This window comes from Micromonospora sp. NPDC023814 (assembly GCF_040639595.1).
In the GTDB taxonomy this organism is placed as follows: domain Bacteria; phylum Actinomycetota; class Actinomycetes; order Mycobacteriales; family Micromonosporaceae; genus Micromonospora.
In genome coordinates this window covers 111,551-168,918 of the sequence record NZ_JBFAAF010000004.1, presented here as the reverse complement: position 1 = coordinate 168,918, position 57,368 = coordinate 111,551, and the positions used below count along the sequence as shown (strand labels likewise).

Annotated in this window: 49 protein-coding genes and 1 pseudogene (1 of these 50 cut by a window edge); 14 read left to right on the top strand and 36 right to left on the bottom strand. The window is 75.4% G+C overall.

The features are described from left to right. The 24 genes and pseudogenes from AB0G14_RS03565 to mraZ form a co-directional block, all read right to left on the bottom strand. Positions 1 to 1,608: an AAA family ATPase gene (locus AB0G14_RS03565; RefSeq protein WP_357693317.1), complete on the bottom strand. Its 1,608-nt coding sequence runs from the start codon at positions 1,606 to 1,608 to the stop codon at positions 1 to 3. Between the two features lie 77 nt (positions 1,609 to 1,685). Next, positions 1,686 to 2,699 carry a hypothetical protein gene (locus AB0G14_RS03560; RefSeq protein ID WP_357693315.1) on the bottom strand — a complete coding sequence of 338 codons (1,014 nt, stop codon included), beginning with the start codon at positions 2,697 to 2,699 and terminating at the stop codon, positions 1,686 to 1,688. Positions 2,700 to 2,743: 44 nt separating this feature from the next. After that, positions 2,744 to 3,688, bottom strand: coding sequence for an RluA family pseudouridine synthase (locus tag AB0G14_RS03555; protein ID WP_357456620.1), 945 nt, complete (start codon positions 3,686 to 3,688; stop codon positions 2,744 to 2,746). After that, a complete protein-coding gene (gene lspA, locus AB0G14_RS03550; RefSeq protein ID WP_357693313.1) occupies positions 3,685 to 4,296 on the bottom strand; it encodes a signal peptidase II in 612 nt (203 codons plus the stop codon). The genes AB0G14_RS03555 and lspA overlap by 4 nt, the downstream gene beginning before the upstream one ends. A 66-nt stretch (positions 4,297 to 4,362) precedes the next feature. Next, positions 4,363 to 4,782 (bottom strand): TraR/DksA C4-type zinc finger protein, encoded by a 420-nt coding sequence (locus AB0G14_RS03545; RefSeq protein ID WP_357693311.1) that lies wholly within the window; start codon positions 4,780 to 4,782, stop codon positions 4,363 to 4,365. Between the two features lie 220 nt (positions 4,783 to 5,002). Then, positions 5,003 to 6,502 carry a potassium/proton antiporter gene (locus AB0G14_RS03540; RefSeq protein ID WP_357693309.1) on the bottom strand — a complete coding sequence of 500 codons (1,500 nt, stop codon included), beginning with the start codon at positions 6,500 to 6,502 and terminating at the stop codon, positions 5,003 to 5,005. 22 nt (positions 6,503 to 6,524) lie between these two features. Further along, a complete protein-coding gene (locus AB0G14_RS03535) occupies positions 6,525 to 6,824 on the bottom strand; it encodes a DUF167 domain-containing protein (protein ID WP_350709352.1) in 300 nt (99 codons plus the stop codon). A gap of 14 nt (positions 6,825 to 6,838) precedes the next feature. Continuing rightward, complete coding sequence (locus AB0G14_RS03530; RefSeq protein WP_357693307.1) at positions 6,839 to 7,438, bottom strand: hypothetical protein; 600 nt, start codon at positions 7,436 to 7,438, stop codon at positions 6,839 to 6,841. A 75-nt stretch (positions 7,439 to 7,513) separates the two neighbouring features. Then, positions 7,514 to 8,314, bottom strand: coding sequence for a DivIVA domain-containing protein (locus AB0G14_RS03525; protein ID WP_357693305.1), 801 nt, complete (start codon positions 8,312 to 8,314; stop codon positions 7,514 to 7,516). Between the two features lie 44 nt (positions 8,315 to 8,358). Next, positions 8,359 to 8,664 carry a YggT family protein gene (locus AB0G14_RS03520; RefSeq protein ID WP_357456607.1) on the bottom strand — a complete coding sequence of 102 codons (306 nt, stop codon included), beginning with the start codon at positions 8,662 to 8,664 and terminating at the stop codon, positions 8,359 to 8,361. A 30-nt stretch (positions 8,665 to 8,694) separates the two neighbouring features. Beyond that, positions 8,695 to 9,390: a cell division protein SepF gene (gene sepF / locus AB0G14_RS03515; RefSeq protein WP_357456605.1), complete on the bottom strand. Its 696-nt coding sequence runs from the start codon at positions 9,388 to 9,390 to the stop codon at positions 8,695 to 8,697. A 195-nt stretch (positions 9,391 to 9,585) separates the two neighbouring features. Continuing rightward, positions 9,586 to 10,332 carry a YggS family pyridoxal phosphate-dependent enzyme gene (locus tag AB0G14_RS03510; RefSeq protein ID WP_357693302.1) on the bottom strand — a complete coding sequence of 249 codons (747 nt, stop codon included), beginning with the start codon at positions 10,330 to 10,332 and terminating at the stop codon, positions 9,586 to 9,588. A gap of 9 nt (positions 10,333 to 10,341) precedes the next feature. After that, on the bottom strand, positions 10,342 to 11,457 hold the full coding sequence (gene ftsZ, locus AB0G14_RS03505) for a cell division protein FtsZ (RefSeq protein ID WP_350686241.1): 1,116 nt from the start codon (positions 11,455 to 11,457) through the stop codon (positions 10,342 to 10,344). A 252-nt stretch (positions 11,458 to 11,709) separates the two neighbouring features. After that, positions 11,710 to 12,525, bottom strand: a complete 816-nt coding sequence (locus tag AB0G14_RS03500; RefSeq protein WP_357693300.1) for an FtsQ-type POTRA domain-containing protein — start codon at positions 12,523 to 12,525, stop codon at positions 11,710 to 11,712. Continuing rightward, the gene (gene murC / locus AB0G14_RS03495) at positions 12,522 to 14,066 is read right to left on the bottom strand and encodes a UDP-N-acetylmuramate--L-alanine ligase (protein ID WP_357693298.1); all 1,545 of its coding nucleotides are present in this window, start codon (positions 14,064 to 14,066) and stop codon (positions 12,522 to 12,524) included. Before murC ends, AB0G14_RS03500 begins: the two co-directional genes overlap by 4 nt. A gap of 55 nt (positions 14,067 to 14,121) precedes the next feature. After that, positions 14,122 to 15,228 (bottom strand): undecaprenyldiphospho-muramoylpentapeptide beta-N-acetylglucosaminyltransferase, encoded by a 1,107-nt coding sequence (murG, locus tag AB0G14_RS03490; RefSeq protein ID WP_357693296.1) that lies wholly within the window; start codon positions 15,226 to 15,228, stop codon positions 14,122 to 14,124. Beyond that, positions 15,228 to 16,640 (bottom strand): putative peptidoglycan glycosyltransferase FtsW, encoded by a 1,413-nt coding sequence (locus tag AB0G14_RS03485; protein ID WP_357693358.1) that lies wholly within the window; start codon positions 16,638 to 16,640, stop codon positions 15,228 to 15,230. The genes murG and AB0G14_RS03485 overlap by 1 nt, the downstream gene beginning before the upstream one ends. Before the next feature lie 306 nt (positions 16,641 to 16,946). Further along, a complete protein-coding gene (mraY, locus tag AB0G14_RS03480; protein WP_357693294.1) occupies positions 16,947 to 18,074 on the bottom strand; it encodes a phospho-N-acetylmuramoyl-pentapeptide-transferase in 1,128 nt (375 codons plus the stop codon). After that, on the bottom strand, positions 18,071 to 19,471 hold the full coding sequence (gene murF / locus AB0G14_RS03475) for a UDP-N-acetylmuramoyl-tripeptide--D-alanyl-D-alanine ligase (RefSeq protein ID WP_357693292.1): 1,401 nt from the start codon (positions 19,469 to 19,471) through the stop codon (positions 18,071 to 18,073). Before murF ends, mraY begins: the two co-directional genes overlap by 4 nt. Beyond that, positions 19,468 to 21,030, bottom strand: a complete 1,563-nt coding sequence (locus AB0G14_RS03470; RefSeq protein ID WP_357693290.1) for a UDP-N-acetylmuramoyl-L-alanyl-D-glutamate--2,6-diaminopimelate ligase — start codon at positions 21,028 to 21,030, stop codon at positions 19,468 to 19,470. The genes murF and AB0G14_RS03470 overlap by 4 nt, the downstream gene beginning before the upstream one ends. 52 nt (positions 21,031 to 21,082) lie before the next feature. Then, entirely contained in the window at positions 21,083 to 23,281 is a 2,199-nt protein-coding gene (locus AB0G14_RS03465; RefSeq protein WP_357693288.1) for a penicillin-binding protein 2, read from the bottom strand. A 5-nt stretch (positions 23,282 to 23,286) separates the two neighbouring features. Continuing rightward, entirely contained in the window at positions 23,287 to 23,892 is a 606-nt protein-coding gene (locus tag AB0G14_RS03460; RefSeq protein WP_357693286.1) for a septum formation initiator family protein, read from the bottom strand. Continuing rightward, positions 23,882 to 25,007: pseudogene (rsmH, locus tag AB0G14_RS03455) on the bottom strand (16S rRNA (cytosine(1402)-N(4))-methyltransferase RsmH). The gene AB0G14_RS03460 and the pseudogene rsmH overlap by 11 nt, the downstream one beginning before the upstream one ends. 191 nt (positions 25,008 to 25,198) lie before the next feature. Next, complete coding sequence (gene mraZ, locus AB0G14_RS03450; RefSeq protein ID WP_357451430.1) at positions 25,199 to 25,630, bottom strand: division/cell wall cluster transcriptional repressor MraZ; 432 nt, start codon at positions 25,628 to 25,630, stop codon at positions 25,199 to 25,201. 356 nt (positions 25,631 to 25,986) lie between these two features. On the opposite strand from mraZ, the gene AB0G14_RS03445 reads away from it, so the two are divergent. From AB0G14_RS03445 to AB0G14_RS03430, 4 genes are read left to right on the top strand one after another with little or no spacing between them, the layout of a single operon-like run. Continuing rightward, entirely contained in the window at positions 25,987 to 27,234 is a 1,248-nt protein-coding gene (locus AB0G14_RS03445; protein ID WP_350712137.1) for a MurT ligase domain-containing protein, read from the top strand. Next, positions 27,224 to 27,946: a glutamine amidotransferase gene (locus AB0G14_RS03440; RefSeq protein ID WP_357693283.1), complete on the top strand. Its 723-nt coding sequence runs from the start codon at positions 27,224 to 27,226 to the stop codon at positions 27,944 to 27,946. Before AB0G14_RS03445 ends, AB0G14_RS03440 begins: the two co-directional genes overlap by 11 nt. Then, positions 27,943 to 28,626, top strand: coding sequence for a VTT domain-containing protein (locus AB0G14_RS03435; RefSeq protein WP_357693281.1), 684 nt, complete (start codon positions 27,943 to 27,945; stop codon positions 28,624 to 28,626). The genes AB0G14_RS03440 and AB0G14_RS03435 overlap by 4 nt, the downstream gene beginning before the upstream one ends. Positions 28,627 to 28,634: 8 nt before the next feature. Continuing rightward, positions 28,635 to 29,453 carry a phosphotransferase gene (locus tag AB0G14_RS03430; protein ID WP_357693279.1) on the top strand — a complete coding sequence of 273 codons (819 nt, stop codon included), beginning with the start codon at positions 28,635 to 28,637 and terminating at the stop codon, positions 29,451 to 29,453. A gap of 131 nt (positions 29,454 to 29,584) precedes the next feature. Here the strand turns inward: AB0G14_RS03430 and leuS are convergent, their stop codons facing one another. Continuing rightward, positions 29,585 to 32,422, bottom strand: coding sequence for a leucine--tRNA ligase (gene leuS, locus AB0G14_RS03425; RefSeq protein ID WP_357693277.1), 2,838 nt, complete (start codon positions 32,420 to 32,422; stop codon positions 29,585 to 29,587). Between the two features lie 573 nt (positions 32,423 to 32,995). Here leuS and AB0G14_RS03420 point away from each other — a divergent pair. The 3 genes from AB0G14_RS03420 to AB0G14_RS03410 are packed head-to-tail and all read left to right on the top strand — an operon-like array spanning position 32,996 to position 37,836. Further along, on the top strand, positions 32,996 to 34,051 hold the full coding sequence (locus tag AB0G14_RS03420) for a MoxR family ATPase (protein ID WP_350712104.1): 1,056 nt from the start codon (positions 32,996 to 32,998) through the stop codon (positions 34,049 to 34,051). A gap of 1 nt (position 34,052) precedes the next feature. After that, a complete protein-coding gene (locus AB0G14_RS03415; RefSeq protein WP_357693274.1) occupies positions 34,053 to 35,351 on the top strand; it encodes a DUF58 domain-containing protein in 1,299 nt (432 codons plus the stop codon). 16 nt (positions 35,352 to 35,367) lie between these two features. Next, positions 35,368 to 37,836, top strand: a complete 2,469-nt coding sequence (locus AB0G14_RS03410; protein ID WP_357693272.1) for a transglutaminaseTgpA domain-containing protein — start codon at positions 35,368 to 35,370, stop codon at positions 37,834 to 37,836. A 280-nt stretch (positions 37,837 to 38,116) separates the two neighbouring features. Here the strand turns inward: AB0G14_RS03410 and AB0G14_RS03405 are convergent, their stop codons facing one another. The 9 genes from AB0G14_RS03405 to AB0G14_RS03365 form a co-directional block, all read right to left on the bottom strand. After that, on the bottom strand, positions 38,117 to 38,512 hold the full coding sequence (locus tag AB0G14_RS03405; RefSeq protein WP_350685819.1) for a DUF3040 domain-containing protein: 396 nt from the start codon (positions 38,510 to 38,512) through the stop codon (positions 38,117 to 38,119). 115 nt (positions 38,513 to 38,627) lie between these two features. Next, the gene (locus AB0G14_RS03400; RefSeq protein WP_357693270.1) at positions 38,628 to 39,887 is read right to left on the bottom strand and encodes a DNA polymerase IV; all 1,260 of its coding nucleotides are present in this window, start codon (positions 39,885 to 39,887) and stop codon (positions 38,628 to 38,630) included. Between the two features lie 172 nt (positions 39,888 to 40,059). Beyond that, a complete protein-coding gene (locus AB0G14_RS03395; RefSeq protein ID WP_357693268.1) occupies positions 40,060 to 41,211 on the bottom strand; it encodes a nucleotide pyrophosphatase/phosphodiesterase family protein in 1,152 nt (383 codons plus the stop codon). Then, positions 41,208 to 41,972 (bottom strand): methyltransferase domain-containing protein, encoded by a 765-nt coding sequence (locus AB0G14_RS03390; RefSeq protein ID WP_357693266.1) that lies wholly within the window; start codon positions 41,970 to 41,972, stop codon positions 41,208 to 41,210. Before AB0G14_RS03390 ends, AB0G14_RS03395 begins: the two co-directional genes overlap by 4 nt. A gap of 37 nt (positions 41,973 to 42,009) precedes the next feature. Then, the gene (locus AB0G14_RS03385) at positions 42,010 to 42,186 is read right to left on the bottom strand and encodes a hypothetical protein (RefSeq protein ID WP_350712112.1); all 177 of its coding nucleotides are present in this window, start codon (positions 42,184 to 42,186) and stop codon (positions 42,010 to 42,012) included. 97 nt (positions 42,187 to 42,283) lie between these two features. Then, positions 42,284 to 45,673 (bottom strand): error-prone DNA polymerase, encoded by a 3,390-nt coding sequence (locus tag AB0G14_RS03380; protein WP_357693264.1) that lies wholly within the window; start codon positions 45,671 to 45,673, stop codon positions 42,284 to 42,286. 69 nt (positions 45,674 to 45,742) lie between these two features. Continuing rightward, on the bottom strand, positions 45,743 to 47,425 hold the full coding sequence (locus AB0G14_RS03375; protein ID WP_357693262.1) for a DNA polymerase Y family protein: 1,683 nt from the start codon (positions 47,423 to 47,425) through the stop codon (positions 45,743 to 45,745). Next, positions 47,422 to 48,240, bottom strand: a complete 819-nt coding sequence (locus tag AB0G14_RS03370; protein WP_357693260.1) for a hypothetical protein — start codon at positions 48,238 to 48,240, stop codon at positions 47,422 to 47,424. The genes AB0G14_RS03375 and AB0G14_RS03370 overlap by 4 nt, the downstream gene beginning before the upstream one ends. 90 nt (positions 48,241 to 48,330) lie before the next feature. Beyond that, positions 48,331 to 48,780: an SAV_6107 family HEPN domain-containing protein gene (locus AB0G14_RS03365; RefSeq protein ID WP_357693258.1), complete on the bottom strand. Its 450-nt coding sequence runs from the start codon at positions 48,778 to 48,780 to the stop codon at positions 48,331 to 48,333. 604 nt (positions 48,781 to 49,384) lie between these two features. Here AB0G14_RS03365 and AB0G14_RS03360 point away from each other — a divergent pair. From AB0G14_RS03360 to crtI, 7 genes are all read left to right on the top strand, one after another. Further along, positions 49,385 to 50,353, top strand: coding sequence for an EamA family transporter (locus tag AB0G14_RS03360; protein ID WP_357693256.1), 969 nt, complete (start codon positions 49,385 to 49,387; stop codon positions 50,351 to 50,353). A 120-nt stretch (positions 50,354 to 50,473) separates the two neighbouring features. Further along, positions 50,474 to 50,962: a YbaK/EbsC family protein gene (locus AB0G14_RS03355; protein WP_357693254.1), complete on the top strand. Its 489-nt coding sequence runs from the start codon at positions 50,474 to 50,476 to the stop codon at positions 50,960 to 50,962. Positions 50,963 to 51,062: 100 nt separating this feature from the next. Then, the gene (locus AB0G14_RS03350; RefSeq protein ID WP_357693356.1) at positions 51,063 to 51,827 is read left to right on the top strand and encodes a monooxygenase; all 765 of its coding nucleotides are present in this window, start codon (positions 51,063 to 51,065) and stop codon (positions 51,825 to 51,827) included. Further along, positions 51,824 to 52,408, top strand: a complete 585-nt coding sequence (locus tag AB0G14_RS03345; RefSeq protein ID WP_357693252.1) for a GNAT family N-acetyltransferase — start codon at positions 51,824 to 51,826, stop codon at positions 52,406 to 52,408. The genes AB0G14_RS03350 and AB0G14_RS03345 overlap by 4 nt, the downstream gene beginning before the upstream one ends. After that, entirely contained in the window at positions 52,405 to 53,283 is an 879-nt protein-coding gene (locus AB0G14_RS03340) for a carotenoid biosynthesis protein (protein WP_357693250.1), read from the top strand. Before AB0G14_RS03345 ends, AB0G14_RS03340 begins: the two co-directional genes overlap by 4 nt. After that, a complete protein-coding gene (locus AB0G14_RS03335; protein WP_357693248.1) occupies positions 53,280 to 54,407 on the top strand; it encodes a glycosyltransferase family 2 protein in 1,128 nt (375 codons plus the stop codon). Before AB0G14_RS03340 ends, AB0G14_RS03335 begins: the two co-directional genes overlap by 4 nt. Positions 54,408 to 54,418: 11 nt before the next feature. Next, complete coding sequence (gene crtI, locus AB0G14_RS03330; RefSeq protein ID WP_357693246.1) at positions 54,419 to 55,906, top strand: phytoene desaturase family protein; 1,488 nt, start codon at positions 54,419 to 54,421, stop codon at positions 55,904 to 55,906. A gap of 80 nt (positions 55,907 to 55,986) precedes the next feature. On the opposite strand, the gene AB0G14_RS03325 is transcribed toward crtI, so the two are convergent. Together AB0G14_RS03325 and metF are read right to left on the bottom strand one after the other, a co-directional pair. Beyond that, positions 55,987 to 56,676 (bottom strand): CDP-alcohol phosphatidyltransferase family protein, encoded by a 690-nt coding sequence (locus AB0G14_RS03325; RefSeq protein ID WP_350685695.1) that lies wholly within the window; start codon positions 56,674 to 56,676, stop codon positions 55,987 to 55,989. A gap of 44 nt (positions 56,677 to 56,720) precedes the next feature. After that, positions 56,721 to 57,368 carry the 3' portion of a methylenetetrahydrofolate reductase [NAD(P)H] gene (metF, locus tag AB0G14_RS03320; RefSeq protein WP_357693243.1) on the bottom strand. 270 nt of this gene lie beyond the right edge of the window, so only the last 648 of its 918 coding nucleotides appear in the window; the start codon falls outside the window, past its right edge; it ends in the stop codon at positions 56,721 to 56,723.

The window sequence follows — 57,368 nt, the reverse complement described above, 5'->3', positions numbered from 1 at the left end:
TCACCGGGCGAACGGTTCCAGCATCACCGCCGCGGCCTTCAGCCACGCCTGCCGGGTCTCCTGCTGGAGCTGCTGGTACTCGATCGAGGAGCCGGTCTCCAGCGCCGGGTCGTACGGCACGACGGCGACGGCGCGGGTGCGGGTGGCGAAGTGGCGCTCCAGGTCGTCCTGCAACGGGGAGCGGCCCGGCGTGGGGCAGGAGATCAGGGTGACCGCGTTGTCGGCCAGCTCGCCCATGCCCACCTCGTGCAGCAGGTCCAGCATCCAGTCGGCGCTGAACGCGGCGTCCTCGCGCGGCACCGTGGTCACCACGAGCTGGTCGGCCGCCTGCATGACGGTGCGCCAGTTGGCGCTCTCCACGTTGTTGCCGGTGTCCACGCAGATCACGTCGTGGGTGCGCCGCAGCAGCTCCAGCACCCGCCGGACGGTGAACTGGTCGAGCCGCTGGGCGAACCGGGGGCTCTCCTCGCCGGCCAGCACGTCGTACGAGCCGTCGGAGGCGTGCCGCAGGTAGTCGTCGAGGTGCTCCAGCAGCTCCGCACCCTCCTTGATCTCGATGTGCGCGAGGTCGCCGACCAGGTGCCGGATGGTGCGGGCGTGCCGGGCGCTGCCGGCGCGCAGCCCGAGGGTGCCGCGCAGCTCGTTGTCGTCCCAGGCCAGCACGCCCCGCCCGCGCACACTGCCGACGGTCGCCGCGGCCAGCACGGTGGCGGTGGTCTTGTGCACGCCGCCCTTGGGGTTGGCGAACGCGAGCACCCGCGGGGTGCCCAGGTCGCGGCGGAGCACCCCGGCGGCGCGCTCCAGCTCGCTCTCCGCCCCGCGCGGGCGCCACTCGACGCGGGCCGGGTAGCCCCGCTCGGCGACCGGGGGCGGGGCGGGCGGCGCCGCCGGGGGCGGCTGCTGGTAGGCGGGCTCGGGGCGGTAGCCGCCGTCGAGCAGGGGGGCGTACCGGGACTCGGCCGGCGGCGGTTCGTGCCGGTAGCCGTTGTCCAGCAGCGCGTAGCGCGACTCGACCGGCTCGTGCCCGCGCCGCTGCGTCGGCACGACGTGGGAGGGCTCGGGCCGGTGGGCCGGCGGCTCGCGGTGGTCCGGCTCGGCCGGGTAGCCCGGCTCCACCCGGTAGGCCGACTCGGCCGGGTCCACCCGGTAGGCCGGCTCGACCCGGTAGGTGGCCTCGGCCCGGTACCCCGCGTCGGCCGAGCGGCCGTACCCGGCATCGGCCGAGCGGCCGTACCCCACGTCGGCGGGGTGGCCGTACTCCGTGCCGTATGCGGCGTCGGCGGGGTGGCCGTACTCCGTGCCGTATCCGGCGTCGGCCGGGCGGCCGTACTCCGTGCCGTACCCCGGCGGGCCGGGCTCCGCGCCGTGCGGCGGCTCGGGGGCCCGCCCGATGGCTGGCACCCGCGCGGCGTAGCCGTTCCCCGACGACCGGCGCGGCAGCGGCTCGGGCGGGGCCGGCGGCACCTCACGCCGGTCGGTCTCGGCCTGCTCGGCCGGTCGACCGCCGTGCCGGGCCCGGTCGAGCAGCGCCCGCCACCGCGGTGCTGGTTCGGCCGGCCGTGCCCAGCCGGTCTCGCTGCCCTCCACGGCTCGCCCTCCCAGCACCATCGACGTCCGCCTGACAGGCTACGAACGAAACCCTATTCGGACCACACCCGTCCGCGCACCTTCGGTCCTGCCCACCGTCACCCGGCCGGCGCCCCGGTGCCGCCAGCGGCGGCGTCTGCCGAGGTGGGCGGGGTCGGCGACGGGATTCCGCCGGAGGCCGGGCCGGTCCGGACCGGTGACGAATCCGTCACCTCGGGTGCGGGTTCCGACGTTTCGCCCACCGGCGGGGTCGGGGGCGTGCCCCGGTCGCGTTCCCTCGTGGCCGTTCCCGCGACGAGGCCGGCGTCGGCCGGCGGGTGCGCGACCTCCCGCTGCTCGGGCAGCGGCGGCGTGAAGACGGTCCGGTCGAGCCGGGTGACCTCGGGTGCCGGGTCGACCGCCCGCACCCCGGGCCGGGCGGCCAGGCGGCGCAGGGCCACCGGCTCGGCGCGGACCACCGCCGCGTAGAGGCAGGCGCAGCCGGAGCGGTATGCGGCCGCCTCCGCCGCCGACACCTCGGCGCCGCTGTCGTACACCTGCCGCAGCTCGCGCTCGGCCTGCCCGCCGCCGGTCAGCGCGGCGGACCGGGCGCGGTGGTCGGCGGCCTCCCGCTCCTTGCGGGCGGCGACCTCGGCCATCCCGGCGACCACGTCGTCGGGCACCCGCTGCGCGGGCATGCGGACGATCTCGGTCTGCCGGTCGGCGAGCGGCACCCGCCCGAGGACGGCGGCGACCGGCACGTCGCCGAGGATCGCCGCCGCCCCCTGCGGGGTCAGGTAGGACGAGAGGGACACCAGGGCGTACGTCCCGTCGCCGGCCGCCGGGGCGGCGGGCGGCAGCGCGGCCAGGTCGGCGGTGGCGGCGCGGACGTAGCCGGGGATCGAGTCGCCGTGGGCCACCCCGACCCGGGTCACCTCGCCGACGGTGCGGTCACCGGTCGGGCGGTCGTCGCCGGACCACACGGCGGTGAGCAGCACGGCGGCGCAGGAGAGCAACGCGATCGTGGTGAGCACCCGCGGCCGGGCCGGACCGTCGCCGGGCCGGGTCACGGCGCCGGCCAGCCGGGGCAGCGGAGGCTGGTCCCATCGCCGTAGCGGGTCGCCGGCGCGCACGGGTGCGGTCCCCCTCGTCGGATCGTCTGGCGGTGGGACGACGCTCAGTCGCGGAGGATCTCGAGCGCCCGGCCCAGGTCGTCAGGGTAGTCGCTGACGAAGCGCACCTCGTCCCCCGTGCGGGGGTGCAGGAAGCTCAACGAGCGGGCGTGCAGCCACTGTCGGGCCAGGCCCAACCGGGCGGAGAGGGTGGGGTCCGCCCCGTAGGTGAGGTCGCCCACGCACGGGTGCCGCAGGGTGGAGAAGTGCACCCGGATCTGGTGGGTGCGGCCGGTCTCCAGCCGGACGTCGACCAGACTCGCCGCCGGGAACGCCTCCACCGTGTCGTAGTGGGTGATGCTCGGCTTGCCGCCGGAGACCACCGCCCAGCGGTAGTCGTGGGTGGGATGCCGGTCGATCGGGGCGTCGATGGTGCCCCGCAGCGGGTCGAGGTGCCCCTGCACCACGGCGTGGTAGCGCTTCTCGACCTCGCGGTACTTGAACGCCCGCTTCAGTGCGGTGTAGGCCTGCTCGCTCTTGGCCACCACCATGATCCCGGTGGTGCCCACGTCGAGCCGGTGCACCACGCCCTGCCGCTCGGCGGCGCCGCTGGTGGAGATGCGGTGCCCGATCGCGGCCAGCGCGCCGATCACCGTGGGACCGGTCCAGCCGGGGCTCGGGTGCGCGGCGACGCCGACCGGCTTGTCCACCACCACGATGTCGTCGTCGGCGTGCACGACCCGCAGCCCGGGGACCGCCTGCGGCACCACGGTGGGCGGGGCGGCCGGGGCGGGCAGGGTCACCTCCAGCCAGGAGCCGGCCCTGACCTTGTACGAGTTGGCCCGGACCACCCCGTCGACCAGCGCGTCGCCGGCGTCGACCAGGGCCGCGGCGGCGGTGCGGGAGAGCCCGAAGAGCCGCGACACCGCCTGGTCGAGCCGGGTGCCGTCGAGACCGTCGGGCAGGGGCAGGGAGCGGTGGTCGCCGCCGGCGGCGAAGGCGGAGGTCATGCCCGCTCCCGCTGCCCCGCGTCGGCCGGCGCCGTCGCCTCGGTGGCCCCGTCCTTGCCGACCCGGCTGCCGTCGCGCTGGCGGCCGGTCAGCTCCAGCACGACGGCGAGCACCACGCCGCAGACCAGGGCGCTGTCGGCCAGGTTGAACACCGGCCAGACCCGGCCGTACGGGTCGAAGAGGCTGACCATGTCCACCACGTGCCCGACGAACCAGCCCGGGGCGCGGAAGATCCGGTCGGTGAGGTTGCCCAGCGCCCCGCCGAGCACCAGGCCGAGCGAGATCGCCCAGGGCAGCGAACGCAGCCGCAGGGCCATCCAGAGGATCCAGCCGACCACGCCGAGGGTGATCAGCGGGAAGACCCACGTGTGGTCCGCGCCGATGCTCCAGGCCGCACCGCTGTTGCGGGTCAGGGTGAGGTAGACCGCGCCGCCGAGCAGCTTGACCGGCTCGCGGTCGGACAGGGTGAGCAGGGCGAGGTGCTTGGTGACCAGGTCGGCCACGAGGGCGGTCAGCGCGACGCCGAGCAGGATGGTGACGGCCCGGCGGCGGGGCGTGCCGCCTCCCGGCTCAGCGCTGCCGGACCCGGCGGGCGGTGCTTCGGACATCTGCTCCCCATCGACGCTCGCGGCGGCGCTCGCGCGCCGCCTCCCATGGCCGCCGGGGAGCGGGCCTCAGCGCCGCTCCTCCAGCTGCTTGCACGTCACGCAGAGGGTGGCCGACGGGAACGCGGCGAGCCGCTCCACCGGGATCGGGTTGCCGCACCGCTCGCACCAGCCGTAGCCACCCTCGTCGAGCCGCTCCAACGCCCGCTCGACCTGCGTGATCCGTTCCAGGATGCTGTTGGCGAGTGAAATCTCCTGCTCGCGTTCGAACGTCTTCGTCCCGGTGTCGGCCTGGTCGTCCCCGGCCGAGTCGGTCAGCCGTTCGCGCTGCAGCTCGGTGATCTCGCTCAGCGTCTGATCGTACTCGGCACGCAACTCGTCACGCCGCGCCGCCAGGGCCGCCCGGATCTTCTCGGTCTCCGCCGCGCTGCGGGTGGCCTTCGCCACCGGCTTGCGGCCGGCGGTCCTGGTCTCGGCTGGCTTCGCCATCGTCGCTCCCTCGGCCGCGGAACCGCGGCGGACCGCGGCGCCTGGACAGGGGCCACCGACATCGGCGCCCCAGTACAAAAGGGGCGCGCGGCGACGTGGCCGCGCACTCCGGAGATTCGCAAGAATACGGAACGTACAGGCGTCCGACAACGTGCCGCTCCGACGCACCGCCGCTCGACCCCGAGTCGTACCTTATCGGGGCAAAAGGAACGCTAGCAGATCAACCGTCGCGATCCTCGCCGTACTCGCCAAACCAGCGGGCCAGCCGGCCCCGCCGGCTGACCGCCCGCAGCCGGCGCTCCGCCTCGTCGCGCACCCCGGCGGTCGCCACGATCAGCAGGCTGTCGCCGGTCTTCAGCCGGAAGTCCGGGCCGGGCACGACGCCCGCCCCGTCCCGCAGCACCAGCGTCACCGAGGCGCCCAGCGGCAGCCGCAGCTCGTCGACGTGCACCCCGGCCAGCCGGGAACCGGGCGGCACCTCCACCTGGAGCAGGTCGGCGCGCATCCGTTCCAGCGGGGCGGTCTCCACCCGGATCTCCGCTGCCTCGGCCGGGGCGGTCACCCGCAGCCGGCGGGCCACCGGGGCGAGCGTTCCGGTCTGCAGCAGCGTGAAGATCACCACCAGCACGAAGACCGAGTCGAAGAGCCGGTCGGCGCCGGGCACCCGCTCCGACAGCGGGATGGTGGCGAGCACGATCGGCACCGCGCCGCGCAGCCCCGCCCAGGACAGGAACGCCTGCTCGCGCAGGCCGAACCGGAACGGCAGCGCGGACGCCGCCACCGACAGCGGCCGGGCGAGCAGCACCAGCGCCAGCCCGGCGACCACCGCCGGCAGCACCGCCGAGCCCAGCCGGCTCGGCGTGACGAGCAACCCGAGCAGCACGAACAGCCCGATCTGCGCCAGCCAGGCCAGCCCGTCGGCGAAACCGAGGATGGCCTGCCGGTGCGGCAGCCGGGCGTTGCCGAGGATCACCCCCGCCACGTAGACGGCGAGAAAGCCCGAGGCGTGCAGCACCGCGCCGGCGCCGTAGGCGAGCACGGTCAGCCCGACCGCCGCGATCGGGTAGAGCCCCGCCGACGGCAGGGCGGCGTGCCGCAGCGCCCACCGCCCGCCGACGCCGGCCGCGAAACCGACGGCCGCGCCGACGCCCAGCTCGTAGCTCACCAGGGCGGTCTCGTACCACCACGGATGGGTGATCCCCTCCCGGGACAGCAGCACCACCAGCAGCACGACCGGGGCGTCGTTCATCCCCGACTCGGCCTCGAGGGTCGCCACCAGGCGGGGCGGCAGGCGCAGCCGGCGCAGCGTGGCGAAGACCGCGGCCGCGTCGGTGGAGGAGAGCACCGCCCCGTAGAGCAGCGCCAACCGCCAGTCCAGCCCGAGCAGCAGGTGCACGGCGAGGCCGACGACCAGGATGCTGACCAGCACGCCGACGGTGGAGAGCAGGGCGGCGAGCCCGAGCACCGGGCGCAGCGTGCTCCACCGCGCGGTCAGCCCGCCCTCGGCGATGATCACGATGAGCGCGCAGAAGCCGAGGGTCCGGGTCAGCTCGGCGTCGTCGAAGCGGATGCCCAGCCCGGCCTCGCCGATGGCGACGCCGAGGGCCAGGTAGACCAGGAGGCTCGGCACCCCGAGCCGGGTGGACAGCCGCACCGCCCCGACCGCCACCAGCAGCACCGCCGCGCCGAGCAGCAGCGCGAGATCCAGCCCCGGCGTCACGGGTGCCCGACCCGGGCGTACGTCACCCGGCGGCCCCGTCGCGCAACCGGCGCAGCGCCTCGGTCAGCTCCGGTGCGGGACCCTCGACCAGGAAGAGCTTGTCGCGGCTGGCCGCGCCCGCCCGCAGGGACACCGCAGCCGGTCGGACGCCCAGCGCTCCGGCCAGCGCCCGCCGGGCCGCCTCGGTGGCCCGGCCGTCCACGGCCGGCGCGTTGACGGCGACCACCAGCGCGGGCCCGTGCGGGCCGTCGAAGCGGCCGCCGACGCGGGCGCGGGCGGAGCCGGGCTTCACCCGGACCGCCACGGTCAGCGTGTCGTCCACCGGAGCCGGGCCGCTCAGAGCCGGCCGGCGTCGGCGAGCAGGGCGGTGTTCGGCGCGCAGTGGGCGCACGGGGTGAAGCCGAGCTCGACGGCCTCGCCGACCGGCAGCGACTCGTGCTCGCGGCCCACGAGGTGGGCGCACCCGGCGAGGTGGTAGCGCGGACGCCCGTCGACGACCCGCACCTCGGCGTCGAGGCGGGCCACCCGGGCGGCGTCGGCCGGCGTGACGTCCTGCGCCGCGGGCTCGTCGTCGTACGCCCCGACCGCGCCGGGCGCGGCGCCCCGGGAGCCGACGTCGGCCACCGGTGGCTCGGGCGGTTGCCGCCACCCGGTGCCGCCGGCGTCGACCGTCGGAGGGACGTGCTGGACGGGGATCTCCGGCTCCACGGGCGGCCCGTACGCGAAGGCCGGACCGGCCGGCCGGGTCGCCGTGCGCGACGGCCGCTCCGCCGCCAGCCGGTCGCCGGCCGCCTGGCGGGCGCCCACGACCAGCGCGACGGCGGCCAACAGACTGGCCGCGATGGAGACGACGAGAAGGACGCTGGAGCCACCGGCCAGGCCGGCCACCAGCAGCACCACCGCGACGAGGATGAGCAGGAGACTCGCGACTATCACGGCTCACCCCCGCCGCGTCGTGCCGATGAGGCGAGGTCGGCGACCGTCGCGGTGACGACGGCCGCCGACCGGTGGTCAGCGACCAGATTCGAGGGCGCCGGAACGACCGCCGCCGTAGGAGCCGGCGAGACCGGCTGCGGCGAGCCCGTTGCCGCCGGCGGCCCGGCTGCCCTCGCCACGGGTCATCTCGACCTCCAGGCCCTGGCCACGGCCGTCGAGGTCACGCAGCTGGCTCTCCAGGTAGGCCTTCAGGCGGGTGCGGTACTCGCGCTCGAACTGCTTGAGCTCCTCGATGTGCTTCTGCAGCGCGGTGCGCTTGGCGTCCAGGCCGCCCATGGCCTCCTGGTGCCGCTGGCGGGCGTCGCGCTCGAGGGCGTCGGCCTTGGAACGGGCCTCGCGGGTGACCTCCTCGGCCTTGGAACGGGCCTCGGAGAGCAGCTGGTCGGCCTCGCGACGGGCGTCCGAGACGTGGTCGTCGGCCGTCCGCTGGGCCATCATCAGCACCCGCAGCGCCTGCTGCTCGCCGTCACCGGTCACCGCCGGCCCGCCGGCCGTACGGACCTGCTCCAGCTCCGCCTGCATCGCCCGGGCGGCCTGCTCGGCCGCCGCCTTGTCGCGCTGCACCCGGTCGAGCTGGGCCTTGACGTCGTTGAGCTCCGCCGCGAGACGGGCGTCGCCGCCGGGGCCGGCGGGGGCGCCGCCACGGCCGCCGCGCTCCACCTGGGCACGCAGCTCGTTGTTCTCCTCGATGAGACGGGCAAGCTCGCGCTCGACCTCGTCCAGGAAGGCGTCGACCTCCTCCTCGTCATACCCCCGCTTGCCGATCGGCGGCTTTTTGAAGGCGACGTTGTGGACGTCGGCCGGGGTCAGCGGCATCGAAACTCCTCGGGTCAGTTGCGGCCGCGAAAGCGCGTCGATCGTCAGGTGGTCCTGTCGATCGACGGCCCTAACACGAACTCCATCAGCACGAACAGGATAACCAGGAGCACAAGTGAAGCCAGGTCGATGCTCACGGTACCAATTCGCAACGGAGGGATCACACGCCTCAACGCGTTGAGGGGGGGATCAGTGACGCTCCACACGATTTCCAGACCCACCGATGCCCCGCGGGCCGGCTGCCAGCGCCGACCGTACTGCAGGACGGCGCTCAGGACGAACCGGGCGAGCAGGGTGATGAGGAAGATGTAGAGCACCAGATACAGCACTTGCAGCACGATCGACAACACGACAGGCGACGTCCCTCGGGTCGGGCGGGGCTAGCTCAGGCTGAAGAAGCCGCCCTCGGCGATCTTGGCCTTGTCCTCCGCGGTGACCTGGACGTTGGCCGGTGAGAGCAGGAACACCCGATTGGTCACGCGCTCGATCGTACCGCGCAGGCCGAACGCGAGCCCGGCGGCGAAGTCGACAAGTCGACGCGCGTCCGCCTCGTCCATCTCGGTGAGGTTGATGATCACCGGGACGCCGTCGCGGAAGTGCTCGCCGATGGTCCGCGCCTCGCGGTAGGTGGTGGGGTGCAGTGTGGTGATCTGGTAGCGCTGCTCCTCCTCGGCCACGACCGCCCGCTCACGCGGCTGCGCCTGCGGCGCCAGGGCCAGGTTGTCGCGGGTGTGGTAGGTCAGCGCCCCGGAGGTCTCGCCGGCATTCGACCGGGTGATGGAGCGGACGCTGGACCGCTCGGCCCGCTCCGGGCGGTCGCCGTCGGCCCGCTCGGCCTCGGCCGCCCGGGAGGCGACCCGCTCGGAGAGCCGGCCGCGGTCGCCGAGGCGGGACCGGGGCGCCGGCGGCTCCTCGGCGTCGTCCTCCTCGTCGTCGGCGAACTCCTCCGAGTACCGGCTCTGCCGGTAGCGCGAATCGCGGTAGCCACCCTTGTCGTAGCCACCGTCGTCGTAGGCCCGCTCGTCGTCCTCTTCGACCAGACCGAGCCAGACCCCCGCCTTGCGCAGTGCACCCATCCCGCGCCCTTCCCGTCCGCCGTGCGGCACGCGCCCCCGTGCCGTGTCGCCTTGTCGCGAGTGGAACACTTTCTGCCCACCGGACCGGACCGGCAATCCCCTGGCGCGCGATTCGCGTCGCACGCCACGACCCCCGACAACGGGATGCCGCTCCTTCAAACAACACGCATGTAATTTGCTTCTCTCGCGGTCAGGCTACCGCAGCGTGGGACGCATTCCGAGCAACGCGCTGCCCACGCGGACATGTGTCGCGCCGTACCGGATCGCGATCTCCATGTCTCCGCTCATGCCGGCGGAGAGGGCGGCGGCTCCCGGATGGAGCGTCCGGAACCCGGCGGCCACCTCGGCCAGCCGGGCGAACGCCCGCTCCGGCTCCCAGCCCAGCGGCGCCACCGCCATCAGGCCGGTCAGCCGCAGGCCGTCCGCGCCGGCCACCGCCTCGGCCACCGGGCCGAGCCCGGCGTCCGGGTCGGCCGAGTCGGGCAGCGCCCCGCCCCGGCCGGTGGCCCCGTCGATGCTGACCTGGACCAGTACGTCCAGCGGCCGGTCCCGGCCCGCCGCCGAGGCCGCGTCCAGCGCCCGCGCCAGCCGGACGCTGTCGACCGAGTGCACGACGTCGGCGTAGCGGACCACCGACCGGGCCTTGTTGCGCTGCAACTGCCCGATGAGGTGCCACCGGGGCGTCACCCCGGCCGCGGCCACCTCGGCCGCCTTGGCGGACGCCTCCTGGTCCCGGTTCTCCCCCACGTCGGTGACGCCGAGCCCGGCCAGGGCCACCACGTCCCCGGCCGGGTAGGTCTTGGTCACCGCGATCATCGTGACCTCGGAGGTGTCCCGTCCGGCGTCGGCGCACGCCTGCGCGATCCGGGATCGTACGTCGGCCAGGCCGGCCGCGAGTTCGGCGCGCCGGTCCGGGCGCACCGTGGCTGGGCTGTCGGTCATCGGCGGGGCTCAGGAACCGTTCTTGAGGAAGTCGGGCACGTCCACGTCGTCGAAGAGCACCCGGCGCGGCGACTGGGTCGGCGCCGGCATGGTCGGCGGGGGCGTGACCGGCGTGCTGGGCTGGGTGGGTTGGTTCTGGTTGGGCTTGCGGCCCGACTCGGCGGCCTTGTACGCCGGCGCGCCGCCGTCGAAGCCCGCCGCGATGACGGTGACCCGCACCTCGTCGCCGAGGGCGTCGTCGATGACCGCGCCGAAGATGATGTTGGCGTCCGGGTGGGCCGCGTCGGTGACGAGCTGGGCCGCGTCGTTGATCTCGAACAGGCCCAGGTCCGACCCGCCGGCGATGGAGAGCAGCACGCCGCGGGCGCCGTCCATGCTCTGCTCCAGCAGCGGGCTGGAGATGGCCGCCTCGGCCGCCTCGACGGCGCGGTTCTCGCCGCGGGCGCTGCCGATGCCCATCAGCGCGCTGCCCGCGCCGCTCATCACGCTCTTGACGTCGGCGAAGTCCAGGTTGATCAGACCCGGCGTGGTGATCAGGTCGGTGATGCCCTGGACACCGGAGAGGAGCACCTGGTCGGCGGTGCGGAACGCGTCCATCATGCTGATGTTGCGGTCGCCGAGCGCCAGCAGCCGGTCGTTGGGAATGACGATCAGCGTGTCGCACTGGTTGCGCAGCTCGTCTATCCCGGACTCGGCCTGCACCTGACGGCGCTTGCCCTCGAAGGAGAACGGCCGGGTCACCACGCCGATGGTCAGCGCGCCGAGCTTGCGCGCGATGTTCGCCACCACGGGCGCCCCGCCGGTGCCGGTGCCGCCGCCCTCGCCGCAGGTCACGAAGACCATGTCGGCGCCCTTGAGCACCTCCTCGATCTCGTCGCGGTGGTCCTCGGCGGCGTTCTTGCCGACGTCGGGGTTGGCGCCCGCGCCGAGCCCACGGGTCAGCTCGCGGCCGACGTCGAGCTTGACGTCGGCGTCGCTCATCAGCAGCGCCTGCGCGTCGGTGTTGATCGCGATGAACTCGACGCCCTTGAGCCCAACCTCGATCATCCGGTTGACGGCGTTGACGCCGCCGCCACCGATGCCGACGACCTTGATGACCGCCAGGTAGTTGTGCGGAGGTGTCATCTCCGGTCCTTTCCCTTCGAGATTGGCATGGGCCGACCGGGTACGGCTTGGCCAGACCAGCGGTCGACGACAGCTGTCACCAGCGAGGATCAGGATTAAACCCTCACCCTCTACTAGAGGCTTACAGTTATGTCAACCACTGATCCCCTTCGGGGCAACGTAAGCGCACCCACGCCGTGAGCCAAGGACCCGCCCGGCGTGTCGCCGCGGGAGCGGGACGGGTCACGTCGCCCGGTGGGACCGAGCTGCCGGTCACCGCAGGGTCACCACGTCCGGGGCGCTCACGTCGATGGTGTCGGCCTTGCGGTCGAGCAGGGCGGTGGCGACCCGCGCCTTGTCCGCGCCCCGGGTCGCGTCACCCCAGACCACCACCCGGTCGTCGCGCAGCCGGAGCTTGATCCGGGCCAGCCCCTCGACGGTCACGTCCACCAGCCCGGCCCGCAGCTCCGGGGTGAGCACGGCGAGCACCTCCAGGGCGGCCCGGGTCGCCCCGTCGTCCGGCCCCGGCTCGGCGAGCCGGACCACCGGCAGACCGTCCGGCTGCCGGGGCAGGGTCCGGAACACCACGCCCGCCGCGTCGATCACCACGAACTGTTCGCCGCGCGGCACCGCCGCCACGCCCGTGCGCTCGGTCACCCGGACCACCAACGCGTCCGGCCAGTCCCGGGTGACGACCGCCCGCTCCACCGCCGGCAGTCCGCCGACCCGCCGCGCGATGGCGGCCAGGTCGGCCCCGGCCAGCGGGGCCCCGTCGGGCACCGCCGCCGCGTCACGCACCTGCACCGCGCTGACCAGCTCCGCGCCCTCGACCCGGACCTCGCGCACCCCGAACAGACCGGTGCCGAGCAGCGCCCAGGCGACCAGCCCGGCCAGGCCGAGCACGCCGGCCGCGATCGCCCACGGCAGCGCGGCCCGCATCCGGCGCTGCCGGGCGCGGGCCATGAACCGCCGGGTCGAGGCGGGAACCGCGTCGCTGCCGGCCCGGACCAGCTGCCATCGGCGCACCGGTCCGCGCCGGCCACCGCCGTCCGCGCCGGTGGTGCGCCCGCGCGCCGGACCGGGGCTCATCCGGCCGCGGGCGCCGCGCCGTCCGGGACCGCGCCGCCGACGCCGGGAACGGTGCCGCCGATGGTCGTCGCACCGCCGGCCTCGCCGCCGGGCGTCGTGCCCGCCGGCGCCGCCGGATCGGCGGTACGCGCCGACAGCGCGTCCAGCAGTTGGTCCCCCATCAGCGAGATCGGCGGGGCGCCCATGGTCACCACGACGTCACCGGGGCGGGCCCGCCGGGCCACCTCGGCCGGCGCCGCCTCCCACGAGTCCACGAAGACCTTCCGTTCCGCCGGCAGCGGCACGGCCTCGACCAGCGCCGCCGAGCCCTCCCCCGGCTGGCGCAGCTCGCCCGGGCCGAAGACCTCCAGCAGCACCAGCTCGTCGGCGATGGCCAGCGCCTCGGCGATCTCCGTCTGGAGGTCGCGGGTGCGGTAGAGCCGGTAGGGCTGGAACACCACGATCAGTCGGCCGTCCCCGGCCACCTCGCGCAACGTCTGCAGCGCCAGCGTCATCGAGGTCGGGTGGTAGGCGTACTCGTCGTAGACCAGCACGTCGTCCGCGACGCCCTTGCGCTCGAAGCGCCGCCGCACGCCGGGGAACGCCGCGAGCGCGGCCTCGGCCGCCTCCAGCGGCAGCCCCAGCAGGTACGCGGCCAGCACCGCCGAGGCGCTGTTGAGCCCCATGTGCCGCCCCGGCACCGGCAGCCGGAACTCGCCCAGCGACCGGCCGTCGATCTCCGCCAGGTAGCGGACCCCCCGGGCCGAGGAGGCGACCTCGGTCAGCCGCAGGTCGGCGTCGGCCGCCTCGCCGTACGTGTGCACCCGCCGGCCCTCCGCGCGCAGCGTCTCGGCCAGCCGCCGCCCGCCCGGGTCGTCGGCGCAGGTGATGATGAAGCCGTCCGGGTCGGTGAGCCGGGCGAACTCGGCGAAGGCCGCCTCCAGGTTGGCCAGGTCGCCGTAGGTGTTCAGGTGGTCGGCCTCGACGTTCGTGATGATCGACACGTACGGGCGGTAGATCAGGAAGGAGCGGTCGCTCTCGTCCGCCTCGACCACGAAGTACTCGCCCGTGCCGTGGTGGGCGCCCGAGCCGACCTCGGAGATCTCCCCGCCGATCACGAAGGACGGGTCCTGCCCGGCCTGCTGGAGCACCATCGTGACCATCGAGGTGGTGGTGGTCTTGCCGTGCGTGCCGGCTACCGCCACCGTCCGGCGGCCGGTCATCGCGGCGGCCAGGGCCTCGGAGCGGTGCAGCACGCGCAGGCCGCGCCGGCGCGCCTCCACCATCTCGAGGTGGTCCTGCGGGATCGCCGAGGAGTAGACGACCGTGTCGACGCCGTCGAGGTTGGACGCCTCGTGGCTCATGTGGATGGTCGCGCCGAGAGCGCGCATGCCGGCCAGGGACGGCCACTCCCGCAGCTCGCTGCCGGAGACCGGGATGCCCCGGGTGAGGAAGAGCCGGGCCAGGCCGCTCATGCCGACCCCGCCCACCCCGATCAGGTGGATCGTGCCCAGGTCCTCCGCGGTGAGCGTGCCTGCCGGGGTGAACTGTGCGGTGTTCATGACGGGAACCTTCCGGTCGCGGCGGCGCGGGCCTCGGGGCGGACGGGCCGCGCCCTCATCGGGCCACCGCCTCGTAGACGAAGTTGAGCAGCGCCTCGTCGCCGTCGCGGCGCCCGTAAGCGGCTGCGGCGGCGCCCATGGCGGCGAGCCGGTGCGGGTCGCGGATCAGCGGGATGACGGTCCGCTCGACCCAGTCGGGGGTCAGCTCGGCGTCGTCGACGAGCAGCCCGCCGCCGGCCTCCACCACGGGCAGCGCGTTGCGCTTCTGCTCCTGGTTGCTGTGCGGGTAGGGCACGTAGATGGTGGGCAGCCCGATCGCGGCCACCTCGGCGCAGGTCATCGCCCCGCCCCGGCCCAGCATCAGGTCGGCGGCGGCGTAGCCGGCCTCCATCTCGGACAGGTACGGCAGCGTCACGTACGGGACCGGCAGGTCGGTGGGGACCGGCACCGGCTCGTTGCGGGCCCCGATCACGTGCAGCACCTGCACCCCGTTGCGGGCGAGTTCCTTGGCCGCCCCGGCGACCGCGAGGTTGATCGAGCGGGCGCCCTGCGAGCCGCCGGCGACGAAGAGCACCGGCAGGTCGGGACGGAGCCCGAAGTGGGCCCGCGCCGCGTTGCGCATGGCGACCCGGTCCAGGCCGGCGATGCCCCGGCGCAGCGGCACGCCGACGACCCGGGCGTCGCGCAGCGCCTCGGCCTGGGCGGGCTGGTGCGGGAAGCCGACGGCGACGTGCTTGGTGAACTTCATGCCGAGCCGGTTGGCCACGCCCGGCGGCACGTTCACCTCGTGGATGACGATCGGCAGCTCGCGCCGCCAGGCCGCGAGGTAGGCCGGCACGGAGACGTACCCGCCGAAGCCCACCACCACGTCGGCGCGCACCTCCTCGATCACCTTGCCCGCGGCGCGGGCCGCGGTCCACATCCGGCCCGGGGTCTTGACCAGGTTCATGTTGACCGACCGGGGCAGCTGGTACGCCGGGATCTGCCGCAGGTCGTAGCCCTGCGGCGGGATCAGCTCGTTCTCCAGGCCCTTCGGGGTGCCCAGGCAGGTGATCCGGACGCCGGGGTCGTGTCGGCGCAGGCAGTCGGCGAAGGCGAGCAGCGGGTAGATGTGCCCCCCGGTGCCACCTCCCGCGAGCACCACCGAACGCAGCGGACCCATCAACGTCTCCTCTCGTCCGCCGACCCGCGCCGGGTCCGGGCGAGCCGGACGCCGCGCGGTGCGGCCTGGTCGTCGGGCCGCCGCTCCCGCGACCGGGGCACGGACCCTCGGGCAGCCGGGGGCGACGCCGGGCGGCGTCGCCGCCCGGGAAGCGGCGGCAACGGGGCCCAGAGTAGTCGGACCCATCGGGCCGGCGGACGGGCATGCAGCGCTCTGGCGGCGTCGGGTTCGGCGCGGGCGAAGGAGGCGAGCATCCCGATCGCGGCGAGCGTCACGACCAGGGCGCTTCCGCCGTCGGAGATGAACGGCAGCGGCAGGCCGGTGATCGGCAGCAGCCCGACCACCCCGCCGATGTTGATCACTGCCTGGCTGACCAGCCAGGTGGTCGCCGCGGCGGCGGCGAGCCGGCGGAACGGGTCCTCGACGCGCCGGGCGATGCGCAGCCCGGTGTAGGCCAGCACGGCGAACAGGCTGAGCACCACGACGCAGCCGATCACGCCCAACTCCTCGGCGATGATCGCGAAGATGAAGTCGTTGTGCGCCTCCGGCAGCCAGCCGAACTTGAGGCTGGACTTGCCGAGCCCCACGCCGAACCAGCCGCCGTGCTCGATGGCCAGCCGCCCCTGGTAGATCTGGAGGCAGCCGTCGAGCTTGCAGTCCTGCGGGTCGGGTGGGTTGAAAAACGACATCAGCCGGGCGAAGCGGTAGTTCTGCTCGCCCCGCTCGCCGGAGCCCGCGCCGAGGGAGGCGACAGCGATCAGCAGGCCGACGCCGAGCAGCCCGAGCACGGAAAGGGTGCCGAAGACGCGCATCCGCACCCCGGCCGCCCAGAGCAGCCCCACCACCACGGCGAGCAGGCAGAGCATCGTGCCCAGGTCGTTGTAACCGACCAGGACGAAGAGCAGGCCGACGACCGGGAAGAGCGGGGTGGCCAGCTCGCGCCACCAGCCCAGCGCGGCGCCCTTGCGGGCGATCACGTGCGCCCCCCAGAGCACCAGGGCGAACTTCGCCAGCTCCGAGGGCTGCACCTGGATGCCGCCGACGAAGAGCCACAGCAGCCGGGCCTCGATCGGGCCGATCCGGGCGGAGTCCTGGCCGGTCAGCCGCGCGTACGCGAGCAGCAGGTTGAGCACCAGCAGCAGGCCGACGGCGGTGAACAGCAGCGGCCGGCCGAGCACCCGGTAGGTCTTCGCCGGCAGCCGCTGGCAGGCCCAGAAGGCGACGATGCCGATCACCGCGAAGATCGCCTGTTTGGTGAGCGCGGCGAAGGCGTTGCCGCCCTGGGCGTACTCGCGGACGCTGGTCGCGGAGAAGACCATCGTCAGGCCGATCAGCAGCAGCAGCCCGGCGCTGGACAGCAGCAGGTAGTAGGAGGCCAGCGGGCGGTCCAGCAGGCCGCGCAGCGCGGCCAGCCCGCCTGCGGCGTCCACCCCGCGCAGCGCCCGGCCGCCGGCCTCGTCCGGCCCGCGCGTCGCGGCGGGCGCGTCGCGCGTACGGGTGGCTCCGGGTGACCGCCGGGGCGTCGTCTCTGTCGTGCCCTCGATGCCTCTGCCCTCCCCCACGCAGACCATCATCGCGGTTTCCCGGGGTCGCCACCGGCGCAACCGGCCGGTCGGCGTGTCGGGCTTGCGCGCGGCGACGTGCGCCTCCCCCCTGCCGGACACGGCGCGGGGCCCGGGCGACGCGCCCGGGCCCCGCGGCGGGACCGACCGGTCGGCTCAGGTCATGTTGGCGAGGAACTCGCTGTAGAAGAGCCCGAGCGCGATGGCCACGCCGATGCCGGCGATGATCCAGAACCGGACCACGATGTTGACCTCGCTCCAGCCGGCGAGTTCGAAGTGGTGCTGCAGCGGTGACATCCGGAACACCCGCTTGCCGGTGGTACGGAACGAGATGATCTGGATCACCACGGACATCGTGATGATCACGAAGAGGCCGCCGATGATCGGCAGCAGCAGGATCGTCCGGGTGGACATCGCCATGCCGGCGATCAGTCCGCCGAGGCCCAGGGCCCCGGTGTCGCCCATGAAGATCCGTGCCGGCGAGGTGTTCCACCAGAGGAAGCCGACGCAGGCCCCGGCCGCCGCGCCGGCGATCAGCGCGATCTCCAGCGGGTCCCGGACGGTGTAGCAGTAGTCCTGGGTGTAGTTCGGGTCGGCGCACCAGTGCCGGTACTGCCAGAACGCGATCAGCGCGTACGCCGCGAGGACCATCACCGAGGCCCCGGTGGCCAGGCCGTCGAGGCCGTCCGTGAGGTTGACGCCGTTGGTCGCGGCCATCACCACGAAGATGAAGATGACCACCGCGCCGATCTTGGTGACGTCCAGCGCCGGGATGTCCCGGATGAAGCTCAGCGTCGTGCTGCCCACGGTCTCGGTGTTGGTCACCGCGCCCGAGGCGTCGGTCATGGTGCTCGGGAAGTAGAGGGCCACGACCCCGAAGACCGCGCCGACCAGGATCTGGCCGAGCAGCTTGCCGCGCTTGTTGAGCCCGCCGCTGTGCCGCTTACGCACCTTGAGGAAGTCGTCGATGAAGCCGACGGCGCCGGAGAAGACCATCAGCCCCAGCAGCACCAGTGCGGTGATCGTCGGCTCGACCTGGGCGATCTGCGCGTCCGGCAGGGTGGTCAGGGCCAGGTGGCCGGCCACGTACGCGATGACCGTGGCGAGGATGAACACCACGCCGCCCATCGTCGGCGTGCCCTTCTTGCCCTCGTTGCTGGCGAGCCCGAGGTTTGATCGGATCGGCTGGCCGGCCTTCAGCCGGGCGAACACCTTGATCGCGATCGGGGTGCAGAAGAGCGAGATCAGGAAGGCCACCCCGACGGCGACGATGACCGCCCTCATGAGGCGGTCTCCTCACCGGCGGCGTCGGCGCGCAGCGCGTCGGCCACCTCCCACGTGCGGTACCGGGAGCCCTTCACCAGGACGACGTCGCCCGGCCGTAACTCGCTCCGCAGCACCTCGACGGCCGCCGCCTGATCGGTGAGCAGCACCGACTCTCCTCCCCAGTCACCTACCGATGTCGCGCCTTCGTGGATCGGCGCGGCCGGCTGGCCCACCACGAGCAGCCGGTCGACGCCCAGCTCGGCCGCGAGCCGGCCGACCTCGGCGTGCCCGTCGCGTTCGAACGGGCCCAGCTCGGCCATGTAGCCGAGCACCGCGACGGTGCGCCGCTCCCGCCCGATGCCGGCCAGCGCGCGCAGCGCGACCGCCATCGAGGCGGGGTTGGCGTTGTACGAGTCGTCGATCACGGTCACCCCGTCGGCGCGTTCGAAGACGTCCATCCGCCGGGTGGAGACCAGCCCCAGCGCGCCCAGCGCGATCGCCGTCTCGGCCAGCGGCATGCCCAGCTCGCGGGCCACCGCCGCGGCGGCGAGGGTGTTGGAGACCTGGTGCCGGCCGGTCAGCCCGAGCCGCACCGGCGCGGTCCCCTCCGGGGTCACCAGGGTGTACGCGGCGCGGCCCCGGTCGTCCAGCGTCACGTCCTCGGCCCGCACGTCGGCGTGCGCCGCCTCGCCGTAACGGATCACCCGGGCGACCGTACGCGAGGCCATCGCGTCGACCAGCGGGTCGTCGGCGTTCAGCACGGCCAGGCCGTCGGCGGGCAGCGCCTCGACCAGTTCGCCCTTGGCCAGCGCGATCGTCTCCACCGAGCCGAACTCGCCGATGTGTGCCACCCCGACGTTGAGCACCACGGAGATCCGCGGCGGCACCACGTCGCACAGGTAGCGCACGTGCCCCACCCCGCGGGCGCCCTTCTCCATCACCAGGTAGCGGGTCTCCGGCCCGGCCTGCAACGCCGTGTACGGGTGCCCCAGCTCGTTGTTGAACGAGCCGGGCGGGGCGACCGTCGGGCCGAGCCGGGCGGCGAGCTGGGCGATCAGGTCCTTGGTGGTGGTCTTGCCGGAGGATCCGGTCAGCCCGATCACGGTGAGCCCCGGCAGCCGGTCGACCACCGCGCGGGCCAGCCGGCCCATCGCCGCCAGCGCGTCGTCGACCAGCACCATCGGTACGCCGGGCACCTCGCGGGTGCCGAGCACCGCGACCGCGCCGGCCTCCACCGCGGCGGCGGCGTAGTCGTGCCCGTCCACCTTCTCGCCGGGGAAGGCCACGAAGAGCGCGCCCTGGCGCACCTTACGGGAGTCGAACTCGACCGGGCCGGTGACCGTGGCGTCCGGGTCGGCGGCGGCGAGCCGCCCGTCGACCACCGAGGCGACCTCGGCCAGGCTGAGCGCGATCACCGCTGACCCGCCGGGTCGGCGAACCGGGCGCGCAGCGCGTCGGCCAGCTCGGTGCGGTCGTCGAACGGGTGCACCTCGCCGCCGATCTCCTGCCCGCGTTCGTGTCCCTTGCCGAGCACCGCGACGACGTCGCCCGGCTCGGCCAGCCGGACCGCCGCGTCGATGGCGGCCCGGCGGTCGGGCACCTCCTCGACCCGGGCGGCCGTGCCGGCCCTGCGGGCGCCGGCGAGCACCTCGGCCCGGACGGCCGCCGGGTCCTCCGTGCGCGGGTTGTCGTCGGTCACCAGCACCACGTCCGCTCCCTCCGCCGCGGCGGCGCCCATCACCGGCCGCTTGCCCCGGTCGCGGTCGCCGCCGGCGCCGATGACGCAGATCAGCCGGCCGGCGCCGAACTCCCGCAGCGCGGCCAGCGCGGCGACGATCGCGTCCGCCTTGTGCGCGTAGTCGACCACGCCGCGCACCGGCCCGGGGGCGGCCACCAGCTCCAGCCGGCCGGGCACCCCGCCGCAGGCGGCCACGCCGGCGGCGGCGGTCTTCGCGTCCACCCCGGCGGCGACCAGGACGGCGATGGCCAGCAGGGCGTTGGCCACGTTGTGCCGCCCCGGCAGCGCCACCCCGGCCGGCAGGGTCAGCCCGTCCGGGCCGTGCACCGTGAAGCGCTGCGCGTACCCCTCGCCGCCGACCTCGTCGGCCCACCAGGTGGCGGTCGGGTCACCCGCCGCCGAGTAGGTCACCGTCGCGGGCTTGTACAGGGGCTTCAGCGCCGGGTCGTCGTGGTTGAGCACCTCCACCGCGCAGCGCCCGTCGAACAGCTGCGCCTTCGCGGCGAAGTAGTCCGCCGAGTCGGCGTGGAAGTCCAGGTGGTCGGAGCCGAAGTTGGTGTAGCCGCCGACGGTGAACCGGACGCCCCCAACCCGCCCCATCGCCAGGGCGTGGCTGGAGACCTCCATGACCACGGCGGTGACGCCGCGCTCGCGGGCGGCGGCCAGCATCGCGTGCAGGTCGGTCGCCTCGGGCGTGGTGCGCACGCTGTCGACCACCAGGTCGCCGAGGCGGGTCTCCACGGTGCCGATCAGGCCGGTGGTGTGGCCGGCGGCGCGCAGGCCCGACTCGACCAGGTAGGCGGTGGAGGTCTTGCCGGCCGTGCCGGTCACCCCGATCACCGTCAGCTCCTCGGTCGGGTCGCCGTAGACGGCCGAGGCGAGGGCGCCCAGCACCGCGCGCGGATCGGCGACCACCAGCGCCGGCAGGCCCGCCTCGGCCGCGGCCGGGGCGCCCGCCGGGTCGGTCAGCACCGCCACCGCGCCGGCCGCCGCCGCGCCGGCGGCGAACTCCGCGCCGTGCCGGCGGGCACCCGGCAGAGCGGCGTACAGGTCGCCGGGGCGGACCTCCTGGCTGGCGTGGGTCACCCCGGTCACCACCAGCTCGGCGGCCCCCTTCGGGGGCTCGACGGCGAGCCGGGCGGCGAGGTCGCCGAGCCGGGTGCCGATCACGGTACGGGGACGAGGATTGCCGGGCACGGCGTCAGACCCTACCCGGTCGTCCGGTTCCGGCCGCACAGCCGCCCCGGTGGTTCGTCCGCACTCACCGATGATGTCCCGGCGTGACCGCTCAGCGCGGATAGACCGTGAACTTCGGGGCCTTCTCCCCGCTCGGCGGCACCCCGTAGTGACGCAGCGTGAACTGCATCATCTCCCGGAACGCCGGGGCGGCGATGTCCCCGCCGCCGCCCGCGGGCGTGTGCGCGAAGACCGCGATCACGTAGCGGGGGTTCTCGGCCGGGGCCATGCCGATGAACGAGGCCACCTCGCCGGGCTGCTTGCGCCCGTCGACCAGCCGCCAGCCGGTGCCGGTCTTGCCGGCGACCCGCCACTCCGGGATCGCGGCGGCCCGGCCGGTGCCGTCCTCGACGGTGGTCACCGCCTCCAGGATGGTCCGCAGGGCGGCGGCGTTCTCCGGGCTGAGCACCGACCGGGTGACCGGGGGCTCGGTCGGGGTGGTCTTCCCGTCCGGCCCGATGACCGCCTTGACCAGGCGCGGCTGGACGTACGTGCCGTTGTTGGCGATCGTCGCGTAGACGGCGGCCATCTGCAGCGGCGTGGCGTCCACGCTGTGCCCGATCGGGACCGACCCGTACGACGACCCGCTCCACTCGTCGGCCGGCAGCAGCCGGCCGCTGGCCTCCCCGGGCATGCCGACCCCGGTCGGCTCGCCGAGACCGAACCGCTTCTGGTAGTCGATCAGGCGTTCCGGGCCGAGCTCGTCGGCGATCTGGATGGTGCCGACGTTCGACGAGTACGCCATCATCCCGGGCAGGCTCATCCGTCGCCCGTGCGCCTTGTGCGTGTCGGTGAACCAGACGTCGCCCTTACGGATCGCGTTGGGGATCGGCAGCGTGGTGTCGGGGGTGATCACCCCCTCCTGGAGCGCGGCGCCGAAGGTGACCGCCTTGTGCACCGAGCCGGGGTCGACCACGAAGCTGGTGGCCGCGTCCTCCCGGTCGGTCGGCTCGCTCTCCTCGGGCTTCGTCGCGTTGTAGGTGGGGTGGCTGGACTGGGCCAGCACCTCGCCGGAGGGGATCTCGAGGACCACGGCCGCGCCGGTGCTGCCCTTGCTCTGGGCCATGTGCCGGGCCAGTATCCGCTGTGTCATGAACTGGAGGTCGCGGTTGATGGTGAGCTGCAGGGAGCTGCCCGGCTTGGCCTTCGTCGTCTCGCTGTAGCCGCCGGGGATCGGGGCGGCCAGGTCACCGAGGCCGACCTCGTAGACCCGCTTGCCGTCCTCGCCGCGCAGCACGTCGTCGTAGCGGGCCTCCAGCCCCTCCAGCCCGACCATGTCCTGGCTGGTGAAGCCGAGCAGGTTGGCGGCGAGGTCGCCGCCGGGCACCTCGCGCCGCTCGTCGCGGTGGGTGCCGATGCCGGGCAACTCCAGCGCGGTGATCTGCCGGGCCCGGTCGATGTCCACCCCCCGGGCCAGGTACTCGAACTCGGAGTCGGCGCCGTTGATCCGCTTGCGCGGCTTCATCTTCTCGGCCAGCTCGGAGGCCGGGATGCCGAGCAGCGGGGAGAGCGCCTTCGCGGTGCCCTGGATGTCCTTGATCCGGGTCGGGTCGGCGTAGACGTACCGCGCCTCGACGCTGTGCGCCAGTGGGGCGCCGTCCCGGTCGTAGATCGCCCCCCGCGCCGCCGGCAGGGTGACGGTGCGCAGCCGGTCGGCCACGCCGCCGCCCGCGTACGCCGGGGTGTCCACGGCCTGGAGGACGACCAACCGGATGCCGATGACGGCGAACAACGCCAGGGCCAGCACGGTGCCCAGCCGCAGCCGGCGGCGGGGATCGGCCAGCCGCGGCGGCTTCGGCGGCTTGCGCGACGGTCGCCGGGCGGCCGGACGGTCCGGCCGGCGCGGCTCGCGGCGGCGGGGTGCCGGCGGCTCGTCGTCGTGGCGCGGGCCGCGCGGGGTGACGGTGCGGACGACGCCGGAGCGGCCCGCCGCCTCCCGGCGGCCGGTCCGGCCGGCGCCCGCGCGCCCGCCGTCGAGCACCTGCAGGGCGGGACGGAACGGGTCGGCGGAACGGGTGCTGCGCGGGGTCCGGCGCTGCTCGGCGCGGCCGGCGGCGTCGCGCTCGCCCCGGGCACCGGCGCGCTGCTCCCGGACGGTGCGGCCCCGCGGGGTGTACGCCCGGGCGTCGGAGATGCCACCGGCCCCCGGCTCGCCGGAACGCCGCTCGGCGCCCCGGCCACCGACGTCGCGGGACGAACCGCGCCGGGAGCCCGTGGCGTCCCGGCGCGGTTCCTCCGATCTCGGTGGCACGGTCGTCAGCCTCCCGCGCCCTGCTGGCTGGTGATCGACGGCTGGCCGTCGGCCGGCTGCGGCACACCGATCACCTTGCCGTCGGGCAGCCGGATGTAGGCCGGCTCACCCGCCTCCACCAGGCCGAGCCGGCGGGCCTGGGCCTCCAGGTTGCCCGGGGCCTCCGCGTCGGCGATCTGCTTGTTGAGCTGCTGCTGCTCCAGGTCGAGCTTGGCCTGCTGCTCCTGGAGCTTCTCCAGCCGGAAGGCGTTCTCGTTGATCTTCGTGTTGACCAGCAGGATGCCGAGCACCCCGCCGACCACCAGCACCAGCACCAGCGCCGCGAACGGCGCCCGCGGCACCCTCACCGGCGGCGGCGGCGCCACCCGCAGCCGGGGCGGGCGCGCCGCGGTGGCGCCGCCCCGCTCGGCCGGCCGCAGCGCGGCACTGCCCTGCGTCGGGAACTCGCGCGCCCCCCGGGCGCGAGTCTCCCCCAGCCGGCTCGTCCGGTCCGCCTTCGGCGTGCCGGTCCCGGTGCGCGTGGCCCGCTCCGCCGCGATCCGGCCCCCCGACCGCGGTGCGCGCTGCCCGCCGCCGGTCACGTCCCGGCGGTCGCGCTTGTCATTCGTCATGTCCCTCCCCCTCTTCGTCCGTCCCTGTCCCGCCCCCCGGGATCCCTCGGATCCGACTCGGACCCGGTGGACCCCGCCCCCGGTTGGTGCATCGCCTTGACCCGCCGGCGGTACCGTTCGCGGTCGGTACGCCCCTGCTGCGCCGCGTCCGGGTCGAGCCGCTCCGCGGCCCGCAGGCGCACCGAGGCGGCCCGCGGGTTCGCGGCGACCTCCCGCTCCCCGGGCAGTTCGGCGCCCCGGCTCAGCAGCCGGAACGTCGGACCCGACCCGGGCAGTTCGACCGGGAGGTCGACCGGACCCTTGCTGCGGACCCGGTCGGCGAGCGCCGCCTTGGTCAGCCGGTCCTCCAGCGAGTGGTAGGACAGGACCACCATGCGGCCGCCCACGTTGAGCCTGTCGAGCGCGGCCGGCAGCGCCGTCTCCAGCGCTGCCAACTCCTTGTTTACCTCGATCCGTAAAGCCTGAAACGTTCTCTTTGCCGGGTGTCCCCCGGTTCGTCTGGCTGGTGCCGGAATGGACTCCCGCACCAGCTCCGCCAGCCGCGCCGACGAGGTGATCCGGGCCCGCTCGCGCTCCCGGATGATCGCCGAGGCGATCCGGCCGGCGAACTTCTCCTCGCCGTAGACCCGCAGCACCCGGGCCAGGTCCGGGTGGGAGTAGGTGTTGACCACCTCCTCGGCGGTCACCCCCCGGGTCTGGTCCATCCGCATGTCCAGCGGGGCGTCCTGCGCGTACGCGAACCCGCGGTCGGGCGCGTCGAGTTGCAGCGACGAGACCCCCAGGTCGAACAGGATCCCGTCGATCCCCGGGTAGCCGAGCCGGTCGAGCACCTCGGGCAGCTCGTCGTAGACGGCGTGCTCCAGGTGGACGCGGTCGGCGAAGCGGGCCAGCCGGACGCGCGCGTGGGCGAGCGCCTCCGTGTCCCGGTCCAGCCCGATGAGCACCGTCTCCGGATGCGCCTCCAGCACCGCCTCGGCGTGCCCGGCCAGGCCCAGCGTCGCGTCGACATGGACCGTCCGCCCGCCCCGGCCCAGCGCGGGGGCCAGCAACTCGAGACACCGCTCGAGCAGCACCGGCACGTGCGTGCCGCGTAGCTCCCCCATGTCGACCCCCACTGGTTGAAACCTCGTCCTTCGTGTGCCTGTCGTCGGACGACGCTGTGCCGTCGTACCGCCAGATCCCCATCCGCTCCCGCCCGCCGGAGGCCGCGGCCCTCCCATCGGATCGTGCGCCTGGCACCGGGGAAGGGGTGCCAGGAACTCGAAAGCGGGTGGAGATCTCGCAGTACGTCGGGCGTCGTCACGCCCTACAGACCGCCGGGCAGCACCCCCTCCTCGATGTCGGCGAAGTCGTCTTCGCTCTCCGCGAGGTAGTTCTCCCAGGCGGCCTTGTCCCAAATCTCCACCCGGGTGCTCGCGCCGATCACGACCAGGTCCCGGTCGAGGGCGGCGTACGACCTCAGGTGGGCCGGGATCGTCACCCGGCCCTGCTTGTCGGGCACCTCGTCGTGCGCGCTGGCGAAGAAGACCCGGCTGTAGGCCCGGGCCGCCTTGTGCGTCATCGGCTGCACGCGCAACTGCTCCGCGATCCGCTGGAACTCGGGCATCGGGAAGACGTAGAGGCAGCGCTCCTGCCCTTTGGTGATCACGACACCCCCCGCCAGCTCGTCCCGGAACTTCGCCGGAAGGATCAACCGGCCTTTGTCGTCCAGGCGCGGGGTGTGGGTGCCGAGAAACATCGGCCCAACCCCCTCGCCCTTGAGCGGCGTTCGCGGCGCCGCTGACCCCCCGGGCCGGTGGGCCCTCCCGGCCTCACCATCGCGCCCCACTCTACTCCACTTCCCTCCACCCGCAACCAGAAACGCCCGCGTGGCGCGCCGTTCCGCCGCGCGAAACCGCACGTCAGAGGGGGTGGAGCGGAGTGGAGGGCCGGACGGCCCTCCGGAGCCGGTCCGCTTTCCGACATAGATCGACTCCGTCCGGCTGAACGGGATCCGGCCACCCCGTCGGAGCGCCCCGGCCGAACGGTTCGCCCTCGGCGGCGATCTGGTGGCCCCACCGGTCCGGTAACCTCGCTCGGGTGACGGACGCGAAGATGCCCCTGCGGGCGAAGGTGGCCAGCTCGGTGTCGCGGACCGCCGCGGCGCTGTCGCGGGCCGCGGGCCGCGGCGACGGCTCGGTGATCGGCGGCTGGATCGGCCTGAAGATCGATCCCGACCTGCTGGCCCACCTGTCGGCCGGGCGCGCCATCGCCCTGGTCTCCGGCACCAACGGCAAGACGACCACCACCCGGCTCACCGCCGCGGCGGTCGGGGTGCTCGGCCGGGTCGCCACCAACTCCTTCGGCGCCAACATGCCGACCGGGCACACCTCCGCGCTGGCCAAGGCCGGCAGCACCCCCTACGCCGTGCTGGAGGTCGACGAGCACTACCTGGCCCAGGTGCTGGAGGCCACCGAGCCGCACGTGGTGGCGCTGCTCAACCTCTCCCGCGACCAGCTCGACCGGGCCAAGGAGGTCGCCATGATGGCGCAGCTCTGGCGCGCCGCGCTGGTCCGGCACACCGACGTCCGCATCGTCGCCAACGCCGACGACCCGATGGTGGTGTGGGCCGCGACGCCGCCGCCCAACCACGACCACCGCATCGCCCCGCCGCAGGTCACCTGGTTCAGCGCCGGGCAGCGCTGGCACGACGACTCGTGGGTCTGCCCCGAGTGCGGCTCGACCATCCAGCGCTCGGGCGAGCAGTGGTGGTGCAGCGGCTGCCCGCTGCGCCGGCCCCAGCCGCAGTGGACGGTGGAGGACGACGGCGTGCTCGACCCGACCGGCGCCTGGCACAAGGTCAAGCTCCAGCTCCCCGGCAAGGTCAACCTCGGCAACGCCGCGACCGCGCTGGCCGTCGCCGCCGAGTTCGGCGTCCGGCCGGTGGACGCGGTGCTCCAGCTCGGCACCGTCACCTCCGTCGCCGGCCGCTACGCCCAGGTCGACCGGGACGGGCGCAACATCCGGCTGCTGCTGGCGAAGAACCCGGCCAGCTGGCTGGAGGCGTTCGACATGGCCGACGAGGCGCCGACCCTGCTCTCCATCAACGCCCGCGACCCCGACGGGCTCGACACCTCCTGGCTGTTCGACGTCGACTTCGCCCCGCTGCGCGGCCGGCAGGTGCTGATCACCGGCGACCGCGCGTACGACCTGGCGGTCCGGCTGGAGGTCAACGACGTGCCGTTCCAGCACGTGCGGACGTTCCACGACGCCGTCCGGGCGGTCCCTCCGGGCCGCCTGGAGGTCATCGCGAACTACACCGCGTTCCAGGACATCCGAGCGGAGTTGGACCGTGTCAACTGAGAGCCTGCGTATCGTCTGGATCTACCCCGACCTGCTCTCCACCTACGGCGACCGGGGCAACGCCCTGATCCTCGCCCGCCGGGCGCGGCAGCGCGGGTTCCCGGTCGAGGTGCTGGAGGTCCGCTCCGACCAGCGTCTCCCCGCCACCGCCGACATCTATCTCATCGGCGGCGGTGAGGACGGCCCGCAGGCGCTCGGCGCGCAACGGCTGCTCGCCGACGGCGGCCTGCACCGGGCCGTCGCCCAGGGCTCGGTCGTGTTCGGGGTCTGCGCCGGCTACCAGCTGCTCGGCACGTCCTTCTTCGCCAAGGGCACCCGGTGCGCCGGGCTGGAGCTGCTCGATTTCTCCTCCGACCGCGGGCCGACCCGGGCCGTCGGGGAGCTGGCCGGCGACATCGACCCGCGGCTGGGCGTGCCGGCACTGACCGGGTTCGAGAACCACGGCGGCCGCACCCACCTCGGCCCCGGGGTCTCCCCGCTGGCCCGGGTGACCGCCGGGGTCGGCAACGACGGCGCCACCGAGGGGGCGTGGCGGGGCAAGCTGCTCGGCACGTATTCGCACGGCCCGGCCCTGGCCCGCAACCCCGCCCTGGCGGACCTGCTGCTGCGCTGGGCCACCGGCGCGCACCAGCTCCCGCCGCTCGACGACACCTGGTCGGACCGGCTCCGCGCCGAGCGCCGCGCCGCGGTGGCCGCCGCCGCCCGGGCATGAACCCGGCCGTCCGGCGGCTGCTGCGGCAGCGGTCGGCCGCCCGGTTCGCGCTGCTGCTGCTCCTGCTCGCCACGTTCGGGGCGGCGCTGCTCGTCGTTCCCCTGCCGGAGGTCGGGGAGCTGCCCCGGCTGGCCGACCGGTTGGGCGACGTCGCCCCCGTGGCGGCGGTCCTCGGCGGGGCGCTGCTGCTGGTGGCGCTCGTCCCCCGGACCTTCGTCACGCTCGCCTCGGGGGCGATCTTCGGCGCGCTGGAGGGCGCCGCGTACGCGCTGGGCGCGGCGCTGCTGGCGGCGGCGCTGGGCTTCACGGTCGGCCGCCTGCTCGGGCGGGAGTTCGTCGCCGAACGGGTGCGGGGCCGGCTGGCCCGGCTGGACGGCTGGTTCGCCCGGCAGAGCATCCTCGGCGTGGTCACCGTACGGCTCCTGCCGATCGCGGGCTTCGGCCTGGTCAGCTACGGCTACGGCACCACCGGCGCCCGGGTGCTGCCGTTCCTGGCGGGCAGCGTGATCGCCTCCGTCCCCACCGCCTTCGGGTACGCGGCGGTGGGCGCGGCGGCCGCCTCCCCGGGCGACGTCAACTGGTTCGCCGCCGCGCCCGCCGCGCTCGGCCTGGTCGCCAGCGCGGTGCTGATCCGCAACTGGTGGCGCGCCGAGCGGCAGCGCCGGCTCGCTCCGGGCTGAGGCCCGCCGTGCCGAGCCGCCCCTCCCCCTCCCCCTCCCCCGACCCGGGCCGCCCCGACCGGCGCGGGGACCAGGGCGAGGAGCGGCTGTCCGGGGGCTTCATCGCCGAGGTCGTCCGCGTCGGCGACACCGTCCGGCGTACGCCGCCGCAGAACGCCGACTTCGTCGCCGCGCTGCTGCGGCACCTGGAGCGGGTGGGCGCGGACGTCGCGCCCCGCCACCTCGGCACGGACGAGCGGGGCCGGCAGGTGCTCAGCCACGTCGACGGCCGGGTGCCGTGGCGGGACCGGGAGGACCCGGCGTACTTCGCCGACCCGGCGTTGACCAGGCTGGCGGCGCTGGTCCGGCGGCTGCACGACGCGTGCGCCGGCAGTTCGCTCGCCGGGGACGCCGAGACGGTCTGCCACCGCGACCTGTCCCCGAAGAACACGGTGTACCACGACTCTTCCGCCGGCCCGCTGCCGGTGACGCTGCTCGACTGGGACCTGGCCGGTCCCGGCCGGCGGATCGAGGACGTGGCGTTCGCCGCCTGGCACTGGGCGGAGCTGGGGCCGGGCGGCGACCCGGCGGAGCTGGGCCGGCGCGCCCGGCTGCTCTGCGACGCCTACGAGGCGGCCGGCCCGCGGCCGCTCGCGCTGCCCCGCGCCGACCTCGTGGACGTGATGCTCGACCAGCTCGACGGGACCTGGCGCGGCATCGCGGCCGGCGCGGACCGGGGCGAGGAGGCCATGCGCCGGCTCCGCGCGGCGGGGGCCGCCGACGCGGTACGCGGCTGGCACGACTGGCTGGCCGACCACCGCGGAACGGTGACGGCCGCACTGCGCTGACCGCCGCCCGGTCCGGCACGGACGATCATGGAGTTGTGGTGGCCGGTTCGTCCCGGCCCCGGGACTTCGTCCCCACCACAACTCCATGATCGACGCGCCCGACCCGGGCGGACCCGGGAGCCGGGCGCCGGTCAGACGACGACGGAGACCGTGCGGCCCTTGACCACGATGACCTTGCGGGGCTCCCTGCCGGCCAGGGACGACGCGACCGCCTCCAGGGCCGCCGCGCGGACGGTCTCCTCGGACGCGTCGGCGGGGACCTCGACCCGGCCCCGCACCTTGCCGTTGACCTGCACCGGGTAGGTCACCGTCTCGGCCACCAGCAGCGTCGGGTCGGCGGTCGGGAAGTCCGCGTACGTCAGGGAGGTGTCGTGCCCCAGCCGACGCCACAGCTCCTCGGCGATGTGCGGGGCGAACGGCGCCACCATCAGCACCAGCGGTTCGGCCACCTCGCGCGGGGTCTCCGCCAGTCGGGTCAGCCCGTTGGTCAGCTCGATCAGCTTGGCGATCGCGGTGTTGAACCGGATCGCCTCCATGTCGCCGCGGACCCCGTCGACCGCCTTGTGCAGCAGCCGCCGCGTCGCGTCGTCGGCGGGCGCGTCGGTGACCCGCAGCGCACCGGTCTGCTCGTCGACGACCGCCCGCCAGACCCGCTGCAGGAAGCGGTACGAGCCGACCACCGCCCGGGTCTCCCACGGGCGGGACACCTCCAGCGGGCCCATCGACATCTCGTAGACCCGGAAGGTGTCCGCGCCGTACGCGGCGCACATCTCGTCCGGGGTGACCACGTTCTTCAGGGACTTGCCCATCTTGCCGTACTCGCGCTTGACGGCCGTGTCGCCCAGGTAGAAGCCGCCGTCGCGCTCGGTGACGTCCTCGGCCGGCACGTAGGCGCCCCGGGCGTCGGTGTACGCGTACGCCTGGATGTAGCCCTGGTTGAACAGCTTGCGGAACGGCTCGAACGACGAGACGTGGCCCAGGTCGTACAGCACCTTGTGCCAGAACCGGGCGTACAGCAGGTGCAGCACGGCGTGCTCGGCGCCGCCGACGTACAGGTCGGTGCCCCCGCAGTCGCCCTCGCCGCGCGGCCCCATCCAGTACCGCTCGTTCTCCGCGTCGACGAACCGCTCCGAGTTGGTCGGGTCCAGGTAGCGCAGCTCGTACCAGCAGGAGCCGGCCCACTGCGGCATCACGTTGGTCTCGCGGGTGTAGCGCTTCGGACCGTCGCCCAGGTCCAGCTCCACCTCGACCCAGTCGCGCCGGCGCGACAGCGGGGTCTCCGGGTTGCTGTCGGCGTCCTCCGGGTCGAACGTCCGCGGCGAGAAGTCGTCCACCTCGGGCAGCTCGACCGGCAGCATCTCCTCCGGCAGCGCGATGGCGGCACCGGTCTCGTCGTACACGATCGGGAACGGCTCGCCCCAGTAGCGCTGCCGGGAGAACAGCCAGTCGCGCAGCCGGTAGGTCACCGCGCCGGTGCCGTGCCCGTTGGCCTCCAGCCACTCGATGATCCGGGCCTTGGCGTCGGCGACCCCCAGGCCGTCCAGGTCCAGGCCGCGGTCGGGCGCGGCGCTGTTGACCGCCGGGCCGTCCCCGGTGTACGCCTTGCCGTCGAAGCCCTCCGACGGCTGCACGGTGCGCACGATCGGCAGGTCGAAGACCTCGGCGAACGCCCAGTCCCGCTCGTCCTGGGCGGGCACCGCCATGATCGCGCCGGTGCCGTAGCCGGCCAGCACGTAGTCCGCGATGAAGATCGGGATCTGCGCGCCGTTCGCCGGGTTGGTGGCGTACGCCCCGACGAAGACGCCGGTCTTCTCCTTCGTGTCGGCCTGCCGCTCGACGTCGGTCTTGGCCGCGGCCGCCTTGCGGTACGCCTCCACGGCCGCCCGCGGGTTGGCGTGCCCGCCGGTCCAGGCGTCCTTCGTCCCCTCCGGCCAGGCGGCCGGCACCAGCGCGTCGACCAGCCCGTGCTCGGGCGCCAGCACCATGTAGGTCGCGCCGAAGATCGTGTCCGGCCGGGTCGTGAACACCCGGATCGGCTCGACGGTGGTCGGGAAGTCGATGTGCGCGCCCTGCGAGCGGCCGATCCAGTTGCGCTGCATCAGCTTGATCGGCTCGGGCCAGTCCAGCGTGTCCAGGTCGTCCAGCAGCCGGTCGCCGTACGCGGTGATCCGCATCATCCACTGCTTCAGGTTGCGCTTGAAGACCGGGAAGTTGCCCCGCTCGGAGCGGCCGTCGGCGGTGACCTCCTCGTTGGCCAGCACGGTGCCCAGCCCGGGGCACCAGTTGACCGGCGCCTGCGACACGTACGCCAGCCGGTGGTCGTCGACGACGGCCCGCCGCTCGGCGACGGACAGTTCCGCCCACGGCCGGCCGTCGGGCGTGGGCCGGTTGCCGCCCTCGAACTCGGCGATCAGCTCGGCGATCGGGCGCGCCCGCTTCGCCTCCGTGTCGTACCAGGAGTTGAAGACCTGCAGGAAGATCCACTGGGTCCAGCGGTAGAAGTCGGTGTCGATGGTGGCCACCGAGCGGTGCTCGTCGTGGGCCAGGCCCAGCCGGCGCAGCTGCGCCTTGTAGCGCTCGATGTTGGCCACGGTGGTGGTCCGGGGGTGGGTGCCGGTCTGCACCGCGTACTGCTCGGCGGGCAGACCGAACGCGTCGAAGCCCATCGCGTGCAGCACGTTGCGCCCCGCCATCCGCTGGTAGCGGGCGAAGCAGTCGGTGCCGATGTAGCCCAGCGGGTGCCCGACGTGCAGGCCGGCGCCCGACGGGTAGGGGAACATGTCCAGCACGTACAGCTTCTCCGCCCCGGCCCGGGGGTGGCCGGGGTCGGCCAGCGGGCCGGTCGGGTTCGGGGCGTGGAAGGTGCCCTCCCGCGCCCAGACGTCCTGCCAGCGGTGCTCGATCTCCTCGGCCAGGGCCGCGGTGTACCGGAACGGGGGAATGTCGCCCGCCGCTGCTGCCTCACTCATGGCGTCTCCTCGCTTCGCTCGTCGCCGCCGGCCACGCCACGGCCGGGCTGGATGCTGACCTCGCTCGGCGCGGTCATGTCGGTATGGATCGGGTCTGCTCCCCCGGCGCGCCGTGCCGTCGGGGCCGGCGCCGGGGCCGACCGCCGGGGCGCCCGGCGGAGGGCACAAAAAAGCCCCTCGCGCAGGAGGGGCCGCCGTGCTGTCGCGCGTCAGCGCATCAGCACGGCCCGGTAAGGAGCAGGAAGAATCCGGCCATGACCGGGAGTGTACCCGCCGTCCGGTCCCGCCCGTCGCCCGCTACCACCGGTCGGGACGCGGACCCCGTCCGAAACGCCCCCGGGCGCGCCCTTCGTGATCATGGGCGGCACCCCGAGCGACGCGCGGATCCCCCGACCCGGCGAATATTCGGGGCGTAACCGACGGTCCACCTGCGGGGGTCGGCGACAGCGACAAACATGGTTAGCCTGAGAGACCAATGAGATTCCTGCGGCAGACGAGGCTCGGCGTCGCGAACCCAACGGCGGGTCCAGCTGCTCTATACAGAGCTGCCGTCCGGCGACGAGGAGGAGGCCCGTGACACAACAGACCTGGGACGAGGTGGGCGGCCTGTTGCCGCACGACGAGTTCCGCGCCGCCAGCGAAGCCATCGTCTCGAACATCGAGCAGGTCATCGAGGGCAAGACCGCCACCGTGCGGCTCGCCCTGGCGGTGCTGCTCGCCGAGGGGCACCTGCTCATCGAGGACGTGCCGGGCGTCGGCAAGACGAAGCTCGCCAAGGCCATGGCCCGCTCGATCGACTGCTCGGTGCGCCGCATCCAGTTCACCCCGGACCTGCTGCCCAGCGACGTCACCGGCGTCAGCGTCTACAACCAGGAGACGCACGACTTCGAGTTCCGTCCCGGCGCGGTCTTCGCCAACCTGGTCGTCGGCGACGAGATCAACCGCGCCTCGCCGAAGACCCAGTCCGCGCTGCTGGAGTGCATGGAGGAGCGGCAGGTCACCGTCGACGGCGTCACCTACCAGCTCCAGACGCCGTTCATGGTCGTCGCCACCCAGAACCCGATCGAGATGGAGGGCACCTACCCCCTCCCCGAGGCGCAGCGCGACCGGTTCACCGCCCGCATCGCCATGGGCTACCCCGACCCCAACGCGGAGCTGGCCATGCTCGACGGGCACGGCGCCACCGACCCGCTGGACGAGCTGCGGCCGGTCTCCGACGCCAACACGGTGCGGCAGCTCATCGCGCACGTCCGGCAGGTGCACGTCGCCGACGCCGTCAAGCAGTACGCGATCGACCTGGTCACCGCGACCCGGGAGGCCCCCGACCTGCGCCTCGGCGCCTCCCCACGGGCCACCCTCCAGCTGCTGCGCACCGCCCGCGCGGTCGCCGCCCTGGAGGGGCGGGACTACGTCCTCCCCGACGACCTGCAGGCGCTGGCCGTGCCGGTGCTCGCGCACCGGATCATCCCGACCGCCGACGCCCAGCTGGCCCGGCGCACCACCGACGCGATCGTCTCCGAGCTGGTGCACCGGCTGCCGTTGCCGCACGACCGCAAGCGCTCCCCGTACGACACCCGACCCACGGGCGAGGGCAACGGCCGAGCCCCCTACGAGCCGCGGAGGCGGTGACGTGCGAGACGGGCTGCGAGGGCTGACGACCCGCGGCCGATCGTTCCTGGCGGCCGCGGTCGCGGCCGCGATCTCGGCCGGCATCCTCGGCGAGAAGGACCTGCTCCGGGTGGCCGTCCTGCTGGCCGTCCTGCCGCTGCTCGCCGCCGCCTACGTGGGGCGCAGCCGCTACAAGCTGGCCTGCAACCGGTCGCTGGACCCGCACCGCACGCCCGTCGGGGCGAGTTCCCGGGTGGTGCTGCGGTTGCAGAACCTGTCCCGGCTGCCCACCGGCACCCTGCTGCTGGAGGACCGGCTGCCGTACGCGCTGGGCAGCCGGCCGCGGGTGGTGCTGGAGCGGCTCGGCGCCCACCAGGCCAGCTCGGTGGCGTACACGGTGCGGGCCGACGTGCGCGGCCGCTACGAGGTGGGTCCGCTGGTGGTCCGGATGACCGACCCGTTCGGGCTGTGCGAGCTCAGCCGCGCCTTCCCGAGCACGGACCACCTGACCGTCATCCCGCAGGTCACCCCGCTGCCCTCGGTACGCCTGCCCGGCGAGTACGCCGGCAGCGGCGACAGCCGGGCCCGCTCGGTCGCCGTGCACGGCGAGGACGACGCCGCCACCCGGGAGTACCGGGTGGGCGACGACCTGCGCCGGGTGCACTGGAAGTCGACCGCGCGCACCGGCGAGCTGATGGTGCGCCGGGAGGAGCAGCCGTGGGAGAGCCGGGCGACCGTCGTGCTGGACACCCGCGCGTACGGCCACCGGGGCGACGGGCCGACGGCGTCCTTCGAGTGGGCGGTCTCCGCCGCCGCGAGCATCGCGGTGCACCTGCGGCAGGCCGGCTACAAGCTGCGCCTGGTCACCGGCTCGGGGGCCGACGTCGACGCCTCCGAGGCCGCCGGCGACGGGCTGCTCCTCGACCATCTCGCCGAGGTCGGGCTCGACAAGAACGTCGAGCTCACCACGCTGGTGCAGCGGGTCCGGCAGCGGGCGGACGGCGGCCTGATCATCGGCCTGTTCGGTTCGCTGGGCACGGCCGAGGCCGAGCTGCTGGCCGGGCTGCGGGGCAACGGCGCGACCTGCGTCGGTTTCCTGCTCGACAGCTCCACCTGGCTCAACCTGCCCGCCAAGGCGCGGGCCGAGGCCGACCACGCGCACAGCGCCGCCGCGCTCGCCCTGCTGCGGAGCGGCTGGCGGGTGATCGGGGTCGACCACGGCGCCCGGTTGCCGGCGTTGTGGCCGCAGGCGGCCCGCGGTTCGCAGGGCTTCGCCCTGCGGGCGGCGATGGCCGAGACGGTGGCCGGCGGCGTGCGATGAACGGAAGGGTCCCCTCATGATCGCCCACCGGAACCTGGGCTTCGTGGCCGCCGCGGCGACGCTGCTCGCCGCGGCGCCGCTCTCGGCCATCTTCGAACGCTGGACGTGGCTGATCCAGGCCACCATCGCCGTGGCCGTGGTCGCGGCCGTGGCCGCGCTCGCCCGGCTGGCACGGATGCCGCTCTGGGGGCAGGTGCTCGGCATGCTGGCCGGCCTGACGCTGGCCCTGACCTGGCTCTTTCCCGGCGGCACCGAGTTGCTCGCCTTCCTGCCCACGCCGGCGACCTTCGCGCACTTCGGCGACCTGTTCAGCGGGTCGCTGGAGGACATGCGCTCCTACGGCGTCGAGGTGCCCGACACCGACCCGCTGCTGTTCATCACCGTGCTGGGGATCGCCGGCGTGGCGGTGGTGGTCGACGTGCTCGCCGTCGGGCTGCGCCGGCCGGCGCTGGCCGGCCTGCCCATGCTGGCCATCTACTCCGTGCCCGTCGCGGTCTACGTCGACAGCGTCCCGCCGGTGCCGTTCGTCGTCGGCGCCGCCGGCTACCTCTGGCTGCTGGTGACCGACAACGTCGACCGGGTCCGCCGGTTCGGCCGGCGGTTCACCGGCGACGGCCGCGACGTCGACGTCTGGGAGGCCTCGCCGCTGGCCGCCGCCGGCCGGCGGCTCGCGGTCGTGGGCGTGGTGCTGGCCGTGGCGCTGCCGCTGGCCGTGCCGGGGATGACCGGCGGGCTGCTCGACACCCTGACCTCCGGCTCCGGCGCCGGCAACGGCAGCGGGCGCCCCGGGCAGGGCGGGGCCCCGGGCCGGATCGACCTGTTCGCGGCGCTGAGCGGGCAGCTCAACCAGTCCGAGGTGGCCGACCTGGTCAAGGTCACCACCAACGAGCCCAGCCCGTTCTACCTGCGCTTCGGCGTCGCCGACGAGCTGAAGTCGAGCGGCTTCGACGTGGGCAACCCCCGGGGCCGCTCCGTCGAGAACCTGCCGACACCGTCCGGCGAGGGCGTCGAGCAGCGGACGTACCGGGCCACGGTCGAGGTCACGAAGAACCTCACCATGCCGCTGCTGCCGGTCTACACCGAGCCGGTGCGCACCGAGGACCTGAACGGCAACTGGCTGTACGACCCGAACCTGCAGGTGATCTTCTCCAACCGCGACAACTCCCGCGGCAAGCGCTACGCGTTCGACTACGTGCGCTCGACGTACACCCCCGGGGCGCTGCGGCAGGCGCGACCGCTGCCGTCGGACCACCCGGTGCGGCGCGCGCACCCGGCGCCACCGCCGATTCCCGAGGTGGAGGAGCTGGTCCGCACCCTGGTGGCGAACAAGGACACCGAGTACGACAAGGTCCGCGGGATCTACGACTACTTCTCCGCCGACAACGGCTTCACCTACTCGTTCAGCACCAAGGGCGGCACCAGCGGCCAGGAGATCGTCGACTTCCTCAACAACAAGGTCGGCTTCTGCCAGCAGTACGCCGCCGCGATGACGTGGCTGGTCCGGGCCGCCGGGATCCCGGCCCGGGTGGCGTTCGGGTTCACCAACGGCAGCAACTCCAGCGGCGGCACCTACACGCTGACCAACCGGAACCTGCACGCCTGGACGGAGGTCTACTTCGACAGGGTCGGCTGGGTGCCGTTCGACGCGACCCCCGCGATCGGCGTGCCGGGTTCGACCCGGTCGGCCTGGGCCCCCGACATCGACGCCACCGAGGACGACGCGCCGGCCCCGGGCCCGTCGGCCCCCGTCGGCGAGAGCGACCCGTCGGCGGGCCCGGCGGGCCCCGAGGGCCCCGAGGAGGACCCCGACTCCGGCCTGGCCCTCGGCGCGGCGGCCCCGGCCGAGCAGGCACCCGTCTGGCCCTGGTACGCGGCCGGCGCGGTGCTCCTCCTGCTGGCCCTGCTCGCCCTGCCGGCGCTGCGCCGGCTGGCCCTGCGGAGGCGGCGCAGCGGCCCGGCGACGCCGGCCCCGACCGCCGTCCGGGCGAGGGAGGCCGGCGACGCGCCCACCGACGGGCAGCGCATGGTGGTCCTGGTGGACGCCGAGCGGGCCCGGGCGGACGCGCACGCCGCCTGGGACGAGCTGCTCGACACGCTGGTGGACTACCGGGTGCGGGTGGACCGGACGGAGACGCCGCGGGCCACGGCCGACCGGCTGTCCCGGGAGGCGCTGGCCGCCGACGCCGAGGCCACCACGGCGGTACGGCTGCTCGGCCGCGCCGAGGAGCGCGCCCGCTACGCGCGCGACCCGCTCACCGGCGAGCACCTCCCGCCGGCCCTGCGCACCATCCGCGGCGCGCTCGCCGCGCGGGCCGACCGGCGTACCCGCCTGGTGGCGGCGGTGCTGCCGCCCTCGGTGCTGCTGCGCTGGCGACTGGCCACGGCCGACGCGTCGTCCCGGCTGCTGGCGGCGGGCGCGCGCGCCCGCTCCCGACTGCTGCGCTGGAGCCCGCGGCGCCTGCTGGCCGACCGCATGGCCCGCTGACCCGCACGGCCCCACTCGGACGGGCCGGGAGAGGCGACCTCGCCGCTCCCGGTCCGTTCCCGTCGCGGCGCCGGCTGCCGCACAAGTGGCGGGTGGCGGGCAGGCCTCGGAGGAGTGCGGGCGCCAAGGCCACCGGGGCCTTCCCTGAAGGCGCGCGGGCGCCAGAGGCCGGCCCGGGCGAGCCGGCGGGGAGCGCGCGGAAACGCCTCAGGTCGCCGGGGGTGCCGGCGATGCGGTTCGTCGTCGCGGTGGTGCGACCCGCCTCAGCGGCGGGCCGGGCTCAGCGGTGCCCCTCCGGGCGCTGCCGCCACCGGTCCTCCATCCGGTCGAGGATCGAGGGCCGCCGACCCGTACGACCGCGGGGGCGGCGACGACTCGTCGTGCCTCCCACGACGTGCAGGTCGGGTGACTGCGCCCGACGATGCGACTGCACCGCGAACGCGGCCGAGGCCAGCATGACGACAAAACCCGCCACTGCCAGCGGCGGAGTCTTGATCACCGCGCCATAGACCAACAGGGCCAGCCCAGCGATGATCACGCCGGCAGCGACGAGCAGACGACGCCGCGCGTGGAAACGCGGATCGCTGGCGCGCACGGCCGAGGCGAATTTGGGGTCCTCGGCAAGCGACCGCTCGATCTGCTCGAACAGCCGCTGCTCGTGCTCCGAGAGCGGCACGGCACTCCTCCCCGGTCACGTGGGTCGGCCCGGTCGGGCCGACAGACCGTGGCAGCCAACCGGCTGCTTACCCGCAAGTCTACGAGGGCCCTCGCGCGTCGGAAAGCGGGACGACCTACGGCCGGGGTGGATTTTCATTTCGTCGCCCGTCCCGGACCCCGAGCAGACTGGCCGGACCTATGACGGACCGCCCGAAACGGGCAGCCGCGGCGTCGGCGGCAGCTTCCGCCTCCCGCCAGCCCCGCTCGGGCGCGCCGAGGGCGAGCTGCCGCGGGGTCTCCTGCTCCGGGGCGAGGCCCTCGACCCGGACGCCGACCAGGCGGATGCGCTCTCCCGGGTCGAGCGCGACGTAGAGCGCCCAGACCGTGTCGAAGATCTCCCGGGCGACGTCGGTCGGCACACCCGACGTGCGCGACCGGTTGACGGTGCGGAAGTCGGCCAGCCGCACCTTCAGCGACACCGTCCGCCCGACCTGCCCGGCCCGGCGCAGCCGGGCGCCGACCTTCTCGGCGAGGGCGAGCAGCGCCCGGCGGATCTCCAGGGGATCGGCCACGTCGGCGTCGAAGGTCACCTCCGCGCCGATCGACTTCTCGACCTGCTCGGGGCTGACCCGGCGTGGGTCCCGCCCCCAGGCAAGCTCGTGCAGGTGGGTCGCGGACGCCTCGCCGAGCGCCTTGCGCAGCATGCCGACCGGTGCCTCGGCGAGGTCGCCGATGGTGGCCAGGCCGAGCCGGCGCAGCGTCTCGGTGGACCGCTCCCCCACCCCCCACAGCGCCGACACCGGCAGCGGGTGCAGGAAGTCGAGCACCCGGGCGGCCGGGACGACCAGCAGCCCGTCGGGCTTGGCGCGGGTCGAGCCGAGCTTGGCCACGAACTTGCTCGGCGCGACCCCGACCGAACAGGTCAGCCCCTGCTCCCCGTCGACGCGCTCGCGGATCCGCCGGGCGATGGCGGCCGGGGAGCCGAAGAGCCGCCGGGCCCCGGCCACGTCGAGGAACGCCTCGTCGAGCGAGAGCGGCTCCACCAGCGGGGTGACGTCCCGGAAGATCTGCATGACCGCCCGGGAGGCCGCCGAGTACTGCGCGAAGTCCGGCGGGAGGTAGACCGCGTGCGGGCAGAGCGCGCGGGCCCGCGCGGTGGGCATGGCGCTGCGGACGCCGTAGCGCCGGGCCTCGTAGCTGGCGGAGCTGACCACCCCGCGCGGGCCGACCCCGCCGACCACGACGGCCCGGCCGCGCAGTTCCGGCCGGCGGCGGACCTCGACCGAGGCGAAGAACGCGTCCATGTCGACGTGCAGGATCGGGCAGCCGGAGTCGTCGGCGTCCGGCCCGAACCGGGGATCGCCTCCCCGGGGCAACGACTGGCTGCGACCCATCCCCGCAGGTTAGCGGGCGCCTCCGACAGGCCGCCCGGACGGCCGGCGGCGTGCCGCTGGACGTCGCCGCCGGGCCGCCGCGGGGTGTTCGAGCCGGTGCACGAGCAGCGGGCGGTCCTGGTGGGAGATTGTGCGGGCGGGCCCTCCGGCGGGACGGCCGGCCGCCCGCCCGTCAGCCGCGTACGACCAGCAGCGGGATGGTCATCTCGGCCGCGGTGTCGGCCCCGTGGTACGCGACCAGCCGCGACACCATCGGCGGCTCGGACCGGGAGGCCGTCACCGCGTACGTGGCGTTGCAGACGACCACCACGTCGCCGATGCGGAGCAGGTGCTCCTCCCGCACCGGGCCGAACCAGCCGGAGGCCACCACCTCCTCGCGGGTGCGGACCCGGGCCGCGGGGCCGAGCACCGCCGTCCAGGCGGCCACGACGTCGTCCCGGGCCCCGGGCGTGACGTGCAGGTAGCGGACCCGGGGCTCGCCGGCGACCACCGCCACCCCGGCGCGCAGCCGGGGATCGGTGTCCAGGTCGACGCGGTGCCCGGCCGGCACGTCGAGCTGGCCGTGGTCGGCGGTGACCAGCAGCGCGGCGTCGGGCGGCAACCCGTCGACGAGCCGGGTGAGCAGCCGGTCCACCTCCGCCGCGGCGATCCGCCAGGGCGCCGAGTCGACGCCGGTGACGTGGCCGTGCCGGTCCAGGTCGGGGTGGTAGCCGGAGACCAGGGTGGGCCCCGGCCCGGTGGCCAGGGCGGTGAGCATCCGCGCGGCGAGCGCGTCGACGCCGGCCGCGCCGCGGTAGTCGCCGCCCCGGTTGGCGGCCACCGTCAGCCCGCTGCCGCCGAACTCCGGCCGGCTCACCACCGTCACCGCGACGCCGGCCGCCCGGGCCCGTTCGAGCTGGGTGCGGACGGGCTGCCAGCGCCGCGGCTCCGGGTCGGCCGCCCACTCGATGTGGTTGAGCACCCGGTCGGTGCCCGGCACCCGCAGGGTGAAGCCGAGCACGCCGTGCGCGCCGGGCGCGGCGCCGGTGCCCAGCGTCACCAGGCTGGTCGGCGTGGTGGACGGGAAGCCGGAGGTCAGCGGCCGGCCCACGGTCGCGGCGAGCCCGGCCAGGGCCGGCGCGTACGGCGCGGCGGTCGGGATCTGGTGCCAGCCGAGGCCGTCCACCAGCAGCACCGCCACCCGGCGCACCCCGGCCAGCGCGGCGCCCAGCCCGAGCGGGTCGGTGGCGCCGGGCACGCCGAGCACGGCGAGCGCGCTGGGCAGGACGTCGGCGAGGCTGCCGCCGCCGTAGCGCGGCCCGACGATCTCCAGCGGATCGGTCACGGGCGACGGGCGAACAGGTGCAACTGTGCGGCGAGGTCCCGCCAGGGGGCCCGCCCGGCGAGCGCCCGCTCCAGCTCCACCAGGGCGGCCGGCTGACCGTCCGCGACGGCGGCCGGGAGGAGGTCGGCGAGCACGCGTACGCCGTGGATCTCCTCGACCACGAGCCCGGCGGCGCCGAGCAGCGCGGCGACGGTCTCGGCGTCGTAGCGCCGGCGCAGCGTGTCCCGGGCGCCGGCGGTGCCGGCCGGATCGGCGGCCAGCGCGGCGGCGACGTCCAGGTGCCCGTTCATCGCCCGGCCGAGCACCGCGGCGGCCCGGCCGGCGACCAGCACACTCGCGGCGCCGCCCGGGCGCAGCGCGGCGGCCAGCGCGGTCACCACCGGCGCCGGGTCGTCGACCACCTCCAGCACGGCGTGGCAGAGCACCAGGTCGGCGCTGCCCGGCTCGACCAGCCCGGCGAGCGCGTCGCCGTCGCCCTGCACGGCGCGGACCCGCTCGGCGACGCCGGCCTCGGCGGCCCGGCGGGTCAGCGCGGCGAGCGCGTCGGGACTGGCGTCGACCACGGTCACCCGGTGCCCGGCCTGGGCGAGCGGGACGGCGAAGCCGCCGGTGCCGCCGCCGACGTCGAGCACGGTCAGCGCGGTGTCGCCACGGCGCTCCAGCTCGGCGCGCAGCACCGACCAGATCACGGCGGTACGGGGGGTCAGCGGCGGCCCGGCGAGCCGGCCTGGGGTCTGCTCCACCCGGTCGAGCCTAGTCACCCGGTCCAGCCCCGACGGGGACCGCCCGGGGAGGCGGTCAGGACTCGCCGGTGGCGCCGTCCTCCTCGGCCCGCGACCGCAGGGCGTTGGCCACCGGACCCTCGGTGATCTCGTACTCGCGCGGTTCGGTGTGGTGTGCCGGGGTCCAACCGGCGTTGAGCCGGGTCCGCCGGGAGTTGGCCACTCCACCGCTGTATCCGTGATTCCCCGTCATCGGTTCATTCCCCCTCGTGCCACGCAGGCCGCTCTGCCCGCGCGAGCAGGAGTCTCCCGCCATCGGCGGCGAAAAACCGTAATGTGGATCACTGCCGTCAACGGAAATCGCGCGATGCCGGGCTGACCGGCGGCTCGATGGCGTCCAGCCGGTCGGCGGTGAGGTTGGTGACTCCCTCGTGCCGCTGCAACCGGCCGCGCACCACCAGCGCCGCGCTGGTGCGGGCGATTCGACGGTAACGCTGCCAGAGCCCCGGGGAGCAAGTGACATTGAGCATCCCCGTCTCGTCCTCCAGGTTGAGGAAGGTGACCCCGCCGGCGGTCGCGGGGCGCTGCCGGTGGGTGACGATCCCGCCGACCCGGATCCGCCGACCCGGCTCCACCCGGCCGAGCCGGGCGATCGGCACCGCGCCGAGGGCGTCGAGCTGCGGGCGGATGAAGCGGGCCGGGTGACTCTCCGGCGACAGCCCGGTCGCCCACACGTCGGCGACCAGCCGGTCCACCGCCTCCATGCCGGGCAGGGTGGGCGCGGCCGCGCCGGTCACCGTGCCGGGCAGGCGGCCCGGCCGGTCCTGGGCCGCCGCGCCGGCCGCCCAGAGGGCCTGCCGCCGGGACAGCCCGAAACAGGCGAAGGCGTCCGTGGTGGCCAGCGCCTCCAGCTGCGCGGCGGTGAGACCCACGCGCCGGGCCAGGTCCGCCATGTCGCGGTACGGCCCGTGCGCCGTCCGCTCCGTCTCGATCCGCTCGGCCACCTCGTCGCCGAGGGTACGCACGGCGGAGAGCCCGAGCCGGACGGCCGGGCCGCCCAGCCCCCAGGCGTGTGGCGGCTCCCCCGGCGCGCTGCCCCAGCGGGTCTGCGGGAGGGACTCCAGCACCGCCTTGGCGCCGCTGGCGTTGATGTCGGGCCGGCGGACCTCGACGCCGTGCCGGCGGGCGTCGTCGACCAGGGTCTGCGGGGAGTAGAAGCCCATCGGCTGGGCGTTGAGCAGCGCGGCCAGGAACGGGCCCGGGTGGTAGCGCTTGAGCCAGGAGCTGGCGTAGACCAGGTAGGCGAAGCTCATCGCGTGGCTCTCCGGGAAGCCGTAGCTGGCGAACGCGGAGAGCTTGCGGTACACGTCGTCGGCCAGCTCGCCGGTGATGCCCCGCTCCGCCATGCCCGCGTAGAGGCGCTCGGCGATCCGGGCCATCCGCTCGACGGAGCGCTTGGCGCCCATCGCCCGGCGCAACTGGTCGGCCTCCGCGGCGTCGAAGCCGGCCAGGTCGATGGCGAGCTGCATGAGCTGCTCCTGGAACAGCGGCACGCCGAGGGTCTTCTCCAGCGCGTTGCGCATCAGCGGGTGCGGGTAGGTCACCGGCTCCTCGCCGTTCTTGCGCCGGATGTACGGGTGCACCGAGCCGCCCTGGATCGGGCCGGGCCGGATCAGCGCCACCTCGACCACCAGGTCGTAGAAGCAGCGGGGCTTGAGCCTCGGCAGGGTGGCCATCTGGGCGCGGCTCTCCACCTGGAACACCCCGACCGAGTCGGCCCGGCAGAGCATGTCGTAGACCTCCGGGTCGTCCAGCGCCATGCCGCCGAGGTCCAGGCTCATCCCGATCATGTCGTAGCCGTAGTGCAGCGCGGAGAGCATGCCGAGCCCGAGCAGGTCGAACTTGACCAGGCCGACGGCGGCGCAGTCGTCCTTGTCCCACTGCAGCACGCTGCGGCCGGGCATCCGCCCCCACTCCACCGGGCAGACCTCGATCACCGGACGGTCGCAGATCACCATCCCGCCGGAGTGGATGCCCAGGTGCCGGGGGAACGTCTGCAGTTCGTTGGCGTACGCGACCACCTGCTCGGGGATGTCCTCCACGTCGACCGCCGCGACCGAGCCCCACCGGTCGATCTGCTTGCTCCAGGCGTCCTGCTGGCCGGGCGAGAAGCCGAACGCCTTGGCCACGTCCCGCACCGCCGAGCGGGGCCGGTAGGAGATGACGTTGGCGACCTGGGCGGTGTGCTCCCGGCCGTACCGGGCGTAGACGTGCTGGATGACCTCCTCCCGGCGGTCGGACTCGATGTCCACGTCGATGTCGGGCGGGCCGTCGCGCTCCGGGGCGAGGAACCGCTCGAAGAGCAGCCGGTGCCGGACCGCGTCCACGTTGGTGATCCGCAGCGCGTAGCAGACCGCCGAGTTGGCCGCCGAGCCCCGGCCCTGGCAGTAGATGTCCTGCTCGCGGCAGAACGCGACGATGTCGTAGACCACCAGGAAGTAGCCGGGGAAGCCCAGCTCCTCGATCATGTTCAGCTCGTGGTCGAGCTGCGCGTACGCCCTCGGGTGCGCCTCCCGGGGGCCGTAGCGCTCCCGCGCCCCCCGCTCGGTCAGGTGGCGCAGCCAGCTCATCTCGGTGTGCCCCGGCGGCACCGGGTACGCCGGCAGCCGCGGCGCGACGAGCTGGAGGTCGAAGGCGAGTTCGGCCCCGAACTCGGCGGCCCGGGCCACCGCCCCCGGGTACGCGGCGAACCGGGTCGCCATCTCGGCCCCGCTGCGCAGGTGGGCGGTACCGGCCGCGGGCAGCCAGCCGTCGATCTCGTCCAGGCTGCGCCGGGCCCGTACGGCGGCGACGGTGGTGGCCAGCCGGCGCCGGCCCGGGGTGGCGTAGTGCACGTTGTTGGTGGCCACCGTGGGCAGGCCGGCCGCCGCCGCCAGCTCGGCGAGCGCGTCGTTGCGGTCGGCGTCGACCGGGTGCCCGTGGTCGGTCAGCTCCACCGCCACCGTCTCCGCGCCGAAGAGGGCGGTCAGCCGGTCCAGCTCGCGGGCCGCCGCGTCCACCCCCTCGGTGAGCAGCGCCGCCGGCACGTGCCCCTTGCGGCAGCCGGTGAGCACCAGCACGTGGTCGCGCAGCTCCGCGGCGACCTCCTCCAGCTCGCCGTAGACCGGTCGGCCCTTCTCGCCGCCGCGCAGCTGGGCGCGGGCGATGGTCGAGGCGAGCCGGGCGTACCCCTCGTGGCCGTGGGCCAGGAGCAGCAGGTGCCGCCCGAGCGGGTCGGGCTCGCCGTTCTGCGGGCCGGGCAGGTCCAGGGAGAGCTCGGCGCCGAAGATCGTCGGCAGGTGCAGCGCGCGGGCCGCCTCGGCGAAGCGCACCACCCCGTAGAAGCCGTCGTGGTCGGTGACGGCGAGCGCGGTGAGCCCCAGCCGGGCGGCCTCCTCGGCCAGCTCCTCGGGGTGGCTGGCGCCGTCGAGGAAGCTGAAGTTGGTGTGGGCGTGCAGTTCGGCGTACGGCACCACGCCGTCGGGGCGGGTCAGCTCCGGTGGCTGGTAGTGCTCCCGCTTGCGGCTCCAGGCGGGAGAGTCGCCGCCGTCGGCGTCCACGGCCAGCGGGTCGACCACGTGCAGGTGCCGCTCGTCACGCGACCGGCCGCCCTGCCCGTCGGCCCGCCCGGCACGGGGTTTCCGGCCGGAGAGCACGCGTTCCAGCTCCGACCAGGGCAGCTTCGGGTTGTGGAAGCTCATCGGGGCCCCGCCGGGTTGACGTCGTGCCGCTGCCGCTCGGCGGCGACGCCCGCGGTCGGCCGGGCGCCCTCAGTCATAGATCGCCTCCACCAGCCAGTGCCCGGCCTCCACCGCGAGCAGCAGGGCCGTGCCGTCGGCCAGGCAGACCTGGAACCGGGCCCGGCGGCGGGCCTCGGCCGGCGCCCACCAGCGCTCGTCGACCGGCCACGGGCCGGCCCAGCCGACGATCTCGGCGGGCCGCGCGGTGCCCACGGTCAGCCGGGCCGGCGCGGCGCTGACCTGGAGCCGCGCGCTGACCACGACCGGCTCGCCGGCGGCGTCGTGCACGGCCGCGGCGAGCGGGTCGGGCAGCACCACCGCCGGCGCGGGCGGCGGCAGCCGGCCCGGCCACGGCGGCTCGCCCGACCGCGCCGACGGCCGGCCCGACAGCGGCGACGGCCGGTCCGACAGCGGCGACGGCCGGTCCGGCAGGGACGACTGACCCGGCCGGTCCGACGGCCCGTCCGGCAGGGGCGGTGGGCCGGGGCGGGCCGGCAGGCGTTCGTCCCCCCACGGCACCAGGCGCACCTGGTCGGCGGGCGAACGGCCGCCGCCGAGCACCGCGGTGACCACAGCCTCGGGGCCGAGGATGCCCTGCACCCTGCTCAACGCCCGGTGCGCCCGCTCCCGCTCCTCGCCGGCCTCCCCCCACAGGCCGGGTTGCAGGCCGGCCTGGGCGATCACCCCGTCGGGGACCAACCGCAGCCGGATGATGCCCGCCGTCGGCCGGGCCGGGCGGGCGCCGCCCCGGCCGGCGCCACCGGACAGCCAGCCGTCGAGCTGCCAGCGCACCCGGTCCGCGATGGCGGCCGAGCTGAGCAGCCCGTCGTGCCGCCAGACCCGGTGCAGCTCCTGGCCGTGCGCGGTGACTGCCTCGATGCCGAGGCGGGTGCAGGCCAGCCCGTGCGCGGCGAGCCGGTCGTGCAGCCGCTCGGCCAGCGCCCGGGCGGCGAAGGCCGCCGTGTCGACCCGGTCGAGCGGCTCGTCGTGGTCGGCGGTGACCGCGAGGTCGGCCGGAGGCTGCCGGACGGCGAGTGGACGGTGGTCCCGCCCGGCGGCCAGCCGGTGGGCGAGCGCGCCGTCGAAGCCGAACCGGGCCAGCACGTCGCCGGAGGGCAGCGCGGCGAAGTCACCCAGGGTGCGTACGCCGAGCCGGCGCAGCAGGTCGGTCAGGGCCTGCCGGCCGAGCGCCTCGACCGGCAGGTCGGCGAGGAACCGCGGTGTCGCGCCGGGCGGGACGACCTGCCCGGCGCGGGCGGCCAGCCCGGCGGCGAAGACCCCGTCGGCGATGCCGACCTGGCTCTCCACCGCGCACGCCTGGGCGACGTGCTCGACGATCCGCTCGGCGGCCGCCTCCTCTCCCCCCAGGTAGCGGCTCGGCCCCCGGGCCGCCACCGCACACGCGCCGGGACGCACCACCTCGACGCCCGCGACCAGCTCCTCGACCGCGGCGACCACCGGCTCGAACGCCCGGGCGTCCCGCCCCGGGTCGTACTCGACCACGGCGAGCTGCGGGCAGCGCCCCTGCGCCTCCCGTTTGCGCAGCCCCCGGCGCACCCCCTCGGCGCGCGCCCGCTCCGAGCAGGCGACCACCCGGTTGGCGTGCAGCACGGCGACCGGGCCGGTGGCGGGCACCCCGTCGACGATCTCGGCGGCGAGCACCGGCCAGTCCGGGCACCAGAGCAGCAGGGTCCGCACCGGCGCACCGGTCATGCCGGACCGACCAGGGTGAGCGGGCCGCGCCGGGAGGTGTCGGCGGACGAGACGGCCGGCGGGGCGGACACGGTGGACGCGGCGACCGGGCGGAGCCGGCCGGCGGCCGACCGGCCGGTGACGGACCCGGCGGCAGGGCCGGGGGCGGAGCGGGGAACGACCCGGGTGAGCCCGTCCCCGGGCAGCCACATCCTGATCTCCTTGGGGCGGGCGGCGGCCCCGCGCCCACGCGCCGAGACGGTGACCTCGCGGCGGCGCAGCCGGCCCCGGCCCGTCCCGAGCCCCTCCCAGGCTCCCCGGACCACCTGGAGGGTCACGTCCGCGCCGTCCCACCGCCCGTACGGGACGAGGACGCTGCCCCGTTGCCGGGCCCGGGCGGCCAGCCGGTTGGCGACCGAGGCGGAGACCGTCGCCGGCACGGCGGTGACCACGACGTCCACCCCGTCGATCAGCGCGGCGACGACGGTGGCCCACTCCGGGCCCGGATGGGGCACCAGGGCGAGCCGGTCCAGGGCGATGCCGAGCTCGGCGGCCGCGCCCGCCCCGAACGTCGGCACCCCCACCACGGCGCACCACGAACCGGCCCGGGACGCCTCGGCGAGCAGCGCCAGGACCAGCGAGGTGCCGCCGCTGCGCCGGGGTTGACCGGTGGCGACCGCGATCGTGCTGCCGCGCCGCAGCCCCCGGTTGGGCAGCAGCCCGGTCAGCTCCGGGGCCACCGGCAGCACCCGGTGACCGCCCGCCGGATCCGGCGCGCTCGCCGGACGCACCAGAGCGGCCAGTGCGGCGGAACCGACCACCATCCGGCCCGCCATCGGACCTACCCCCTGTCGTGCTGTCGATCGGATGTGCGCGTGGCGCCCGGCCGCCCGGCTCCCCCCGCCGGGCGGGCCGGGCGCCACGGATCAGGCGGCGAGGCCGTCGAGCGCCGGTTGGTGGGCCACGCCGAGCGCGGCCTCCACCACCGCGACGAACTGTTCGGCGGCGCGCAGCAGGTCGTCGGCCTCCCGGGCGGTCACGACCCGCGGGATGCCGGCCTCGGCGGCGGCGCGCTTGCCGGCGCCGAGGGCGAAGAACCGGGCCCACTCGTCGAGCTCGGGGGCGACACCGGAGAGCAGGACCCAGACGCTGGTGATCCGGTTGCGCCGGGCCGGGGTGGGACGCGCCCGGGCGGCGAGCAGGGCCGCCGCCGCGCGCAGCGCGGCCAGGTGGGCGGCCGCGTAGCGGAGGCCGTCGGGGCGGGTCTGGGCGGCCTCGGCCAGCCCGTGGCGGGCCACCGCGAGAAGCTGGGCGGGGGTGCGGTGCGGCAGCACGTGCGCCGGCACCGTCGGTGCCTGAGCCGGGTTGGTCGGCATGGGACTGTCTCCTCCACGTGGCCGAGCCGCCCCTGAGGGCGGAGCTGGTCCGCCGGCGGGACGCCGGGTCGAGTGGTGCGGAGGAAGACGCACCGGATGGGGCCGGCCGGGTGTGGACGCTTCCCCACACCACACCCGGCCGGCACAACCGGCGGGTTCGTCGCCCGCCGCCCGGGGGTCGTGGGCGGCGGGCGACGCTCCTGCCTGACGGGCCGGGCTCGCGACTGCCCGGGACCCAGGTGCGGCCCGCGGAGCCGCACCGCCCGGGACCGGCGCCGCGAAACACCACCCCGGGCTGTTTGGAACGGGCGTTCGAGGCAATCGAACACTCGTTCTAACTACTGCTGACAGTACACCCTCCCTCCGACGAAAATGCAACGTGTGGCGCGCGGGAGTCGGCCGGCCGTCCCCACGCGCCACGCCCTGTCGGGCGGCAGCTCCCGGCGCCCGCCGGCGCGGCCACGGCGGCGTACCGCGCCAAGCCGGGCGGGGCGACCGAGGATCCGGGGCACGCCGGCCCGAGCGGCGCACCGGCGGGCGGTGCGACCGACGTAACGACTGGTGGTCCTTACGGCCCTGACGAGGGCGGCGGTAGCCTCCGCTCGTGACAACCCCCCGCCCCGCCCTCGGGGTCGCCATGGTGCTCGGCTCGGGAGCGCTGTTCGCCGTCAACGGCACGGTCTCCAAGCTGGTGCTCCGCGCCGGCCTGGACGCACCGCAGCTCACCCTGCTGCGCGCCGTCGGCGCCGTCACCGGGCTGCTGGCCCTGAGCCTGCTGCTGCGCCCGGGGGCGCGCCGGCTCCGGGTCACCCCCCGCCAACTGCCGCTGCTGATCGGGTACGGGCTGACCGGCTTCTTCGCCGTGCCGATGCTCTACTTCGTCGCCATCTCCCGGCTGCCGGTCGGGATCGGGCTGCTGTTCGAGTACACCGCCCCGCTGCTGGTCGCCCTCTGGGCCCGGTTCGGCCAGCGCCACCGCGTACGCCCGCGGCTCTGGGCCGGCCTGGCGCTGAGCCTGCTCGGCCTCGGCTGCGTGGCCGAGGTGTGGGGCGAGCTGAAGCTGGACGGCCTCGGCGTGCTCGCCGGCCTCGGCGCCGCGGTCTTCCTCGCCGGCTACTACGTGCTCGGCTCGCACGGCGTGGCGCGACGGGACACGCTGTCGCTGTGCACCTGGGCCTTCGGCGCCTCCGCCGTGGCGGGCCTGCTCACCCGCGCCGTCACCGTGGGCGCCGGCGGCTGGGAGCCGCTGACCGCCGACACCGACCGGGGCGTGCCGGTGGCGCTGCTCTGCGGGTACGTGGTGGTGCTCGGCTCGATCGTGCCGTACCTGCTGGTCGCCGGGGCGATGCGGCACCTCCCGGCGACCAGCGTCGGGATCGTCGGCATGGTCGAGCCGGTGATCGCCTCGGCGGTCGCCTGGGTCGTCCTCGGCGCCGGCGAGGCGCTCAACACCGCCCAGCTCGCCGGCGGGCTCCTGGTGCTGGTCGGCGTCGCGCTGGCCGAGACGGCCCGGGTCGCCGCGCCCCGGGCCACCGCGCCGCCCGCGCCGGACGCCGTCGCCGTCCCCCGCTGAGCCGACCGGAGCGGCCGGCCCACGACCCCGGCCCGCGACGCCGTGCCGGCCGCGCCCTGCGCGAAGGGAGCCGGCGTGGCCGGGTGCGCCGGCGGCGGGCGTACCGGGAAGAATGGCGGCATGCAGCCACACCCGAACGTACGGGCGGTGCAGGACGTGCTCGACGCCGCAGGCGCGCGGGACGGGTCCGGCGCGCCGAGCGCCGTCCGCCTGCTGCCCGACGCGGTCCACACCGCCGCGGCCGCCGCCGAGTCGCTCGGCGTCGGGGTCGGCCAGATCGCCAACTCGCTCGTCTTCGAGGCGGACGGCGCGCCGCTGCTGGTGCTCACCTCCGGCGCGCACCGGGTGGACACCGCCGGCCTGGCCGCGTCCATCGGGATCACCCGGCTGCGCCGGGCCACCCCGGACTTCGTCCGCGCGCACACCGGGCAGGTGATCGGCGGGGTCGCCCCGGTCGGCCACCCGCGCCCACTGCGCACCCTGGTCGACACCGCCCTCGAGCGGTACGACGAGATCTGGGCGGCCGGTGGCGTCCCGCAGGCGGTCTTCCCCACCACGTACCGGGAACTGCTGCGGGTCACCGGCGGCACGCCGGCCGAGGTGGCGTGAGCGAGCGGAGCGAGCGAACCATCGGGCTCAGCAGCGTGGCGCCTCGCGCCGCCGTCGAGCAGAGCGAGGCGGTGGCGTGAGCGAGCGGAGCGAGCGGACCATCGGGCTCAGCAACGGCACCGACGGCGTGGACGGCGTCCCGGGGCTGGTCACCCTGCACGTGTGGCGCACCTCCCGCGCCGCGCTGCCCCGGGCGCTGACCCGGATGGCGGTCGACCCCCGCCGACTGCGCGCGCTGCCCGGCGTACGGTTCGGCAAGCTGCTCGGCACCGGGACCGGCACCGGCTTCGGACCAGGCGACGCCGACCTGACCCGGTGGGCGGCGCTGACCGTGTGGGACTCCCCCGCCGCGTCCGCCCGCTTCGACGACTCGCCGGTGGGGCGCGCCTGGGCGCGTCTCTCCCGCGCGGCCGTCCGGGTCGACCTGCGCCCGCTGAGCAGCCGGGGCGAGTGGTCGGGCCGCCGGCCGTTCGGGGAGCCGCCCGGCGGCCGGGTCACCGGCCCGGTGCTGGCCCTGACCCGGGCCCGGCTGCGCCCCCGGCGGGCAGTCACCTTCTGGCGGGCGATCCCCCCGGTGGCCGCCGCGTTGCACGCCGCGCCCGGCCTGCTGGCCCGGTTCGGCGTCGGCGAGGCCCCGCTGGGCTGGCAGGGCACGGTGAGCGTGTGGCGTGACCCGGCGGACCTCGTGGCGTTCGCGTACCGTCACCCGGAGCACCGCGCCGCGATCATGCGGACCCCCACCGAGGGGTGGTACGCGGAGGAACTCTTCGCACGGTTCGAGGTGCGCGACGTGGTCGGTGACCGGGCGGTGCTGGGGTGGGTCGCGGACGGCGGCCCGGGAGCGGTGGAGGGTGCACGGTCATGAGGTTGGTGCGGTGGACACCGGACGATCTCGTCCGGCGGCTGGACGACGTGGTGGCCGTCTACGGCGAGGCGATGGGGTACCGCACCGACCTGCTGGAGGCGCGGCGCGGCTACATCGCCACCCACGTACGCCGGCCCGGCTTCCGCGCCGTCGCCAGCCTGACCAGCGAGGGTCACCTGGCCGGCTTCGGCTACGGCTACCTCGGCGCCCCCGGGCAGTGGTGGCACGACCAGGTGTGGCGGGCGCTGCACACCCCGGCCCGGCAGCGCTGGCTGACCGACTGCTTCGAGGTGGTGGAGCTGCACGTCCGGCCGCCCGCGCAGGGGCACGGCCTGGGCGCGGGGCAGCTGCGGGCCCTGCTCACCCTGGCGGAGGGGACGACCACCCTGCTCTCCACGCCGGAGGCCGACGAGCAGCGGTCCCGGGCCTGGCGGCTGTACCGCCGGTTCGGCTTCGTCGACGTCCTGCGCCACTTCCACTTCCCCGGCGACGAGCGCCCGTTCGGCGTGCTCGGCCGGGACCTGCCGCTGGAGCCGCCGGCGCCCGCCCCGCCCGGCCGGCCCGGTCGGGCCGCGCCGTGACCCGGCGGCTGTCCTGGGCGCTGCTGGCCGTGCTGGTGCTGGCGCAGATCTGCTACCCGCTGACCACCGGGCAGACCCGGGCCCGGCTGACCGTCGCCACCGTCGTGCTCGGCTACCTGCTCTCGGTCGGCCACGCGCTGCTCAGCCGGGGCCCGCGTACGGCGGCGGCGCTGGTGGCGGTGGCCACCGTCGGCGGATTCGCCATCGAGGCGCTCGGCGTGGCCACCGGCTTCCCGTTCGGCGGCTACGACTACTCCGGCGAGCTGGGGCCGAAGCTGGCCGGAGTGCCGCTGATCATCCCGCTGGCCTGGACGTGGATGGCCTGGCCGGCCTGGCTGGCCGCCACCCGGCTGACCGGCGGCGACGCCGGAGACCTGCCGGGGCGCCGGGGTGACGCCGGGGGCCGACCGGGACGCCGGGGCGGCCGGTTCCCCGTCCGGCGGATCGCGCTGGCCGCCGTCGGGCTGGGCGCCTGGGACCTCTTCCTCGACCCGCAGATGGTGGCCGAGGGCTACTGGGTCTGGCGGGACGCCACCCCCGCGCTGCCCGGCCTGCCCGGCATCCCGGTGAGCAACTACCTGGGCTGGCTGCTCTTCGCCGTGCTGATGATGGGCGCGCTGCGCCCGCTGGCCGGGCCCGCCGTCGCCGGCACCGACGGGCGGGACCACCCGATGTTCGCGCTCTGGCTGTGGACGTACTTCTCCAGCGTGCTGGCCCACGCGGTCTTCCTCGACCTGCCCGCCTCGGCGCTGTGGGGCGCGGCCGGCATGGCGGTGGCCGCCGTGCCGCTGGCGGTGACGCTGGTCCGCTCCCGCCGCGACGACCGGATTCAGCCCCGTCAGCCGCAGCGCCCCGGCGTCGACGCGACGGCATGACCGCCGCCCTCGCGCTGCTGCTCGGCGTCGCCGCGTTGACCGCGCACACCCTGGTCAACGCCGGCCGCTGGCTGCGCCGCCCGACCGACCGGCCGGCGCCGGTCACCGAGCCCGTGGCGGTGCTGCTGCCGCTGCGCGACGAGGCCGGGCGGGTCGCCCCCTGCCTGCGCGCGCTGCTCGCCCAGCGGGGCGTGCCGGCGCTGCGCGTCGTGGTGCTCGACGACGGGTCGACCGACGGCACGGCGGAGGTGGTCCGCGCGGTGGCCGGCGACGATCCCCGGGTCACCCTGCTCGACGGGGTCGCACCGCCGCCGGGCTGGCTGGGCAAGCCGCACGCCTGCTGGCAGCTGGCCGCCCGCGCCGACCCCACGGCGACCGTCCTGGTCTTCGTCGACGCCGACGTGGTGCTCGCCCCGGACGCGGTCGCGGCGGCGGTCACCGAGCTGCGCGCCGCGCGGGTGACGCTGCTGTCTCCGTACCCCCGGATCCTGGTGGCGACGGCGGCCGACCGGCTGGTCCAGCCGCTGTTGCAGTGGCTGTGGCTGACCTTCCTGCCGCTGCGGGCGATGGAGCGCTCGCCGCGGCCGTCGCTGGCCGCCGCGGGCGGGCAGTTCCTGGTGGTGGACCGGGCGGGCTACGACGCGGCCGGAGGGCACGCCGCAGTAGCGGACAGGATCCTGGAGGACATCGAGCTGGCCCGCGCGGTCAAGCGGGCCGGCGGCCGGATCGCCCTCGCCGACGGCTCCCGGCTGGCCGCCTGCCGGATGTACGAGGACTGGCCGCAGCTGCGCGACGGCTACACGAAGTCGCTCTGGGCGACCTTCGGCCACCCGGGGGCCGCCGCCGCGGTGGTGGTCCTGCTGCTCCTGCTGTACACCGCTCCCCCGCTGCTGGCGGCGGGCGCCCTGGCCGCCGGCACGCCGGCGGTGGCCGCCGCGGCGCTGGTCGCCTACCTGCTCGGGGTGGCCGGGCGGGTGGTCAGCGCCCGGGCGACCGGCGGGCGGTGGTGGCCCGACGCGCTGGCACACCCCGTGTCGGTCGTGGTCCTCGGCTGGCTGACCCTGCGGTCGTACCATCTGCGGAAGCGGCGACGCCTGTCCTGGCGCGGCCGCCCCGTCACCTAGGGAGGCGCGGCATGGCGCGGATCGTGGTCGTCGGCGCCGGGGTGGGCGGGCTGGCCACCGCCGCCCGGTTGGCCGCCACCGGGCACGAGGTCACCGTGCTCGAACGCGCGGACACGGTGGGCGGCAAGCTCGGCCGGTACGTCCACGACACCCCGGCCGGCCCGTTCCACTTCGACACCGGGCCGAGCCTGCTCACCCTGCCCGACGTCTTCCACGACCTGTTCGAGGCGACCGGCGCGAAGCTCGACGAGTACCTGGACCTGGTGCCGGTGGACCCGATCGTGCGGCACGTCTTCCCCGGCGGCGGCCCGGCCCTCGACTCGTGCGCCGACCCGGCCGAGTTCGCCGCCCGGATCGGCGCGGCCTTCGGCGACCGGGCCGCGGCGGACTGGCAGCGGCTGTGGCGCCGGGCCGCGCGGGTCTGGCAGGCGTCGCACCAGGACGTCCTGCGCCGCCCGATCGGCTCCCCGCTGGACCTGGCCGCGCTGGCCTGGCGGCTGGGCGACCTGGCCGCCATCGGGCCCGGCCGGACGCTGCGCGGGCTGGGCCGGCGGCACCTGTCCGACCCCCGGCTGCGGATGCTGCTCGACCGGTACGCCACCTACACCGGCGCCGACCCGCGCCGCGCGCCGGCCGCGCTGGTCGCCGTGCCGTACGCCGAACTGGCCTTCGGCGGGTGGTACCTGCGCGGCGGGCTGGGCAGGCTCGCCGACGCGCTGCTGACCCGCTGCCTGGACCTCGGCGTGGTCGTGCAGACCGGCGCCACGGTCACCCGGATCGACGCCGCGGGCGGCCGGGTGCACGGCGTACGCCTGCGCGGCGTCACCGCGCCGGTCCCCGCCGACGTGGTGGTGGCCAACGTCGACGCGCTGACCCTCTACCGGGACCTGCTGCCCAGCCCGCGCCGGCTGGCCGGGCTGACCGACCGCAGCCTGGCCGGCTTCGTGCTGCTGCTCGGCGTCGCCGGGGGCTCGGGGCTGGCCCACCACACCGTGTTCTTCCCCCGCGACTACGACGCCGAGTTCGACGCGGTCTTCGGCCAGCCGGGGCGCGGCGTGCGCGCCCGACCGGCGGCGGACCCCACCGTCTTCGTCACCGTGGCCGACGACCCGATGGTCCGTCCGGCCGGCCACGAGGCGTGGTTCGTGCTGGTCAACGCGCCCCGGCACGGCACCGCCGCCGGCGCGGTCGACTGGCGCCGGCCCGGCCTCGCCGAGGCGTACGCCGACCGGGTCCTCGACGTGCTGGCCGAGCGCGGCGTCGACGTGCGGGACCGGCTGGTGTTCCGGGAGGTCCGCACCCCGGCCGACCTGGCCGACGCGACGGGCGCCCCGGGCGGGTCGATCTACGGCACCGCCGGCGGCCTGCTCCGGCCGGCCAACCGGGGCCCGGCGCACGGGCTGTGGCTGGTCGGCGGCTCCAGCCACCCCGGGGGCGGCCTGCCGATGGTGACGCTCTCCGCCCAGATCGTCGCCGACGAGATCGGCCCCGCCTGGTAGGGCCGGCTGATGTAAGGAAGGGCACCTTCTTAACGCCTGAGGTAGAGGAAGGGCCCCTTCCTCACACCTCGGCAGCCCGGTCAGCCGGCGTCGATCAGGGCGCGGCGGACGGCGGAGAGGAGCTGGCCCAGCCCGAAGCCGGCCAGCAGCACCCAGACGGCGGTCGCCATGGTGATGGTGCCGGCCGCCAGGTCCGGCTCGATCAGCCCGGTCAGCCCGGCCAGCAGGAGCCCGACCAGGGCGACCGAGACCCGGGTGGGGCGCTCCCCCACGGTCACCGCGCCGATCTCCCGCATGCCGGCGGAGACCGCGCGGGCGCGCACGTACTCGTGCAGCCAGGAGAGCGCGCCGGCGGTCGCGACGAGCGCCCCGGGCGCCCCGATCAGCCAGAACGCGGCCAGCCAGGCGACCTCGCCGAGCCGGTCGGCCAGCGAGTCGTAGACGTAGCCGAGCCGGGTGGTGCGGTTCGTGGCCACCGCCACCGCGCCGTCGACGCTGTCCGCCACCGCGGCGAGCAGCACGAACAGCGCCCCGAGGAAGGGGCCGTCCTGCGGCCGTACGGCGAACAGCGGCACGCAGGCGCAGAGCAGCACGCCGACCACGGTGACCGGCGTCGGGCCGACCCGCAGCCGGCCCAGCACGAACCCGACGTGGTACGCGAACCGCAGCCAGGCGCGGACTACCGGGGCCGCCGCCCGCGGGTCGAAGCCCCCGTGCAGCCGGGCCCAGGCCGTGGCGTACTCGTCCCAGTTCAGCTGTGTGCCCACCACCGATCAACCGTCGCAGCGGCGCTCAGGTGTCGCGGCGTGTGCGGTCACACCCGCGCGCCGACCTGGAGGTTGTGCCAGACCTCGCGGGTCGAGGTGGAGCGGTTGAGGGTGATGAAGTGGATCCCCGGCACGCCCTCGTCGAGCAGCCGCCGGCACATCTCGCTGGCCTGCTCGACGCCGAGCCGGCGCACCGCCTCCGGGTCGTCGGCGATCGCCGCGAACCGCTCGGCCAGGGCCGGTGGGAAGGGCGCCCCGGAGAGCTGCACGGAACGCTCGATCGTGCCGATCTGGGTCACCGGCATCACTCCGGCCAGGATCGGGGTGTCGCAGCCGGCCGCGGCGACCCGGTCGCGCAGCCGAAGGTAGTCGTCGGCGTCGAAGAACATCTGGGTGATCGCGAACTCGGCGCCGGCCCGGCACTTGCGGACGAAGTGCTCCGTGTCGCTGGCCACGTCGGGCGAGCGCGGGTGCTTGTACGGGAACGCCGCCACCCCCACGCTGAAGTCGCCGGCGTCGCGCACCAGGCGGACCAGGTCCTCGGCGTAGAGCACGCCCTCGGGGTGGCGGACCCACTCGCCGCCCGGGTTGCCCGGCGGGTCGCCCCGCACGGCGAGCACGTTGCGCACCCCGACCCCGGCGAGCCGGCCGATGACGTGGCGCAGCTCGGCGACGGAGTGGTCGACCGCGGTCAG

Coding starts and splice junctions, on each gene's coding strand:
- AB0G14_RS03565 (WP_357693317.1), bottom strand. CDS start 1,608: ATGGTGCTGGGAGGGCGAGCCGTGGAGGGCAGCGAGACCGGCTGGGCA.
- AB0G14_RS03555 (WP_357456620.1), bottom strand. CDS start 3,688: ATGACCTCCGCCTTCGCCGCCGGCGGCGACCACCGCTCCCTGCCCCTG.
- lspA (WP_357693313.1), bottom strand. CDS start 4,296: ATGTCCGAAGCACCGCCCGCCGGGTCCGGCAGCGCTGAGCCGGGAGGC.
- AB0G14_RS03545 (WP_357693311.1), bottom strand. CDS start 4,782: ATGGCGAAGCCAGCCGAGACCAGGACCGCCGGCCGCAAGCCGGTGGCG.
- AB0G14_RS03525 (WP_357693305.1), bottom strand. CDS start 8,314: ATGCCGCTGACCCCGGCCGACGTCCACAACGTCGCCTTCAAAAAGCCG.
- sepF (WP_357456605.1), bottom strand. CDS start 9,390: ATGGGTGCACTGCGCAAGGCGGGGGTCTGGCTCGGTCTGGTCGAAGAG.
- AB0G14_RS03510 (WP_357693302.1), bottom strand. CDS start 10,332: ATGACCGACAGCCCAGCCACGGTGCGCCCGGACCGGCGCGCCGAACTC.
- ftsZ (WP_350686241.1), bottom strand. CDS start 11,457: ATGACACCTCCGCACAACTACCTGGCGGTCATCAAGGTCGTCGGCATC.
- AB0G14_RS03500 (WP_357693300.1), bottom strand. CDS start 12,525: ATGAGCCCCGGTCCGGCGCGCGGGCGCACCACCGGCGCGGACGGCGGT.
- murC (WP_357693298.1), bottom strand. CDS start 14,066: ATGAACACCGCACAGTTCACCCCGGCAGGCACGCTCACCGCGGAGGAC.
- murG (WP_357693296.1), bottom strand. CDS start 15,228: ATGGGTCCGCTGCGTTCGGTGGTGCTCGCGGGAGGTGGCACCGGGGGG.
- mraY (WP_357693294.1), bottom strand. CDS start 18,074: ATGAGGGCGGTCATCGTCGCCGTCGGGGTGGCCTTCCTGATCTCGCTC.
- AB0G14_RS03460 (WP_357693286.1), bottom strand. CDS start 23,892: ATGACGAATGACAAGCGCGACCGCCGGGACGTGACCGGCGGCGGGCAG.
- mraZ (WP_357451430.1), bottom strand. CDS start 25,630: ATGTTTCTCGGCACCCACACCCCGCGCCTGGACGACAAAGGCCGGTTG.
- AB0G14_RS03445 (WP_350712137.1), top strand. CDS start 25,987: ATGCCCCTGCGGGCGAAGGTGGCCAGCTCGGTGTCGCGGACCGCCGCG.
- AB0G14_RS03435 (WP_357693281.1), top strand. CDS start 27,943: ATGAACCCGGCCGTCCGGCGGCTGCTGCGGCAGCGGTCGGCCGCCCGG.
- leuS (WP_357693277.1), bottom strand. CDS start 32,422: ATGAGTGAGGCAGCAGCGGCGGGCGACATTCCCCCGTTCCGGTACACC.
- AB0G14_RS03410 (WP_357693272.1), top strand. CDS start 35,368: ATGATCGCCCACCGGAACCTGGGCTTCGTGGCCGCCGCGGCGACGCTG.
- AB0G14_RS03400 (WP_357693270.1), bottom strand. CDS start 39,887: ATGGGTCGCAGCCAGTCGTTGCCCCGGGGAGGCGATCCCCGGTTCGGG.
- AB0G14_RS03385 (WP_350712112.1), bottom strand. CDS start 42,186: ATGACGGGGAATCACGGATACAGCGGTGGAGTGGCCAACTCCCGGCGG.
- AB0G14_RS03380 (WP_357693264.1), bottom strand. CDS start 45,673: ATGAGCTTCCACAACCCGAAGCTGCCCTGGTCGGAGCTGGAACGCGTG.
- AB0G14_RS03375 (WP_357693262.1), bottom strand. CDS start 47,425: ATGACCGGTGCGCCGGTGCGGACCCTGCTGCTCTGGTGCCCGGACTGG.
- AB0G14_RS03370 (WP_357693260.1), bottom strand. CDS start 48,240: ATGGCGGGCCGGATGGTGGTCGGTTCCGCCGCACTGGCCGCTCTGGTG.
- AB0G14_RS03365 (WP_357693258.1), bottom strand. CDS start 48,780: ATGCCGACCAACCCGGCTCAGGCACCGACGGTGCCGGCGCACGTGCTG.
- AB0G14_RS03355 (WP_357693254.1), top strand. CDS start 50,474: ATGCAGCCACACCCGAACGTACGGGCGGTGCAGGACGTGCTCGACGCC.
- AB0G14_RS03345 (WP_357693252.1), top strand. CDS start 51,824: ATGAGGTTGGTGCGGTGGACACCGGACGATCTCGTCCGGCGGCTGGAC.
- AB0G14_RS03335 (WP_357693248.1), top strand. CDS start 53,280: ATGACCGCCGCCCTCGCGCTGCTGCTCGGCGTCGCCGCGTTGACCGCG.
- crtI (WP_357693246.1), top strand. CDS start 54,419: ATGGCGCGGATCGTGGTCGTCGGCGCCGGGGTGGGCGGGCTGGCCACC.